Here is a 56,676-nt window from a genome sequence, read left to right on the forward strand (position 1 = left end):
CGTGCGCGGCGCGCCGGGCAGCGGGCGTACGACGCTGTGCGAAACCTGGCTGCATCAGCACCAGGACAGGTTCGACCGGTTTTACTCCGTGCGCGTGGGCCACCGGGCCAGTGCTGACGTGCTGGCCGAGTTGCTGTCCAAACTGGGATACGGGCTGGACGAGATGCAGGCCAGTCTTGAGGGGCGCTCGGCGATGTGGCAGTCGCAGACCGCGAACTTCAAGGTCGCGTTGCTGGTCGACGACGCGTTGAGCGCGGCGGAAGTCAAGGCATTGCTGCCGACGCACCCCGGCTCGTACGTGCTCGTGGTCGGGTCCGGGCTGGAGGCGCTGCGGGCCCGGTATTCGGCTCGCGAGGTCGAGCTGGAGCCGTTGAGCAACGAGGCGGCGCTGGGCGTGCTGACCGCACTCGTGGGCGAGGAAAAGCTCGCCGCGGAGCCGGAACAGCGGGAAGAGCTGCTTCGGATCTGCGCTGGTTCCGCCGCGGAACTCAACGTCGCGGGCATGATCCTGGCGCGCCAAGGCGGGACAGTGCGGCGGCTGCTCGCGCGCATCCGGGCGAAAGGCGCGCTGGCCAGCGCGGTGTTCGACGTCGCTTACGACCTGATGGGCGAGCACGAACAAGCGGTCTACCGGTTCTTCGGCGCACACCCGGGCAGCGGCGACGTCGCGCTGGAAACTGTCGCGGCGGTGCTCAGCCTCGACGAGTTCGACGCTGAGGACGCGTTGCAGAAACTGGTCTCGGCCAAGCTGATCGAGGTCGTGAAAGACCGGTACCGGATGTCCGAGCTGGCTCGGCTGCACGCCGCCGGGCTCGCTGGCGAGTTGTCCGACGTCGTGGTCGGGTACTACGCGGAACACGGGCTCAGGATCGCCGAAAGTGCGCTGCGCACTCGGTGGCCGGAGAAGATCTGGCCGGGTTTCGCGCCGGCGGCGGTGCCCGCGGAGGAAGCCTGGGAGTGGTTGTTCGCCGAGCAGGCGAACCTGCTTGCCGCGGCGGACGTCGCGTTTCGGGCCGGGGCGCACGAGGACGTCATCCGGCTGGCCAGGGCGTTGTGGCCGGTCTACAAGGACGGTGGGTATCCCGCCGAGCTGGCGGCGGTGAGCCAGGACGCGGTCCAGGCCGCGCAGGCCGCGGGAATGCCGCTTGCCGAGGGATTGGTTCGCACGCAGCTCGGGTTCGCTCGGATGCAACTGCGGGATTGGGCCGCAGCGCAGGAGCAGTTCGCCGCGGTGGCCGAGTTGGCCACGACGCCGGAGGAGCACGCGTCCGCGTTGGAAGCGCGGGGGCTCGCGTTCTTCGAACCGGGATGGATCACCCGGCAGCAGGGGCGGGCGGAGGACACGACTTCGCTGCTACGACAGGCGGGACTCTGTTTCCGGGAAAGTCTCGCGCTGGCCGAGGAGATCGGCGACCGTCGTCGGTTGGCATTGATTCGGATGCATCTGGCCAAGGTCGTTTCGCCCGAAGAAGCGGCTGTCCTGCTGGCGCAAGCGGAGCAGGGGCTGAAGAACGAGCCGGGCAATCTGGTGAAGGTCCGGCTGTGGCAGGGGCGGAAGCTGATCGAGGCTGGCTCGTACGAGGAAGGTGCGGCGGTGCTGGCCGAACTCGACTCGGCGGCTGAGCAGGCCAACCTGCAGCGGGAGCGTATCGCCGCGTTGTGGTCCCGGGCGGAGGCGGCGGTGGCCCGGGGTTTCCGCGATCAGGCGAAGGCACACGCGAAGGATGCGCTGAACATCGCGCGGATGCACGGGTTCACGGCCGAGGCAGCCGATCTCCTGGTCTGGATCGAGCGGCTTTGACTATCCATAGTGGACAGTAAGCCGCACTTCGTGTTTGCGGGCACCCGCGGTGAAGGGCAGCTGTTCGGGGAAATCGAGGCCTAGCGTGGCGCGCGCGTACAGCAGGGATGGCACGGCCTGCGGCAGGTCGGTGCCAGTGAAGGACACCACCAGACCGTCGCGGTTGCCGGCCAGCCAGCCTGGTCCGGCCGGGCAGGCGGCCCATTCGCAGCCGGGGAATTCGGCGAGGGTGAGGGCGATCCAGCGGCCTGGGTCGGGGAAACCGTCGCCGCCCAGGACGATGTCGGCGCGGCGCAGCAGGCGGGGGTCGGGGCCGTCGACGTGGACGACCAGGTGTGCGTCGGCGGTTTCGGCGGAGAATCTGGTGACCTCGTCGCCGCGGACCTGGATCCATTGGGCGCCGGGTTCCGGGCGTTGGACGCGCGGCAGCGGGAATGCGGTGAATCCGGCCGGTTCAGCCGGTGGCGACAGGCGAAGCGTGCGGTAGCCGAGGTCGGTCAGCAATGCCGCGGATTGGCCGGGGACGCTGGTGGCGAGTTCGGCCGCGGCGACGAGCGCTGGTGGCTGGGTCGCGGTGCGCAGTTGGTCGGCCAGGTTTTCGTCCGTCAACAAAGGGGCGGCGCGCAAAAGGGCGGCTACGGGGGAATCCGGATCGACCGCTTCGTGGGGTGCGGCGGCCAGCAGGACCGGGGTGCCCAGACAGGCGGAGTAATAGGTGACGGAACCGTGGTCGCCGATGGTGACGTCGGCGGCCACGGCGGCTGGTTGCCACAGATCTTCTTCCGGCAGGACGATTACGCCCGCTCGCTGACAATCTCGCAGCCACATTTCCAGCTGCCACGGGTAATGGCCCTGACCGATATTGGGATGCAGGGCTAGGACGACGGCGAATTCGTCCAGCGGCAGCTGCCGGGCAATGCGGCTGGGGAGGTCGGGGCCGGATCCGTACGACGAGAGCTGGCCCCACGTGGAGGAGATCAGCACCAAGGTTTGCTCGCCGGTGACGCCTAGGGCTTGGCGGTAGGATTCGCGCAGTTCACGGGCGTCGCGAAGACGATCCAGGCAGGAATCTCCGGCGATGACGGCGTGGTCGGCGGCTTCCGGACAGTACTGCCGCAGCCGGGCGAGCTGTTCGGGATGGGACAGGACGTGATGTTCGGCGATCACCTCGCCGCGATGCATCAGCCATTGCTCGGATAATCCGAAAACCGGTTTCCGATTATCGATTTCCAAGAGCTTATTGTAACCCATTCCGTGCGGCAATACCGTCAACGGAGCGCGCAATTCTTGCAAATCCCCGCCGTAACTCGCCGCCAGCGCCCAGTCGAAGTCCTCTGTCACGACGTCTTCCCACGGTTCCAGCGGGATCCCGCGCGCCGCGAGGTATTCCTCCGTCCCCCGGGTGAACGCGCTCGAATCCGGGCACGTGAACACCACCTGCACGCGGGGATCCCCGGCGAACAACGGCAGTACGTCCAGCAGCCGGGTCGCCGCGGTGACGTTGTGCACTACCGCCAGCAGCGTCCGTTCCGTGGGCACGGTGCGCCATCGGCGCGGCACGGGAAAAGACGACGAAGGCACGGAGAGCGATCCTACCGATCGCGCTCCGTGCCGGTCGTTCGCAAACCCTCAGAGGCTGATATTGCCTTGTACGTCACGCAGCTGTACGACCTTGGCCCCTTCGGCGACCGTGCCCACGTGGTTCGTCACCCCGCCGCTGCGGGCTTCCTGGTGCACCTCGAACTCGGTGCGCAGCGCGGCGCCGAACTCCGGGTCCTGGCGGCTGACCTCGTCGAGGCGCTCGGCCAGCGCGGTGACGGTGGCCGGGTTGTCCGGGGTCGCTGCCTCCAGTTCCGCGGTGGCCTTGCTGTTGCCGGAGAACTTGCGCTTGACCAGGTCGTACAGACCGGTCGCGGCCTTCGTGGCCAGCGCGGTGGCGACAGCGGTCAAGATCGGCTCGGGCATGCGACTCTCCTCAGGTCGACGGCCCTTCCACCGTACTCACTTCGCGTGCTCGTCGATCCAGTCGGCGAGCACGTCGATGCGCGACGTCGTTTCCGCGCCGGTGTGCGGGCAGTCCGGGCCGTTGTTCTCGATCGAGATCAGCTTGCCGTCGGCGAAATACGGCGCGCCCGTGTCGAAGGCGCACGCGCTGGTGGAGGCCGAGGGCGAGACGCCGTGAATGCCGACTGTCGTGGGGCCGACCGACGAGATCTTCATCGTGCCCTGCTGCAGCTGTTTGGACGGCACCGGATTCTGCGCCGTCCGGCTGCCCCAGCCGGCCAGCGTGACCTGCTGTCCGACGCCCGGCACCAGATGGTTCACCGCGAGCGGCGGGACGCCGGGGACCGGGCTGTCGAGCTGGGCCAGCGCGACGTCGCTCGGGCCCGCCTGCAGGACGTGGGTGACCTTGCGCTGGACGCCTTTTTCCTTGGTCTCGTCGACGAGGCCCAGCGACACCGTCGTCGGATACGGCACCGGGCCGGACACCCGGTTCTTGTTGGCGTCGTGGAAACAGTGGCCGGTGGTGACGATCCACTGCGGCGCGACGAGCGCTGCCGAACAGAAGCTCGAGTAGGTGCTCCCGTTCGGCAGCGGGATTCCGGTCATGCTCAGCTTCGCGGCGAAGCCGAATTGGCCCGCTGGGACGTCAGAACCGTTGGCGACGGCCAAAGCCGGGCTCGCGGTGAGGATGGGCAGGAGGACTGCTGCGGAGATCGCGGCGCGGACGCGCATTCTGTCCCTTCGTCCGGGTCACCGGCGGACGCCGATGAACTCGGTCTTCCACGCTAACGACACCGTCCGCACGGCGGAATTCCCTTGACGGGCGACGAAAACCGACCGATCTCGCGACTTGCCCTCACGCCGTGTGGGTGGCGATCCAGGCCGCGAGGATGTCGACGCGCGAGGTGGTCTCGGGCGTCGCGTGCGGGCAGTCCGGGCCAGTCGACTCGACCGACACGAGGCGGCCGGAGATGCCTTCGGCGACGAAGTACGGCGCGCCCGAGTCGTAGCTGCACGCGCTGGTGTCCTTGTGCGGCGCGATCCCGATGACGCTCGCGGTGGTGGCGTCCGAGCCGACTACCTGCATCGCGCCCTGCTGCAGTTTGTCCGACGGCTTCGGGGAAACCTCGGTCAGGCTGCCCCAGCCGGCGAGCGTCACCTGCTGGCCGGTGACCGGCGCGGACGGCGAAACGGTCAGCGGCGCGATGTCGGTGACGGGCCGGTCGAGCTTGGCGAGCGCGACGTCGTTCGTGCCCGCCTGCAGCACCTCGGTGACGGTGCGGCGCTCGCCCTTGCCCGGCTCGTCGGTGGTCGCGCCGAGCAGCACCGAAGTCCCGTACGGAACCGGGCCGGAAACCGGTTTGCGGTTGACGTCGTGGAAACAGTGCCCGGCGGTGATGATCCACTGCGGCGCGATGAGGGAACCCGAGCATCCGCTCGCGTAGGTGGTGCCGTCCGCGCGCGGGATGACGGGCATGGACAGCTTGGCCGCGAACGGATACTCGCCGGGCGCCACGTCGTTGCCGTTCGCGACCGCGGACGCGGGAGCGGCGACAGCCAACGCGGCTCCGGCGGCGAGGAAGGCAGCGGAAAGGGCGGCACGCAAACGCATGAAATATCCTCCGGAAGACGACTGCTCAAGGCGAACGTTAGGCGCCTTCCGGTTCCCCCGAAAGGGGGATCAGCCGGGGCTGCCCGATCGGGCTTTCCCGGCTGCCCGCGTTTTCCGGGAGATCAGCTCACGCCGACGAGATCGACGACGAAAATCAGCGTTTCGTTCGGGGCGATCACGCCGCCCGCGCCGCGTTCGCCGTAAGCCAGGTGCGGCGGGATCACCAGCTGGCGGCGGCCGCCGACCTTCATGCCGGTCACGCCCTGGTCCCAGCCCGGGATGACCTGGCCCGCGCCGAGCTGGAATTCGAGCGGCGCGCCGCGGTCGTAGGAGGCGTCGAATTGCCCGCCGGTGGAGTGCGAGACCCCGACGTAATGCACGCTGACCGCGTTGCCCGGCTTGGCTTCGGGGCCGTCGCCGACCTTGATGTCGTTGATCTGCAGCTCGGTGGGCGGCGGGCCGTCCGGGCGCTCGACTTGGGGCTTCTCCACGCTCATGGGGCACACGGTACCTATCGGGCAGACGCTGCGCCGGATGGAGTACCGCCATCCGGACTACTCCCAACGAGGGGATAAACGCGAAAACTCTTCACATGCGTACTACCCGTCGGTAGCGTGCGCTGGGTCACCCTGGGGCATCCTTCGTGGACGGAGCTGTGGCATGCGACGACGCATTCCCATCCTGGCCGCGGGCGCGGTAGCCGTGCTCACGGCCGGGCTAGTGCAGATCGGGACCGCGGCACCGGCTTCCGCCGCGTTGCCCGGCAACGACTACTGCGCGGGCCAGTGCAACGACATCCTCCCGCCGGGCGAGAACGGCAGCGCGACGCTCGCCGAAATCCTGGCCAACAAGGCGTTCGGCACCCAGCCCGGGCACGCCGACGACCAGCTCGGCAAATACGCCGACCTGGCGGGCGGATACAAAACGCTGACGACCGACACGATCGGCACCTTCTTCAACGATTCGTCCTTCGGAGTGCCCGCCGACCAGGTCGCGAGCACGATCAAGCCGCGCGAGGACGTGACGATCACGCGCGACAAGGCCACCGGCGTCCCGCACATCCAGGGCACGACGCGGTCCGGCACCGAGTACGGCGCGGGATACGCGGCGGCGCAGGATCGCTTGTGGCTCATGGACATCATGCGCCGGGTCGGGCGCGGCCAGCTGACTTCGTTCGCCGGCGGCGCGGAAGCGAACCGCGAGCTGGAGCAGTCTTTCTTCGCCTCCGCGCCCTACACCGAGGACGAGCTGCAGCAGCAGATCGACGCGGTGGCGGCGAGCGGTCCGCGCGGCCAGCAGGGGCTCGCCGACGCGAAGGCGTACATCGACGGCATCAACAAATACATCACCGATTCGCACAACGGCCGGTACTTCCCGGGCGAATACGTGCTCACCGGGCACGTCGACGCGATCACCAACGCGGGCACCATCGAACCGTTCAAGCTCACTGACCTCGTCGTGCTCGCGTCGGTGGTCGGCGCGCAGTTCGGCGCGGGCGGCGGCGGCGAGGTGCAGAACGCGGTCGCGAAGCTGGCACTGCAGGAGAAATACGGCGTCGAGCAGGGCGAAAAGGTGTGGCAGAGCCTGCGTGCCGCGGACGATCCCGAGGCCGTGAAGACCCTGCACGACGGGCAGACCTTCCCGTACGGCAACACTCCGGCGAACCCGCAGGGCGCGGCGCTGCCGGACAAGGGCTCGGTGACGAACCAGCAGCTCGTGTTCGACCAGACCGGTTCGGCCGCCGCCGTGCAGCCGAACGTCAAGGTTTCCGCTCCGAAGGACCAGGAATCCGCGCGCGGCATGTTCGACAACGGCGTGCTGCCGGGCAATATGCTCAAGGAAAAGCACGGCATGTCCAACGCGCTGCTGGTGTCCGGGGCGAAGACCGCCAGCGGACATCCGGTCGCCGTGTTCGGTCCGCAGACCGGGTACTTCGCGCCGCAGCTGTTGCTGCTGCAGGAAATCCAGGGCCCGGGCATCAGCGCGCGGGGCGCGTCGTTCGCCGGGCTCAGCATGTACGTGCTGCTCGGCCGCGGCCAGGACTACTCGTGGAGCGCGACGACCGCCGCGCAGGACATCATCGACACCTACGCGCTGCCGCTGTGCGACCCGAGCGGCAAACCGGCCACCAAGGACTCGAACTACTATCTCTACCAAGGCAAATGCCTCCCGATGGACAGCGTGGAGCGCAAGAACGCCTGGTCGCCGACGGTCGCGGACGGCACCGCCGCCGGGTCCTACACCCTGCGCAGCTACCGCACGAAGTACGGCCCGGTGACCTCGCGCGCGACGGTCGACGGGAAGCCGGTGGCCTACTCGTCGCTGCGGTCCTCGTACTTCCACGAGGTCGATTCGCTGATCGGGTTCCAGGAGTTCAACGACCCCGGCTTCGTCAAATCGGCCGCGGACTTCCAGCGCGCCGCGAACGACGTCAACTTCACCTTCAACTGGTTCTACGCGGATTCCAAGGACATCGCGTACTTCAACTCCGGCGCGAACCCGGTGCGCAATTCCACTGTGGACCCGATGATGCCGGCGTGGGGCGACCGCGGGTTCGACTGGAAGGGCTGGAACCCGGCGGGCAACAAGGCCGAGTACACGCCCGCGGCGCAGCATCCGCAATCGGTGAACCAGGACTACTACATCAGCTGGAACAACGCGCAGGCCAACGGTTACGCGTCCGGCGGTGCGGACAAGTCCGCCGTGCACCGCGGCGATCTCCTGGACGCACGGGTCAAGGCGCTGCTTTCCAGCGGCACCAAGGTGACCCGGGTGAACCTGACCCAGGCGATGGAGGACGCGGCGCTGGCCGACCTGCGGGCGGAGAAGGTGCTGCCGCTGCTGCTGCAGGTGCTCGACCAGGCTCCGCTCACCGGTGCCGCGGCCGATGCCGAGGCGAAGCTGAAGACGTGGATGCAGCACGGGCACCAGCGCGTCGAGTCGAGCCCGGGCAGCAAGACCTACCACGACGCCGATGCGATCCGGATCATGGACGCGTGGTGGCCGCTGCTGGTCACCGGCGAGTTCAAACCGGCGATGGGCGACGACGCGTTCGGCGCGATGACGAACGTGCTGCAGATCAACGAAAGCCCTTCCGGTTTCCAGAACGAGACGCCGGGCAAGCACGTCGGGCAGCCGCACCAGGGTTCGGCGTACCAGCACGGCTGGTGGGGCTACGTCAGCAAGGACCTCCGCACCGCGCTCGGACAGCCGGTGGCCGGCCCGCTCGGCGCGAAGTTCTGCGGCGGCGGAGACCTGACCGCGTGTCGGCAGATGCTGGTCGACTCGCTGACCACGGCCGCCGGACAGCCCGCCGCCACGGTGTACCCGGGCGACGGCGACTGCTCGGCGGGCGACCAGTGGTGTGCGGACTCGATCATCCAGCGTCCGCTGGGCGGCATCGCGCACGGCAAGATCAGCACGCAGAACCGGCCGACGTTCCAGCAGGTCGTGGAGTACCCCGCACACCGCGGCGACAACGTCTCGAACCTCGCGGCGGGCAAGCCGGTGAACGCTTCCAGCGCGGAAACCGGGTTCTACAACTCCCCGGCCTCGAACGCGGTCGACGGCAACCCGGGCACGCGCTGGGCGAGCGACTGGAGCGACAACCAGTCGATCACCGTCGATCTCGGCTCGGTGCAGCAGGTTTCACGGGCGGTGCTGTCGTGGGAGAAGGCGTACGGGAAGGGCTACAAGATCCAGCTGTCCACCGACGGCACCGACTGGCGCGACGCGGCTGTGGTGACGGACGGGAACGGCGGGATGGACAACGTCGCGTTCGCGCCCTCGAACGCGCGGTTCGTTCGGATGCAGGGAGTCACGCGCGGGACTAAGTACGGGTATTCGCTGTACGAGTTCGAGGTTTACGCGCACTGACCTCGGCAGTGCCAGACCGCCCCGGCCAGCAGGATCGGCCGGGGCGGTTCACGTTGTGGAACACCTGACCACCTGGTGATATTCGTCGCCTGCCGTTCCGGCGGTCGCGAAGTTACCGTGTCCGCATGGACGACTGGACTCCGCGGACCCGCGCGATCGCGGCGGGCCGGCCGCACGGCCCTGGCGAACCGCTGACCACGCCGATCGTTGCCACGAGCACCTTCGAGGCCGGCGGCGACGCGGTGTACGCGCGCTCCGACGGCACGGATACCTGGGCTGCCTTCGAAGAGGTCGTCGGGTCGCTTGAGGGCGGCACTGCGGTCTCGTACGCGTCTGGGGTCGCCACGTTGTCCGCGGTGCTGGATTCGTTGCCGGTCGGGTCGACGGTTGCGGTTCCGTCGTTCAGTTACGCCGTCACGCGCGGAGTGTTGAAGCACGCGCAGGAACTCGGTCGGCTCACGGTCACCGAATTGGAGCCGACCGACACACAGGCATGGCTCGATTGCGACGCCGATCTGTTGTGGCTCGAATCGCCGACTAACCCGACGCTCGACGTCATGGAAATCGAGACCATCGCGCGCGGCACGAGGGGACGCGTAGTCGTCGACAACACCTTCGCGACTTCGCTGCATCAGCAACCACTGTCGCTCGGTGCGGACGTCGTCGTGCACAGCGCCACGAAGCTCATCGGCGGACACAGCGATCTTCTGCTCGGCGTCGCGGTCGCAGCCGATCCGGAACTAGTGGAGCAACTTCGCGCCGCGCGTACTCGCGTCGGCGCGACACCGGGTGCGCTCGAAACTTGGCTCGCGTTGCGGGGTTTGCGGACGCTTCCGGTGCGGCTCGCCGAGCAAACTCGCACTGCCGAGTTGCTGGTGTCCCGATTGGCGGAACACCCGGCGGTAACCAAGGTTCGCTACCCCGGTTTCGGGATGATGGTGGCGTTCGAAGTCGCCGATGCCGACGCCGCCGACAAGGTGTGCGCGAGCGTCCGGCTGATCCGGCCGGCGACGAGCCTCGGCGGGGTGGAAAGCCTGATGGAACGGCGTGCGTGGCTGCCCGGCGAGGAGCGCGTGCCGCCGGGGCTCATCCGGTTTTCCGTCGGATTGGAAGACCCGGAGGACCTGTGGCGGGATTTGCTGACCGCGCTCGGCTGATTTCCGTCACTCTCTGACAAGGGCTGGGCGGGTTGCCTCGCAGCTGTTACGGTATGGGCACGACGGGCCGGAATTCCGGCATCCGGGCGAAATCATCGCCGACGGGAAGCCGTTCGTTACCGTTTTCCCTGGTGTCATTAATCACCAGCTAAAGGGTTACCCCTATGTGCTGAATCTTCGGCAGGATCAGCGGGCGCGGTGGGGGTCATCGCGCTTTTCTCAGAGGGGTAATCATCTTGAAGAAGACCCTGGGCAGACTCGCGGGCGCGGTGCTCGCGGGCGCCCTGATCAGCCTTGCCGTCGTGCCCGCCGCGAACGCGGAGACCACGACGGAAACCTCTTCCTCGGCTCCGGCCACCTCGAGCGAGTCGGCTCCCACCTCGGAAGCGCCGGCCAGCAACACCGCCACGCCGACCGAGTCGGGCAAGCCGTCCGAGACCGGCGCGCCGACGGAGACCGGGAAGCCGACCGAGACCGGCAAGCCGACCCAGACGGGCAAGCCGACCGAGACCGGCAAGCCGACTGACTCCAGCAAGCCGACCACGCCGACCTCGTCGGAGACCTCCACTCCGGAGGAGCCGCCGTACGTGGACGACACGGGCTTCGGCTTCGACCTGGACGGGAACCTCGGCTTCGTCGTGATCGCGTGCGCCGCGGGCGAGCCGACCGGCCTGCGCTCCAACGACTTCGACCTCGTCGAGGGCCCGGTGCAGGACGAGACCGACGGTCGCTACTGGGGGTGGACGGTCAAGCGCCACGAGGGTGTCTCCTTCGAGAGCGGCACCGTGCGCGCGGTCTGGACCTGCGGCGGCAAGCCGACCGACGGCGGCCAGCTTCCCCCGGCGGGCGGCGCGGGCGCGGGCTCCGCTGGCACCACCGGCGGCAACGGCAACTCGCAGGTGAAGTACGCACCGAAGCACGGCGTCGAGACCGGCTTCGGGGGCATGGCCGCCTGATGACCAGGAAGTACGGGCAGGGCGTCGCTCTCGCGGGCGCTCTGCTCCTCTCCCTCTCGCTGAGCGCGTGCGGTTCGGACGCCCCGGCGGCGCCCGCCGCGCAGGCCCCGGCCAGCCAGGCGGTCCCGGTGACCAAGCCGTTTTCCGGGCTGCGGCCGACGTCGGTCGAGATTCCGAAGATCGGCGCGAAATCGTCGCTGATCACCGTGATGCCCAACAAGGACGGGCAGATCTCGGTGCCGTCGGTGAAGAACCCGATGCAGGCCGCGTGGTACCGGCTTTCGCCGGTGCCGGGCGAGGTGGGCCCGGCGATCGTGCTCGGGCACGTCGACGGCAACCACAAGCCGGGCATCTTCTACCAGCTCAAGGACGTGAACCCGGGCGACGAGGTCGACATCGAACGCAGCGACGGCAAGAAGCTGAAGTTCGTCGTGGACCACAAGGAACAGGTCCCCAAGGACACGTTCCCGACGCAGGCCGTCTTCGGCAACACCGACAAGCCGCAGCTGCGCCTCATCACCTGCGGCGGCGCGTTCGACCACGCCGAGCACAGCTACAAGGACAACATCGTGGTGTACGCGAACCTGGTCTCCTGACTCAGGTCGGCCCCTGCCCCAATGTGGCATTGGGTGCGTCAGACGCACCGAACGCCACATTGGGTGCGTCGCATGCACCCAATGCCACATTGGGATGCTCGCGGCTCAGGTCAGCAACGGAGTGAGCAGCGTGCGCTGGTCCTTCGGCACGTATTCCGCGTAATTGTCATACAGCGCCTGACGCGCCAGCCGCGCCGCCGACTCCCCGTCGGCGGCGCGGATCGCGTTCAGCACCTCTTCGTGGTGCCGCAGCCAGGAATGCATCAGCGTGCCGCGGTCGTTGGCGTGGCTGAGTTTGTCCTCGATCAATTCCAGCACCACGCCACGAACCACTTCGCCGCTGACCACCAACAGCGGATTCCGCGACACTCGGGCAATGACGTCGTGGAATGCGACGTCCGCCCGGCTGAATTCGGCGTATCCGTCCGCCGCGGCCATTCCTTCCAAAGCGACGTCGAGCGCGGTCAAATCCTCGGCCGTCCGCAGTTCCGCGGCCAGCAAGTGCGACGAACCGTCCAGCACCATCCGGAATTGCAGCAGTTCGGCCAGTCCGACGTGTTCCGCGCGCGCCAGCCGGTGCATCGACCGGTGCAGCGCGCCCGGCGACGCGGCCAGCACCTCGGGGCCGCGCGGATCGCCCGGCCGCGACCGGATCAGCTCGGCGGCCTGCAGCACCCGCAGTGCCTCGCGCACGGTCGAGCGGCCGACGCCGAACTGCATCATCAGCTCCCGTTCGCCGGGCAGCCGTTCGCCCGGCTTGAGGCGGCCGCTCACCACGGCCTCCTCGATCTGCTCGACGATCCGCTCGTAGGCGCGGACCGGAGCCACCGGTTCGAACTTCATCTTGACCTCGGTGTCTGCCGGATGCGAGTCTGCCTGTCAGGGTTACTGGTCAGACCAGTGTACTGAGCAGGAGGCGGAATGAAAGCCCGGAGCACTGCGGCGGCACTGGCGTTGCTGCTCGTGACATCCGGCTGCTCGGCAGGCTCCAGCGCGAGTGTTTCCCCAGGTCCGGACACGCTTTCCGTCGGCTACTCGGCGGAGCCGGCCAACTTCGACTTCACCCGTTCCGACGGCGTGGCCATCCCGCAGGCGCTGCTCTACAACGTCTACGAGGGCCTGGTGAAGCTCGATCCGCAGGGCCGGATCGTGCCGCTGCTCGCGAAGTCCTGGACGATCAGCCCGGACCGCAAAACTTACGACTTCCAGCTGCAGCAGGGCGTCAAGTTCAGCAACGGGGCACCGTTCACCGCTTCCGACGTCCAGTTCTCGCTGATGCGCGTGAAGACCGACTGGACGATCTCGATCAAGTCGGCGATGGACGTCGTGGACCACGTCGAGGTCGTCGCGCCGGAGCACGCCCGCGTGGTGCTGTCGAAGCCCAGCAACGGCTGGCTGTTCAGCCTCACCAGCCGGCTCGGCGCGATGTTCAGCCCGACCGGCGTCGCGGATCTGGCGAACCATCCGGTCGGCACCGGGCCTTACGAGGTCGCTTCGCGCCGTCGTGGGGATTCCATTGTGCTGCGGCAGAATCCGCAGTACTGGGGACGGAAACCGGCGTATCGCACGGTGGTGCTCAAGTACTTCGCCGATCCGACCGCGCTCAACAACGCCTTGCTGTCCAACGGAATCGACGTGATCTCCAACCTCACGTCGGCCGATTCGATCCCGCAGTTCCAGGGCGATGACCGGTTCACCGTGCAGCAGGGCACCACGAACAGCGAGGTCACGCTGGCTTTCAACGGCCGTCGCGCGCCGCTGAACGACGTGCGCGTCCGTCGTGCGCTCACCTACGCCATCGATCGGAAAGCCGTGCTGGACCTGGTTTTCAGCGGTCGCGGCACGCTAATCGGCAGCATGGTCCCGCCCACCGACCCGTGGTACGAGGACCTGTCGAAGGTCTATCCCTACGACCCGGCGAAGGCGAAGCAGCTGCTCGCCGAGGCGGGCGTGCACGATCTCAAGCTGCGGCTGCGGATTCCGAACCTGCCGTACGCGGTGTCGGCGGCGCAGGTGGTGCAATCGCAGCTGGCGGATGTCGGCGTCACCGCGACGATCGAGCCGCTCGACTTCCCGGCGGTGTGGCTCAAGCAGGTCTTCACCGACCACGACTTCGACCTCTCGATCATCCAGCACGTCGAAGCCCGCGACATCTCGACGTTCGGAAAACCGAAGTACTACTGGGGTTACGACAACAAACGCGTGCAGCAGTTGCTCGCCGCGGCGGACAGCGGCACCCCGCAGGAGCAGGTGAGCGACATGAAGGAGGTCGCGCGGCAGCTGAACGCCGACGCGGCCGCGGACTGGCTGTTCCTCTTCCCGAACGTCGTGGTCGCCAAGAAGAAGGTGACCGGACTCGCGCGCAACCAGGTCAGCGAGTCCTTCGACCTGACGTCGGTGAGGCCGGCATGACCGCGCGCGTGCTGCGGCGGGTGGCCGTGTTCGCGGTGAGCCTGTTCGTGGCGTCCGTCGTGGTGTTCCTGTTCATGGCGGTGCTGCCGGGCGATCCGGCGCAGGTCGCGCTGGGCGTGAACGCGACGCCGGAGCTGCTCGCGAAGACCCGCGCCGAATTCGGCATCGACCGGCCGCTGGTCGAGCAGTACCTGAGCTGGATGGGCGGGGTGCTGCACGGGGACTTCGGCCGGTCGTACGTCACGCGGGAGGCGATCAGCCCGCAGTTGCTGGACCGGCTCGGCGTCACGTTGTGGCTGGTCGGCGCTGGAATGCTCGTCGCGCTCGTGATCGCTCTGCCGGCCGGCGCGTTCGCCGCCGTGCGGCACCGGAAGGCCAGCGGCGTCGCGGTTTCCGGGCTGTCGCAGGTCGGCGTGGCGATCCCGGCGTTCCTCGCGGGCATCATCCTGGTGCAGATTTTCGCCGTGCAACTGCGCTGGCTGCCGAGCGGCGGATGGACGCCGCCCGACCAGGACGCGGGCGAGTTCCTGCGCGGACTGATCCTTCCGGCGTTGTCGCTCGGCCTGGTGCAGGGCGCGGTGCTCACGCGATACGTCCGCTCGGCGGTGCTCGACACACTCGGCCAGGACTACCTCCGCACCGCCCGCTCCAAGGGTCTCTTGCCTGGTCAGGCACTGTTCCGGCACGGGCTGCGCAACGCGTCCGTCCCGGTCGTCACCGTGCTTGGCCTGCAGCTGACGACGCTGCTGATCGGCGCGGTCGTCGTGGAGCGCGTGTTCGTGTTGCCCGGTCTCGGCAGCATGCTGCTGGACGCGGTCGCGCGACGCGATTTGCTGACCGTGCAAGGGATCGTGCTGGTGCTGGTGGCCGGGGTGCTGCTGGTGAACTTCGTGGTCGACGTGCTGTATTCGGTCCTCGACCCGAGACTGCGGGGGTCCTGATGCGCCGCAACGGAAATCTCCTGCTCGGCGGGATCCTGGTCGCGCTTGTCGTGCTGGCCGCGCTGGTGTCGTTCGTCTGGACGCCGTACGACCCGGTGCAGGTCAACGCGGCGGACCGGCTGCTGGGCTTTTCGGCCGAGCACCTGTTCGGCACGGACAAATTCGGCCGCGACGTCTTCAGCCAGATCCTCGTCGGCGCGCGAACGACGCTGTACGTCGGCGTGGTCGCGGTCGGCATCGCCGCGGTGCTCGGCACCCCGCTGGGCGTGCTGGCCGCGATGGCCCCGCGCTGGCTCGGCGAGTTCGTGATGCGGGTGAACGACCTGGTGCTCGCGTTTCCCGCGCTGCTGCTGGCGATCATGTTCGGCGCGGTGTTCGGCGCGGACACGCTCACCGCGATGGTCGCCATCGGCATCGCGACCATCCCGTCGTTCGCCCGGATCGCGCGGTCCGGCTCGCTGCAGGTGATGGCCAGCGAATACGTGCTCGCGGCGCGCGCGGGCGGCCGGTCGCGGACGCGGATCGCCTGGTCGCACGTGCTGCCGAATATCGGCGGACTGCTGATCGTGCAGGCGTCGGTGTCCTTCGCGATCGCGGTGCTGGCCGAGGCGGCGTTGTCGTTCCTCGGTTTCGGCACGCGGCCGCCGACGCCGTCGTGGGGCCGGATGCTGCAGGAATCGCAGGAACTGCTCACCGCGCATCCGCGGCTGGCGCTCGTGCCCGGCGTCGCGATCGCGGTGGCGGTGCTCGGGTTCAACCTTCTCGGCGACGGTCTGCGCGACCGTCTCGACCCCCGATTGGCGGCGCGGGTATGACGCTGACGGTGGAGAACCTGCGGGTCGCGGACCTGGTGCGCGGGGTTTCGTTCGAGCTGGGCGCGGGCGAGCGGGTCGGGCTGATCGGCGAATCCGGGTCCGGGAAATCGCTCACCGCGCTGTCCGTGCTGGGCCTGCTGCCGGAAGGGCTGTCGGCCACCGGCTCGGTGCGGCTCGACGGCCGGGAACTGCTCGGCGCGCCGGAAAAGCAGCTGTCCCGGTTGCGCGGCAACGGGATGGCGATGGTGTTCCAGGAACCGATGACGGCGCTGAACCCGGCGATGCGGATCGGGCGGCAGGTCACGGAGCCGTTCCGGGTGCACGGCCGGCGCGGGCGTCCGGCGGAGGAACTGCTGGCCGCGGTCGGGTTGCCGGGCGTCGCGCGGGCGTATCCGCATCAGCTGTCCGGCGGGCAGCGGCAGCGGGTGGTGCTGGCGATCGCGCTGGCCAACGACCCGGCGCTGCTGATCTGCGACGAACCGACCACCGCGCTGGACGTCACCGTGCAGGCGCAGATCCTCGGCCTGATTCGCGAGCGATTGTCGGCGGAGAGTTCGCTGCTCTTCATCACGCACGACCTGGCGGTGGTGGCGCAGATGTGCGACCGGGTGCTGGTGATGCTCGACGGGTCCATTGTGGAGCATGGCTCGACCCGGGAGGTCTTGACCGCGCCGAAGCACGCGTACACGCAGCGGTTGCTGGCGGCTTCCGATCTGGAGGGCGCGCGATGATCTCCGTACGGGATTTGGAGCGGCGGTATTCGCGGCGGGACGTGCACGCGTTGCGCGGCGTGAGTTTCGACGTTTCCGCTGGTGAGCGGTTCGGGATCGTCGGCGAATCCGGCTCCGGGAAGTCCACGCTGGTGCGGTTGCTCGCCGCGTTGGACCGGCCGACCGCGGGCACGGTGTCGTTTCAGGGCAAGCGGATCGATTCGCTGCCCGAACGGAAGCTGCGGTTCCTGCGGAACGAAATGCAGATCGTTTTCCAGGACCCGATGGGCTCGCTCGATCCGCGGATGCGCGTGCGGGACATCGTGTCCGAACCGCTCGGCCGCCGGTCGCCGGAGCGCGTCGCCGAGTTGCTGACCGCCGTCGGACTGCCCGAGGACGCGGCGCTGCGGTACCCGCACCAGTTCTCCGGCGGGCAACGGCAGCGGATCTCGATCGCCCGCGCGCTCGCGCCGAATCCGAGCGTGCTGATCGCGGACGAACCGGTGAGCGCGCTGGACGTTTCGGTGCGCGCGCAGATCCTGGACCTGCTGGCCCGGCTGGTCGAGGAGTTCTCGCTGACGCTGATTTTTGTTTCGCACGACCTCGGTGTCGTGCGGCACGTGTGTGAGCGCGTCGCAGTGATGCGGCGCGGGGAGATCGTGGAAATCGGGGCGGTTGACCAGGTTTACGCTGCGCCGGAGCACGAGTACACCCGGGAACTGCTCGCCGCCGCGCCGAATCTGCGGACCGAGCTGGCCCGGTTGAAGGGAGAAACGGATGCCTGACTACCCGGACGGCCTGCCGATCGGTTCCGGCTGGGTGTCCACAGTGGATACCGCGGACGTCGTGTTTCCCTATGACGGCAGCGTGATCGGCACCGCTCCGGTTGGCACCGCTGCACTGGCTACCCGCGCTATTGATGAAGCAGTAACAGTGGCTCGCGAAGTTGCTTCGCTGCCTTCGCGCACTCGCCGGACGTTGTTGAACGACGTGGCTTCGGCAGTGCGCGAGCGTCGGGCGGAATTCGAGCAGCTGCTCGTGCTGGAGACCGGGAAACCGCTGGTCGACTGCCAGGTGGAGGTCGCGCGGACGATCGTCACCTGGGAGGCGGCGGCCGAGGAAGTGTCGCGGCTGCACGGCGAAACCGTGCCGCTCGACCTGCTGCCCTCGGGCGATGGGCTGGTCGGGTTCTGGAAGCGCAAGCCGATTGGGGTGGTCGTCGGCATCGCCGGGTTCAATTACCCGCTGCTGCTGGCTTCGCACAAGATCGCTCCCGCCATCGCGGCGGGCTGCCCGGTGGTCGTGAAGCCAGCGCCGCAAACCCCGTTGGCGACGCTGTGGCTAGTGCACCTGGTCCGCTCTTGCACCGAGCTTCCCGCGATGGTCCAGCTGGTCACCGGAGACGCTTCCGTCGGCTCGACGCTGGTCACGGATCGGCGGATCGGCGCGGTGTCCTTCACCGGCTCGGCCGCCGTCGGCCATCAGATCGCCCGCGCCGCCGCGCCGACGAAAACCCTGCTGGAGCTGGGCTCGAACGCGGCGCTGGTGGTCGCCGAGGACGCCGACCTCGACGCCGCCGCGGATGCCGTGTTGCGCGGCGGGTTCTACGCGTCCGGACAGGCCTGCATTTCGGTACAACGGGTGCTGGCAGTGTCGTCCGTGGCCGCGGAGTTCACCGACAAGGTGCTCGCGCGGCTCGGCGAGGTGACTGTTGGTGACCCGCGTTCTGCCAGCACGAGGGTGTCCGCACTAATCGACGAACGCTCGACCGCCCGGGTCGCGGAGTGGGTCGACAAAGCGATCGCGGCGGGTGCCCGGCTGCTGGCCGGCGGTTCGGTCCGCGACGGAATGTTGGAGCCGACGGTGCTCGCGGACGTCCCGGACGGCGTCGAATGCTGGGACGAGGAGATCTTCGGCCCGGTCGTCTGCCTGCGCACAGTGTCCGATGTGGACGAAGCATTCGCCGCGGTCAACGCGTCGCGGTACGGCTTGCACGCGAGCGTGTACAGCCGCTCGCTGAAGACCGCGTTCCGCGCGCTGGACGAGCTGGAGGTCGGCGGGGTAGTGGTGAACGAGGTGCCGGGTTTCCGGTCCGACACGATGCCATACGGCGGGGTCAAGGACTCCGGGATCGGCCGCGAGGGGCCGCGATTCGCGGTGGAAGAGATGACCGTGACCAGGATGGCGGTGCTGCGCCCGTGAACTACGCCGGACTGTTCCGCATGGACGGCCGCCGCGCCGTCGTGCTCGGCGCGGGCAGCGGGATCGGCCGCGAAGCCGCCCGCGCGTTGGCCGCGCACGGTGCGTCGGTGATCTGCGCGGACCGTGACGTCGCCGCCGCGCGGGAGACCGGCGTCGGCGAGGCGTACGAGATCGACCTGCTCGCTCCCGGTGCCATCGCAGCCGCCGCAGACGAACTCGGCCCGCTGGACGCCGTGGTGTTGACCGCCGCCACGAACGTCCGGAAACGCCTGCTGGACTACACCCGCGAAGAGTTCGACCGCGTGGTGGAGCTGAACCTGGGCGTTGCCTTCGAGGTGCTGCGCGCGTTCGGTGCGCCGATGGTCGCGCAGGGCCGGGGAAGCATCATCGGCTTCTCCTCGATCCGCGGTACCACTGTCGAGCCCGGCCAAGGCCCGTACGCAGCAACGAAGGGCGGCCTAGTGCAGCTCTTCCGCACCGCGGCCGCTGAGTTCGGGCCGTCCGGCGTACGCGTCAACGCCATCGCCCCTGGCGTGGTCGAGACACCGTTGACCGCGCAGATCAAAGCGCGCCCCGACTGGTACGACGCCTACGCCCAGAAGGGCGCCCTCGGCCGCTGGGCGCGCGCGGACGAACTGGCCGGCGCTGTCGTGTACCTCGCTTCGGACGCGTCGTCCTTCGTCACCGGCTCCGTCCTGGCCGTCGACGGCGGCTGGACCGCGGTCGACGGCCGCTTTGACCCACCCGCTTCGTGAATCGGAGGTTCCGCGATGACCGAATTGGCCGACCTGACCGCTAACGAGCTGGTAGCCGGGTACCGCGCGCAGACGTTCTCGCCCGTCGAAGTCACCGAAGCCGTCCTCGCCCGCATCGACGCTCGCGAACCCGAACTGTGCGCCCTGTACGCGTACGACGCCGCTTCAGCCCGCGAAGCAGCGAAGGCGGCCGAAGCACGTTGGCACGCCGGTGAACCCTCCGGACCCATCGACGGTGTCCCTCTGACGCTGAAGGAAAACATCGCTTCGGTCGGTGTACCCACGCCCCTCGGGACCGCCGCTACGGCGTTGACGCCCGCTGCCGCCGACGCCCCTGCCGCGGCGCGCGTACGCGAGTCAGGCGCAGTACTGCTGGCGAAGACGACCATGCCCGACTACGGCATGCTCACCTCCGGCCTCTCGAGCTTCCACGCCGCTTCGCGCAACCCGTGGGACGTCACGCGCACCCCCGGCGGCTCCAGCGCCGGTGCCGCGACCGCAGCCGCCGCGGGCTACGGCCCCTTGCACGTAGGCACCGACATCGGCGGCTCCATCCGCCTCCCCGCCGGTTGGTGCGGTCTGGTCGGCCTGAAACCCAGCTTCGGCCGCGTCCCGGTCGACCCGCCCTTCCTCGGCCGCGTCGCCGGACCCCTGACCAGGACCGTCGCCGACACCGCCCTGCTGATGAGCGTCCTGGCCCAACCTGATTCGCGGGACCACCTGAGCCTGCCGCCCGCTTCGATCGACTGGCTTTCCCTGACTGGCTCGCTGTCCGGCCTGCGCGTCGGCCTGCAACTAGACCCCGGCGTCGGCCTCCCCGTCGCCCCGGAGGTCGCCGCCGCGGTCACCGCCGCCGCCGAGTTGTTCTCTGCTGCTGGCGCGACCGTGGAACCCGTCGCCCCGTTCCTGACCCGCGAACACCTGAACGGCCTGGACACCTTCTGGCGAGTCCGCGCCTGGTCGGACCTGGCCGCGCTGTCGGAAGACCAGCGCGCGAAAGTCCTGCCGTACATCGCGGAATGGGCCGCCGGGGGAGCGGAAGCGTCCGGTGTGGACACTTACCGAGGCTTCGCCGCCATCGACGCGATCAGCGTGGCTGCCCTGCGCGCAACCGAACCGTACGACGTGGTGCTTTCACCGACCTGCCCGGTGCTGCCGCCGCCCGCGGAATGGCCGTCCCCGACGAACGACCCGTCGCGCCCGTTCGAGCACATCGCGTTCACGGTGCCGTACAACATGTCCGGCCAGCCCGCGGTGTCCCTGAACTGCGGCTACACCCCGGAGGGGTTGCCGATCGGACTGCAGATCGCGGGCCGTCGGTTCGCCGACCTGGAGGTCCTCCAGATCGCCGCGGCTTACGAGAAGCTGCGCGGGGAACAGCGTCCTTGGCCGGTCAGCTGAGCGGGTTTCCGCTCAGCGTTTTGCCAGCTCTTCAAGCTTGCTCAACCACAAGTCGAAATGAGGGCACTGGCTCTTCAGCCCAGCCACACCGAGTTCGGCGATCGCCAGCGGGCCTTCGATCACTTTCTGGTAGCCGGCGCAGTAGCGAATGAGGCGTTTTGACGGTGCCGTTTTCGTGCCGCCATTGACCAGTTCCGGACCGCCGGCGGCGGCGCAGTCGGCGCGAAGCTGATCGGCCAGTCGCGGTTCACCCCTCAACTCGCTCAGCTGCTCGGCCGCCGCGAATACCCAGGATTCGAGCTCGTGCAAGACCAGGTGAGGGAGAAAGCGTCGGTCGGGGACGGCCGCCGCGATCGCGCGCTCGACGTGCTGCACTTGAGTGTCGGCCGGGCCTGCCGGAAGGCTCGAAACTCCTGGTGCATCGGCGGGAAAGCCGTAGAAATCGAAGATCGTGGTCAAAGCGGTGAGGGACTTCTGGCCGAGCAGGTGCTGGATCTCCCGGTGGATCTTCACCCAGGACGAAACGCCGCCGCGGTGCGTGACCGACGAGGTCTGTGTTCGCACGACAGACACGGTGACGGTTGTCCAGCCAGCCTCTCGCAAATGGTCGACCAGGAGTTCCTGCGCGACTGTCAGCTCCGACTGCCCTTCGACCGACAAGTGGAGGCGCTTCGGGTCAGTCATTCAGGACGCTGCCCCTCGACCCCGGTTGTCCGCCGATGAGGTTCTTCTCCCACAGTTCGCCAAGCGAGTAATCCTCGAGCCAGGTCCGCAACGCGTCGGGGTTCGGCTTCCCGAAGGAAGAACTGCCGTCGTGTTGTTCGACCACGATGAGGTCGTCGACGGTGAACTGGTTCATGAGCGTGACCGATTGCGTGGCGATCAGTACCTGGCTTTGCGCCGCCGCTCGTCGAAGCATGTCCGCCAGCACGACGATCGCGTACGGGTGCAGGCCGAGTTCCGGTTCGTCCAGGACCACCAGCCCGGGAAGCCGCGGCTGCATCAGCAAGGTGGCCAGGCAGACGAACCGCAACGTTCCGTCGGACATCTGCTCGGCGGAAAAGATCCCGTCGAGTTCTTTGTGGACCCAGCGGAGCCGGACTCGGTCGGTTCCGTATTCGTCGTCGAGAACGAAGTCCTTGAAAAACGGGGCGACCAGGCGGATCGTGCTGGTGATGCGACGGTAGGCAGCTTTGTCTTCCGAACGGTCGCTGCGTTGCAACCGCAGGAGAACGGGCGCGAGGTTGGCGGCGTCGTCTCGAAGTGCGAGGTTGTCCGCTGTCGGCGCTTGCCGTTTGACAGGCGCGTCGCGGCTCGTGTCGTCGAAGTGATAGACCCGGCAGCCCTTGAGCACAGCGTGAATGAGTTCCGCGGCCGCGTCGTGCTCGTCAACAGCTTGTTCGAGGCGTGACTCGCGATGCCCCTGGCCGAGTTCACGCCGGTAAGGCAATTCGGGAGCGGTCTTGCTGATCTCCTCCAGATCGAAGATCAGCTCGTCGTTGGCCGCGGGCACGAGTCGAATGCGGTAGCTCGCTGCCGACAGGTCGAGAGTCAGCCCAATGCTGGATTGGGAGCTTCCCTTGTAGCTCATTTCGGCGGCTCCGCCATGGAGCCCGACGTGCAACCCGAGGTCTCCGTCGACAATGCTGCTCAGCAGACCCAGTGCCTGGATGAAGTTGCTCTTGCCCGCGCCGTTTGCCCCGACCAGCACATTCATGCTGCCGAGAGGCACCTGTGCCGAACGGATCGAGGTGAATCCCTCGATGGTGATCGCGCTGAGCGAGTGCCGAGCCATGCGCATACTGTACGGGCGCAGACCTGTGATCAGCCCGTTACTGCGCCCCGATCGCCTCCGCCAACGCCAGCACCCGCCGGGCGTTCTCCACGTGCAGGTTCTCGATCATCCGCCCGTCCACAGTCACCACGCCGCGTCCCGCAGCCGAGGCCTCCTCGAACGCCGCGATGATCCGCCGTGACCGGTCGATTTCCTCCTCCGACGGCGCGAAGATCCGGTTGCACGGCTCCACCTGCGAAGGATGGATCAACGTCTTCCCGTCGAACCCGTACTGCCGCCCCTGCAAGCATTCCGCTTCGAAGCCTTCAGCGTCCTTGACGTCGTTGTAGACCCCGTCCAGGATCACCTTCCCCGTCGCGCGCGCGGCCAGCAGGCACAGCGAAAGCCCGCCCAGCAACGGTCCCCGGCCCGGCACGAACTCCGCGTGCAGTTCCTTCGCCAGGTCGTTCGTGCCCATCACCAGCACGGTCAACCGCTCCGAGGCGCTCGCGATCTCCTCCGCGTGCAGCATCGCGATCGGCGTCTCCACCATCGCCCAGATCTTCGTGTGCTCCGGCGCTCCGCCGAGTTCCAGCGCGCGCTCAATGTTGTGCACCTCGGCCGCCGAGTTCACCTTCGGCACCACCACGGCAGCCGGGCCGGCGGCAGCGGCGGCGCGCAGGTCGGCGTCGTGCCATTCGGTGTCCAGGCCGTTGACCCGGATCGTCACCTCGCGCGAGCCATAAGTACCGACCGCGGCGCAGACCCGTTCCCGCGCGGCTTCCTTCGCGTCCGGCGCGACGGCGTCTTCCAGGTCCAGGATCAACGCGTCCGCGGGAAGAGTCTTCGCCTTCTCCAGCGCGCGTTCGTTCGCGCCGGGCATATACAGCACGGACCGCCGCGGGCGGAGTTCGGTCATGACTGGATCTCCTTCGTCGCGGCGTCGTACGCGGCGGCCAGTTCGGGGTCGGTGGCGGCCAGTTCGTCAGCGAGTTCCACGACCACCCGGCACTGCTTGACCGAGGCGTCGTCCTGCATTTTCCCGTCGATCATCACCGCGCCGGTGCCGTCGCCCATCTCGGCGATCACGCGGCGGGCCCAGGCCACGTCGGCGGGGGACGGCGAGAAGACCTTCTTCGCGATGTCGATCTGCACCGGGTGCAGGCTCCACGCGCCGACGCAGCCGAGCAGGAACGCGTTGCGGAACTGGTCCTCGCAGGCCACCACGTCGCGGATGTCCCCGAACGGCCCGTAGTACGGAAGGATGCCGTTCATCGCACACGCGTCGACCATCCGCGCGACCGTGTAGTGCCACAGGTCCTGCTGATACGTCGTGCGGCCCTCGGTGAGATCCTCGCCGACCGGGTCCGTGCGCACCAGGTAACCGGGGTGCCCGCCGCCGACGCGGGTCGTCTTCATCCGGCGGCTCGCGGCCAGGTCGGCCGGGCCCAGCGAGATGCCCTGCATGCGCGGCGAGGCGCCAGCGATCTCCTCGACGTTCGCGACGCCGCTCGCCGTTTCCAGGATCGCGTGCACCAGCAGCGGTTCCGTCAGCCCGGCGCGCGCTTCCAGCTGCGCCAGCAACCGGTCGACGTAGTGAATGTCCTGTGCGCCTTCGACCTTCGGGATCATGATCACGTCGAGCTTGTCGCCGATCTCGGTGACCAGCGTGATCAGGTCGTCGAGCACCCACGGCGAGTCGAGGCTGTTCACCCGCGTCCACAGCTGCGTGCGGCCGAAGTCCGTCGCCTTCGCGATCGACACCAGCCCGGCGCGCGCCGCTTCCTTGCGGTCGGCGCGGACCGCGTCCTCGAGGTTGCCGAGCAGCACGTCGGTCTTCTTCGCGAGGTCAGGGACCTTCGCGGCCATCTTTTCGTTGCCCGGATCGAAAAAGTGGATCATGCGCGACGGCCGCACCGGGATCTGCCGCGGCGGTTGCGGCGCTCCGACGGCGAGCGGGGCGAAGAAGTCCTTCGGCGAGCGCATCCTGGTCCTCCCGGCGGGTACTTGACCGACGGGTAACCCTAAACCGGAGACGCGAACCCCCGCTGCGGCGAAGCTCACCCGCCATCCGGGTGACGGCCGTGACCAGCGAAAGTCCACTGTGGAACCGGATCGATTAGGCCGATCGGAGTAAGACGCTGGGCCGCCTGCCCTGCCCCGCGAGGGGCGGCGCGACACCCAGGGGAAGCGCTCCGTGCGCACCACTCACCCCCGTCTCACTCGGTTGGCCGCACGGTCGGGCTGAAGTCGAACGACCGCCTACCGACCGGTCACCGACCGCTGAGCGCCGCCGATCGCACGCGGCCGGGCAACCCGGAGACCTCGCGACTTTGCCCTGGTACTCAGTTCATGTACCGGTTTTCGCCGGTACGCGGGATCAGGTGCTTGAAGGAGGCGGACTCGTGGCGGCTACCCCACAGAACACCGAGCGCTCGACGGTCGCCGGCGGTGCGAAGCGCAGCCGGACGACGGCGAGCCGGGTGCTGCCGCCGATCGAGCTCCCCGCGAGCGTCGACGAGCTGGCGCGCAAGGCCGCGGCCCTTCTGGGCTGGAACGGCGTGGTGCTGCCCGCGACGACGCTGCTCGGCCGCAAGGTCAGCATCGTCGCGAAGCTCAAGACCGACGTGCACGCGGAGCGGATCGCGATGGGTGTCGGTCCCGTCGCCGATCGGGCCCTCGTCGACACCTGGACCTGGCCAGAGCTGGCCGCGACCGCACCCGCGCCGGCCGCCGAGATCATCGGCGTCCTCGCGGTCGCCCGGCACTGGCGGACCGCGATGGCCTCCGCGGTGCCCTTTTCGCGCTACGGCGAGGCCGCGATGGTTCTGCCATCGCCTGCCGTGCTGACCGACGACTACGTGACGAACTGCCTGCCGCGCGCCCGCGCCTACGGCCTCGCGGTCGTCACCGCCGACCCGTACGCCACCACCGACCTCGACCTCGACACCCACCACGACCGGGTGCTGCTGCAGGAGGACCCGGTGTCGCGCTGGGTCAACGAGATGGCCTACGACCTGCTGCTGCGCGAGGACTCCGACGCCCCGGTCCCCGCCGAGGCGGACTGAAGCACCGGCGTCGGCCCTCGCGCGGCGATAGAGTCGGGCGCATGCGAGTCGTCATCGCTGGCGGACACGGCCAGATCGCCCTGCACCTGGAAAAGCTGCTCGCGCAGCGGCACGACGCGCCGGTCGGCATCGTGCGCAACCCCGAGCACGAGGCCGACCTGACCGCGGTCGGCGCCGAAACGGTCGTGCTCGACCTCGAAAAGTCCGATGTGGACGCCGTCGCCAAGGCGCTCGAAGGCGCGGACGCCGCGGTGTTCTCCGCCGGTGCCGGTCCGGGCAGCGGAGAGGGCCGCAAAGACACTGTCGACCGCGGCGCGGCGGTCCTGTTCGCCGACGCGGCGGAGCGGGCGGGCGTCCGCCGGTTCATCCAGGTCGGTTCGATCAACGCGGACAAGGCGGACGACCCCGGCCACGACCCGGTTTTCGCCGCCTACCTGCGGGCCAAGCGCGCCGCTGAGGAAGACCTCAAGGCCCGCGACCTCGACTGGACGATCCTGCGCCCCGGCCGCCTGACCAACGATTCCGGCACCGGCCAGGTGAAAATCGCGGAGCACGTCGGGGGCGGCGAGATCCCGCGCGAGGACGTCGCCGCGGTGCTGCTGGCGCTGCTCGACGCCCCGGCGACCGCCCGGCGCACGCTGGAACTGGTCTCCGGCGACGATTCCGTCGCCGACGCGGTGTCCCGGATCTGATGCGCGACATCGCGGTCTTCAGCGGCAGCGCGCATCCCGAACTCGCCGCGGAAATCTGCGCCAACCTGGGCGTCCCGCTGCTTCCGGTGGAGATCGACCGGTTCGCCAACGACTGCCTCCAGGTCCAGCTCCAGGCCAACTGCCGCGAGCGCGACGTCTTCCTGATCCAGCCGCTGGTCAAACCAGTGCAGGAACACCTGGTCGAGCTGCTGCTGATGCTCGACGCGGCCCGTGGCGCCTCGGCCGCGCGCACCACCGTCGTGATGCCGCACTATTCGTACGCGCGCTCGGACAAAAAGGACGCGCCGCGGATCTCCATCGGCGGCAGGCTGGTCGCCGACCTGATGGTCACCGCGGGCGCGAACCGCGTGCTCACCATGACGTTGCATTCGCCGCAGGTGCACGGGTTCTTCAGCGTTCCGGTCGACCATCTGCACGCGCTGCACGAGCTGGCCCAGTACTTCCGGCAGTACGACCTCTCGGAAACCACGGTCGTGTCGCCGGATCTGGGCAACGCCAAGGAAGCCGCGCATTTCGCCCGGTTGCTCGGCACGAAGGTCGCGGCCGGCGCGAAACAGCGGTTCGCCGACGACCGCGTCGAGATCACGTCGGTGATCGGCGAGATCGCCGGACGCGACATCATCGTGCTCGACGACGAGATCGCGCGCGGCAGCACGGTGCTGGAACTGCTGGACCGGTTGCGGGAAATGGGCGCGCGGACGATCCGGGTGGCCTGCACGCACGGGCTGTTCGCCGACGGCGCGCTCAAGCGGATCGGCGGCCAGGAGGACGTGCTGGAGATCGTCTGCACCAACACCGTGCCGGTGCCGGTCGAGGAACGCACGGAGAAACTCCGGATCCTGTCCATCGCCCCGGCGCTGGCCGAGGCGATGCGGCGAATCCACAATGGAGAGTCGGTCAGCTCGCTGTTCGAACCGAACTGATCAGACGGTTCCCAGGACCCGGTCGAGGTAGGTGTTGGCGAATGTCCCGGCCGGGTCGCATTCCTTGCGGATGCGCAGGAAGTCGTCGAAGTGCGGGTAGCGGGTGCGGAGCACGGACGCGTCGAGGTCGTGCATTTTGCCCCAGTGCGGTCGTCCGCCGACCTGGCCCGCGATGTTCTCGAACGCGGTGAAGTACTCGCGGTAGGGCATGCCGAGGAACTGGTGGATCGCGATGTAGGCGGAGTCGCGGCCGTGCGCGGTGGACAGCCAGATGTCGTCGGCGGCGGCCACGCGCACCTCGACCGGGAACGCGACCGGGTCTTTCAGCCGCGGCACCGCCGCGCGCAGTTCGGCCAGCACGTCGAGCACGGATTCGCGCGGGACCGCGTATTCGGATTCCACGAACCGCACCCCGCGGTGGGTGACGAACACGCGGTGCGACAGGTCGCTGTACTCGCGCGGCGAGGACACCTGGGAGGCGAACGCGCCGAGCGGGCGGACCAGTTTCGGCACCGCGCGCCCGAGCCGGCACAGGCCGCCGAACGCGACGTTCTCGGTGAGTTCGTAGTCCACGAACTGGCGCAGGCGGGACAACGGTTTCCGCGCGGCGTCCAGCGGCAGCCGGTTGTTGCGCTTCACCAACGCCTTGCTGCCGTAGGGAAACCAGTAGAACTCGAAATGGTCGTTGCCCGCCGCGTTGTCGTCGAACCCTTCCAGGACCTGCTCCAGCGGCTCCGGGCGTTCCTGCGCGGAGAGCACGAAGGACGGTTCGCACTGCAGCGTCACCGTGCTGATCACGCCCACCGCGCCGAGACCGACGCGGGCGGCGTGGAACAGCTCCGGACGCTCGTCGGCCGCGCAGCGGACCACCGAACCGTCGGCGAGGACCAGTTCCAGCGCGACGATCTGGGTCGAGATCCCGCCGAACCGCGCGCCGGTGCCGTGCGTGCCGGTGGAAATCGCGCCCGCGATCGTCTGCGCGTCGATGTCGCCCAGGTTCGTCATCGCCAGCCCGAGCGCGTCGAGCGCCGCGTTGAGAGCGCGCAAAGTGGTGCCGGACCGGACCGTGACCTGCTGGTTCTCCAGGTCGGCGCGGGCGATGCCGGTCCACCCGGTCAGGTCCAGCGCGTCGGAATCGGCGGCCGCGATCGCGGTGAACGAATGCCCGCTGCCCCACGCGCGAACCCGGCGCCCGGCTCCGGAAATCCCGTGCACGACCTCGGCGATCTCGGCCGTGCTGCGCGGCCGGTGCACCCGCTGCGGGGTGGCCTTGGCCGTTCCGGCCCAGTTGCTCCACGTCATTGCGGCACCTGTTCTTCGCTGGAAGGTTCCCACGATAGATGCCGGAACCGTAAGTGAATAGTATTCGCGTTTCAAGCGTTGTTGTCGTACCGTAAGTGCGTGACCACCTCAGCGCACGGGTACGACCTCGCGACGAAGGACCTCGATCCGCCGCTCGCGATCGTCGACCTGGACGCCTTCGACGCCAACGCCGACGACCTGCTGCGCCGGGCCGCGGGCAAGCCGATCCGGGTGGTCAGCAAGTCCGTGCGCTGCCGGGCGCTGCTGGAGCGAGCGCTCGCGCGAGACGGCTTCGAAGGCTTGATGTGCTACTCGCTCGCCGAGGCAGTTTGGCACGCTGAGCTGGGCACTTCCGACGACATCGTGGTCGCGTACCCGACCGCGGACCACGAGGCGCTCCGCCGGCTGGCGGCGAGCGAACGCGCTCGGGCGGCGGTCACGATCATGGTCGATTCGACCGAGCACCTCGACCTCGTCGACGCCGCGCTCGGCCACGGCCACCCGGACATCCGCGTCTGCCTCGAACTCGACGCGTCCTGGCGTCCGCTGCCCGGCGTCCACGTCGGCACCAGGCGTTCGCCGGTGTTCAAACCGGCGAACGCGGCCGCGATCGCGCGCCGGATCGTGACGCGGCCGGGCTTCCGGCTGGCCGGGATGATGGCGTACGAGGGCCAGATCGCCGGACTCGGCGACGCCGCCGGGAAAGGCCTGCAGAACCGGATGGTCGGTTGGATGCAACGCCGTTCCGCGGCCGAACTCGCGCGCCGCCGCGAGGCAGCGGTGCGGGCCGTGCGCGAGGTCGCCGACCTGGAGTTCGTCAACGGCGGCGGCACCGGAAGCATCGAGACCACCGGCGCGGAGGACGTGGTCACCGAAATCGCCGCCGGTTCCGGATTCCTCGCGCCGACGCTGTTCGACGGCTATTCGCACTTCCAGCCGCGCCCGGCCGCGTTGTTCGCGCTGCCGGTGGTGCGCCGTCCGGCGAAGAACGTCGCGACGCTGTACTCCGGCGGCTACATCGCCTCCGGCCCCACCGGTCCGTCGCGCGAACCGTCGCCGTACCTGCCGGAAGGCTTGCGCCTGCTGGGTTTCGAGGGCGCCGGTGAGGTGCAGACGCCGGTGACCGGCGAGGCCGCGCGCACGCTCCGGCTCGGCGACCGGGTCTGGCTGCGGCACGCGAAGGCCGGGGAACTGGCCGAACGATTCCTGGCCTACCACCTCGTCCGCGGCAGCCAGGTGGAGCGCACCGTCCCGACCTATCGCGGCGAAGGCCGCAACTTCGGCTGAGCACCCGCCACAGACCGCCCCAATGTGGCATTGGGTGCATGCGACGCACCGAACGCCACATTGGGTGCATCTGACGCACCCAATGCCACATTGGGGGCGCGAGGGGTCAGTCGCCGAATTTGCTGGCCAGATACCCCTTCACCACGTGCTTGGCCTCGGCGACGATCCGCTCGTCCCCGTTCGGGTCGCGGCGGAAGGCCAGCTTCAGCAGCGCGTCCGCCGTTTCGTTGGCGATCGCGATGGCGAACCGGAGTTCGTCGGCGGGCCGGTCGACGTGCCCGCGCAGGATTTCGACCAGCGAATCCGCGATGACCGAGTTGTTGTCGCGGTCGTCGGCCAGCAGCCGGACGTCGATCACGTCTCCGAAGTGGACCTTCGAGAATCCCGGCACCTCGCGGTGCATCCGCAGGTAGATGTCGAGCACCGAGTCGACGATGTTCCACCAGTGCTCGGGGCTCAGCTGCTGCAGCCGCTCGTTCACCGCGGCGACGAACCGCTCCAGGTTCCGCTGCGTCAGCGCCTGCACGACCGCGCGTTTGTCCGGGAAGAACTGGTACAGCGACCCGACCGCGACGCCCGCGCGTTTGGCGATCAGCGTGGTGGTGAGCGCGTCGTAGCCCAGCTCGTCGATCAGCTCGGCGCTCGCGTCCAGCATCTGTTCCACCCGCCGGGCGCTGCGTTGCTGAACCGGTTTTCGCCGCAGCGGGGTGGGTTCAGCCTGGGTCTCGGCCACGTCGTTCCTCGGAGTCTCTCGCGATTCACTCATCTGATCTGGGACTTTAGCGCCCCGAGGGGCTTCCCCCGAGACGAGTGACGACCTAACATATGAGAACTTTTCACGTTCACCCGCCAGGGTGTCCCGAGGCAAGGGGTGTTCACCGTGGACCATCCGACCTTCCCGCCCGGCTTCCTGTGGGGTGTCTCGACCTCGGCGTTCCAGATCGAGGGGGCGACGGCCGAGGGCGGTCGCGGACCGTCCATCTGGGACACGTTCACCGCCGCCGAAGGCAAGATCGCCCGGGGCGAGGACGCCAAGGTAGCGGCTGACCACTACCACCGCTACTCCGAGGACATCGCCCTGATGGCCGACCTCGGCGTCGGCGCCTACCGGATGTCGATCGCCTGGCCGCGCATCCAGCCCGACGGCGCCGGAAAGCCCAACGCGGAAGGACTTTCCTACTACGACAAGCTGATCGACGAGGTCTGCGCGGCCGGAATCGCCCCGGCGATCACCCTGTACCACTGGGACACCCCGCAGCCGATCGAGGACAAGGGCGGCTGGCTCTCCCGTGACACCGCCTACCGCTTCGCCGAATACGCCACGATCGTGGGCGAGCATTTCGCCGATCGGGCGAAACTCTGGATCCCGCTCAACGAGCCGATGGTCATGTCGATCTACGGCTACGCCATCGGCGAGTACGCGCCCGGCCAGACCCTTCTGCTCGACGCGCTCCCCACCGCCCACTACCAGAACCTCGCCCACGGCCTGGCGGTGCAGGCGCTGCGTGCGGCGGGCGCGACCGGCATCGGCACCGCGAACAACCACTCGCCGGTCTGGCCCGAACACGACACCGCCGCCGACCGCGAGGCCGCCGACTGGCTCGACGCGCTGATCAACCGCACCTTCGCCGACCCGATGCTGCTCGGCAGCTACCCCGAACAAGTCCACCCGCACCTGCCGGACAACTTCGCCGACGACCTCGCCACGATCGCGCAGCCGCTCGATTTCTACGGCGTCAACTACTACGAACCCCAAGGCGCGACCGCCCCCGGCGAGGGCAACCCGCTGCCGTTCGAACTACGCCCGATCGAGGGCTATCCGAGGACCACCAACGACTCGCCGATCGTCCCGCAGGCGCTGCGCGAACTGCTGGTGTCCTTCCACGAGCGCTACCGCGAACACCTCCCGCCCATCCAGATCACCGAAAACGGCTGCAGTTTCGCCGACGAACCCGCCGCCGACGGCACCGTTCCCGACCCCGAACGGATCGAATTCCTCGCCAGCCACCTGCAGGCCCTGCGCGAAGCGATGGAGGCCGGCGTGGACGTGCGCGGATACTTCGTCTGGTCGCTGCTGGACAACTTCGAATGGTCCAAGGGCTACGCGCCGCGGTTCGGGCTCGTGCACGTCGACTACGAAACGCAACGCCGCACCCCCAAGGATTCCTTCTCCTGGTACCGGAAACTGGTCCGCCATGAGTGACACCGCCGCTGTTGTCCCGGATGTCTTCGCCGAGCCGGTCAAACGTGTCCGCGTCGGGTGGATGACACTGCTGTTCCTCGCGAACATCGCGCTGTGGCTGGGCATTTACGCGCCGATCCAGGTTCTGCTGCCGCAACAGGCGGAACTGCTCGACGCCGCGCACAAGGAGACCGTCTTCGGCATCGTGACCGGCATCGGCGCGGCCGTCGCGCTCGTCGCGAACCCGGCGATCGGCCTGCTTTCGGACCGCACCTGCTCGCGGTTCGGCAGGCGGCATCCGTGGACGATCACGGGCGGCGCGATCGGCGCGGCCGGACTGCTGGTGCTGGCCGAGGCCCCGAACGTCGTCGTGATGACGATCGGCTGGTGCCTCGTGCAGGCCGGGCTCAACGGCATGCTCGCGACGCTGATGTCCGGCATCGCCGACCGCGTTCCGGTCGGGCAGCGCGCGCAGGTCGGCGGCCTCGTCGGCATCGCGCAGATGCTCGGCACCGTGCTCGGCGCGGTGGTGGTCGTGGTGATGCTCGACCTCGCCGGACTGCCGCTCGGCTACGCGGCCTGCGCGGCGATCGTCCTGGCCGGCGCGGCGGCGTTCGTGCTGCGCACGCCGGACGCGCGGCTGCCGGTGGAGTTCCGGCCGAGCGGCCGGATCCGCGAAATCCTCGCCGACCTGTGGGTTTCGCCGCGGCGGCATCCGGACTTCGCGTGGGCGTGGGCCTGCCATTTCATGATCAACCTCGGCAACGCGTTCGGCACGCTCTACCTGCTGTTCTTCCTCAAGGACGCGGTGCACTACCCGGATCCGGACAGCGGCCTGCTGATCATGATGGGCCTGTACGGCGTGGCTTTGGTGATCGGCGCGGTGCTGGCCGGGCACTTCTCGGACAAGTCCGGCAAACGCAAGCCGTACGTCCTCGGCTCGGCGGCGATCATGGCGCTGGCCGCGCTGCTGCTGGTGATCTGGCAGAGCTGGCCGGTGGCCCTGGTGGCGTCGCCGCTGCTGGGCGTCGGGTTCGGGGTCTACATGGCGGTCGCGCTGGCGATGCTGACGCAGGTGCTGCCCGCGGCGCAGAACCGGGCGAAGGACCTCGGCGTGGTCAACATCGCGAACTCGCTGCCGCAGGTGGTCGCGCCGCTGCTCACGACGCTGATCCTGCAGTGGCTCGGCGGGTACCCGGGGCTGTTCGCGGCGTCCGCGGTGGCGACGTTGCTGGCCGGGGTTCTGGTGACTCGGGTGCGATCGGTGGGTTAGCGCTTGCGTTTGAGCGCGCTCACAGGCTTAGCGTCTTCGGCATGGAGAAGGAAGACGCGCTGAGCGAGGCGCTGCGGCTGGCGATCGACCCGCCGGGCACGGTGTCGGTCGAAGCGCTGCGGGAACTGGCCCGGGACGACGACGCGAACGAGTGGGACATCGCTACCACGGCGGAACACCTCGGGCTGAACCCGCACACGCTGCGGTACTACGAGCGGATCGGCCTGGTCCAGGTCGCCCGGGACAGCGCCGGGCACCGGGTCTACGACGCCGCGGCGGTGCGCCGGCTCGTGTTCCTGACGCGGATGCGTGTCTCGGGCATGTCGATCAGCGACCTGCGCCGGTACATCGAGCTGGTCGATTCCGGCGCGGACACCGTGCCCGAACGGCGCGAAATGCTCCTGGAGCACCGCGACACCCTGCGCGCGCAGATCGCCCAGCTGCAGCTTTCCCTCGCCGCCACCGAATACAAGATCGCCACTTACCAGGAAGGCCCCCTGCCGTGATCCAGCACGACATCGACAGCCCGGAAAACCTCGCCCGCCGCAAGCACGGACTCGAGGTGCTGTCCCGCATCGACGGTCACCAGGGCGAAGCCGTCATCGATTCCCTCGCCGACATCAACCCCGCCTTCGGCCACCACGTGGCCGCGTTCGCCTTCGGCGACATGTACGACCGGCCCGGACTCGACCCGCGCAGCCGCCAGCTCGTCACCCTCGGCGTGCTGACCGCGCTCGGCGGCTGCGAACCGCAGCTGAAGGTGCACATCGGCGCGGCACTGAACGTCGGGCTCAGCCGCGAGGAAATCACCGAGGCGCTCCTGCACTCGGCGGTCTACGCCGGATTCCCGCGAGCGCTGAACGCCACCTTCGCCGCGCGCGAGGTGTTCGCCGCCCGCGACGCGGAGGAAACCGCCTGACGTCCGCGGCGCCCGGCTCGGCTGTTCCGCCGTGCCGGGCTTCCGGCGATCACCAGCCGCGGTTCTGCCGCGCGTCGTCCGCCAACTTGTCGGACTTGGCTTTCGCCTCCGCGGCGGCGTCCTTGACGTCCTGCTTGCTGGGCTCCCCGACCTCGTCCAGGTACTTCTTCTTCTCGGGGTCGCCCCACTCCTTCGGGTCGTACTTCCCGTTTTCGAGGTCGTCCCAGTCCTTCTTGGTCGGCCCGATGCCCTGCTCGTTCCGGTTGCCCCATTCGGTGCGCATCGGATTGCCGTCGAGCGGCTTGTCCGGCCGCTTCCAGTCCGGATGCGGGTCCTTGTTGACGTCGACCGGCTTGCCCTTGTCGTCGAATCGGTACGGATGCCCGTCCGGCGCCTTGTTGTACTCGTCGATCGTGGGATGCCGCCCGGACGGCGAGGGCAGGTCGTGGAACCGCTTGATGATGTCGTCGACGTCTTTTTCCGTGTAGTTCTTCGGGTTTTCCTTGAGGTCGGTGAATTCGAGGAAGGACTTGTGCCACTTCTCGAATTCTTCCTTCTTGCCGCCGGGCCAGTCGAAGTCCGCGCTGTCGCCGATGTCCCGGGTGGCCCGGTTCATCTCCTTGGGATCGGTGATGCGGTCCGCCTGCTGGCCGATCGGACGCCAGTTCTTGTCGAGATCCGGATGGTCCTTGTGCTTGTAGCCGCCGCTCTTGTCGATAGAATCGCTCGGCCACTTCGGCTTCTCGGCCGAGATCTTGTCGTTCTTGCCGGTCTTGAGCTTGCCCGCGATCCCGTCCTCGATCTTGTCGATCCGGGTCGAGACGCCGCCGATCCCGGCGTTGGTGTGCTGCGGGCCGAGCGGCAGGTTCTTGGGCTGGTTGTGCAGCTTCGGCAGTTCGTCCTCGCCGTATTTCTTGGTCAGCGCGGATTGCTTTTCGGTCGGCTGTTCGTGCACCCAGTTCTTCAGCCCGTCCCGCATTTTCTGGAACGAGATGATGTGCCGTTGCGCGACATCGCTTCCGGCCTGGTGGAACGGATCGTTCTTGTCGCCGGTCTGGTTCTTGCGCGCGTTCTTGGCGTCGGAGTTCCACGCCATCCGGTCCCAGACGTCGTCCTTGTTTTTCTTCGGGTCGCCCTTGTCGGCGGAACCGTCGTCCTTGTCGTCGCGCTTGCGCTTGTTGTCGGCCTTGCCCTTGCCGGTCGAGGAAGAACTCGTGCTCCCGCCGCCGTTGTCGGCGTTGTGCTTGGCCGTGGAATCCGCGGGCGGCGGGTCCGTCGCCTTGCCTTTGCCCTTGTCGCCGCATTTGAGGCCGAGCACGTCGGTGGCGGCGAACGGGTCGGGAACGTAGTTGCTCGGGTTCGGCCCGCCCTCCAGCCCGAGCGGGTCCTGGCTGATGTACCGGGCGGCGGCCGGGTCGTAGTAGCGGAAGACGTTGTAGTGCAGGCCGGATTCCGCGTCGGCGTACTGGCCGGGGAACTGCAGCGGGATGCCGCCGGGCTGGACCCGGCCCCACAGCGAACGCCGCGCGCTCCAGGCGAGGCCGCCGTGCTCGTCGATCAGTTCGGTCGGCGTGCCGATCGCGTCGGTGACCACGGACGCGAACCGGTCGCCGCCGGGGCCGCGTTCGAGCTGGGTGACCGGTTCGTCGCTGCCCGGCCGGCGTTCCCACGTGGTCGTCCGGCGCACTCCCGACGGATCGGTGTGCTCCTGTTCGATGAGCACGAAACCGTCCCACACGAACCGGGTCGATTCCGCGACCGAGCCGTCGGCCAGCAGCCGCTCCTTGGCGATCCGGCGGCCGAGCGGGTCGTACCGGTAGCGCCACTGGGCGCCGTCCGGCGTGCGCAGGCCGGTCAGCAGATCGCCGGTCCAGGCGTACTCCCACACCCGCACGCCGCCCGGATGCACCTCGCGGTGCCGGATCCGGCGGCCGAGGGAGTCGTAGTCGGCGGACAGTCCCGGGCTGCCTGACCAGGCGGTCAGCTCGCCGGCCGGGTTGTAGCGCAGCTCTTCCCCGCCTGCCGGGGAGGACACCGTGACCACGCGTCCGGCCGGATCCCGCGTGTAGGCCGTCCGTCCGGAAAGGCTGTCCTGCACCGCGGCGAGGCTGCCGTCCGCGTAGTACTCGAGACCGCGCCGCTGCACCGGCGTTGTTCCACGGGAAACCTGCTGCGCGGTGACGAGCCCGCGCGGGCCGAACGCCTGCTGCAGGGTGCTGACGCCGTCGGTGTCGCGGGCGAGCACGCGGCCCTCGTCGTCCAGCCGGTACCGCACGGTGTGGCCCGCCGTGGTCAGCGAAACCGGCCGGTCCTCGTCGTCGAAGGTCCACACGCTTTCCGCGCCGGACGGGGTGCGGCGGCGGACGGTCTGGTTCTGCTCGTCGTAGGAGAAGCGCACCTCGACGCCGTCGATCGCCTCGCGGACGACCCGGCCGTAGAGGTCGCGGTCGAACTCGACCACCGAGTCAGCCGATTCCACCCGCACGACATTGCCGACCGGGTCGTAGGCGTAGCGCACGGTGCGGTGCGGGCCGCGGACCTCGATCCGGTTGCCGAGCAGGTCGTACTCGTTCTCGGTGACCGAACCGTCCGGCTCGGTCACCCGGATCGCCTGTCCGGCCGCGTCGTAGTCGTAGGTCCGGGTCCGGCCGTCGAAATCGGTCTGCGCGACCAGCCTGCCGAGCGGATCGTAGGTGTAGGTCCAGGTGCGGCCCAGCGGATCGGTCACCGACGTCAGCCGGAGTTCGGTGTCGTAGGTGTAGCCGGTGCGCGCGCCGGAGGGGTCCACGACCGCGGTGACCACGTCGAACGGGCCGTACTCGTGCCGGGTCGCCCGGCCGAGTTCGTCGACGTGCTCGATCTCGTTGCCCTCGCGGTCGTACCGCCACAGCGCGCGCTCGCGGCGCACCCCGGTCCGCGAGGCGGGTTTGCCGTCGACCGTCCAGCCCAGCTGCACGCGTCCGCCGCCGACCTCGGGGGCGGTCCGCGGCCTGCCGAACTGGTCCAGTTCCGCGTCGGCGACCTCGGCTTCGCCGGGGAAGCCGGGCAACTCGGGCCCGGCGGGCCGGTCGTACCGGCGCTGCCAGGTCCGCCCGTCGCCGTGCACCGTGATCGCGGCCAGTTCGGCGCCGTCGTGCTCCAGTTCGGCGAGGCTGCCGTCGGGGCGCGCGACGGTGAGCGGCGTGCCGTCCTCGGCGTAGGTGTACTCGGTGACGCGCCCGAGCGGGTCGACCCGGCGGAGCAGATTGCCGTAGCGGTCCCATTCGGAGAACGTCACGTTGCCCAGCGGATCGGTCTCCCGGACCGGCCTGCCCTCCAGGTTGTACTCGTATTCCGAGACGTGGCCGAGGGAATCGGTGAAGCGGGTGATCCGGGCTTCGGGGCGGAACTCGAACGAGCCGCTGTAGAAGCCCTGTTCGCCCTCGGTGCGTACGCAGCGGCCTTCGGCGTCGTAGACGTAGCGGTACGAGACCCCGTTGCGGTCTTCCCAGCTCGTGACCCGGCCGTCGGGGTCGTAGGTGTAGCGCATCGCGGTGCCCGAGGAGTTGACGACCTCGGACAGGTGCCCCTGGTAGTTGTAGCGGTAAGCGCGCACGACGACGTCCGGCGCCGGGCCGGCCCCGATCATCCGCAGTTCGGTGATCCGCAGCCCGTCGGTGCGGAAGCCGACCTGGATCCCGCTGGAATGCGTGAGCAGCGCGGGCACGCCATTGTCCGCATAGGACAGTTCGGTCCGCGAACCGTCGGCGTCCTCGATCGAGCGCAGCGGAAAAGCCTTGCCCTCGCCGGAAAACCGCATCGTCCGCTCCGGACGCACCTGCTCGATGGCGCAGCTGCCGTCCGCGTTTCTGGTCAGCGGCCAGCGCGCGCCTTCGAGCGGCAGCACCGGTTCGTCCCCGGCGGGCATCGGGTAGTAGAGGATGACGCCCTCGGGCCCGTAGTACCGGATGTATTCCTCGCCGAACTCCAGCCGTTGGTCCACAGTGGACGCCCACGTCGGGCCGAACCAGCGCCCGGAGCGGTAGGACGAGCGATGCGTCCGCCGCACCAGCAGTTGCGGCAGTTCGAGGTCGTAGTCCTCGACGAGCACCTCGCCGCTGGAGATGACGACCGGGTCGGTGAGGCAGGGCGGATCGGCGTCGCCCTCGTTCTTCGCGTTGGACGCCTCGGTTTTTTCCTTCGCCGGGTCCGAACGCTCGTTGCCGCCGCGGTCGTTTTTGCCCGCCTCGCCGCCGGATCCGCCGCCGCCCTCGTCCTTCGCCGGTTCGCGCGGGGGCGGCTCGTGGTTCCCGCTGCCCTTGTTTTCGCCCGGGCCGTCGTGCGCGCCGGAGGTGTTCGTGGACTCGTCCTTGACCGGAGGCGGTTTCTCGCCGCCGCCGCTCTTTTCGTTCGGGGTGTCCTTGGCTCCGGACGGTTTGGTGGAGCCGCCGGTTGTGATGTCCTTCGGCGGATGCGCGGCGTCTTTGCCGCCGGACTTGATGCTCTTCATCGACTTGGCGACGTCGTCGAACAGGCCGCGCGCCTTGGTGAGCAGCTTGCCGAGTTCCTTGAGCGCCTTGGTGAGGTTCTTGACCAGTTCGGCGATCTGCTTGGCGGTCTTGGCCACCAGGTTGACCACTTGCGGCACCACCCAGACCATCCCGATGCCGAGGGTGAACAGCACCTGCAGCGCCCACGAGATCAGGTGCGCCACGACCTGGGCGATGATGTCGCGCACGAGCATCCGCACCGCGCCGACCACCTCGCCCGCGGTCTTCACCCCGCTGCCCGCGCCTTCACAGGCTTGCGCGGCGCCTTCGAGGGTCTTGGCGACTTCCTCGGCCTGTTTGCGGTAGGCGTCGGCGCTGTCGCCCTCCCAGGACTCGATGTCCTTTTTGACCTGTGCGGCCAGATCCTGCGCGACCGAGCTGACCTCTTTGGAGATGTTCTTCCAGGTCTCGGAGTACGCGTGGACCTGGTCCGGGTCCCCGGCCAGTTTGTCGAGCGCTTCCTTGAGCGGCCCGACGTGTTCGATCAGCCAGCCGACGCCCGCGGCGAGGATCGCGCCGAACGGGTCCATCACCGCGGCGAGCGCTTCCATGCCGACCCCGACCGCGCCCATCACGGTCGCCGCCCAGTCGCCGGATTCGATGCCGTCCTTGAGGCCCTTCCCGGCCTCGAGAATCGAGATGCCGGAGATGGCCGACGTCGAGTCCTGCTTTTCGGCCACCAAGGGATTCGACATGCCGGCCTTTCTCGACGCTCACCACGATCTCTTGGGCGCGCGGCCGAATTCGCACGCACGGCCCCCGAGCAGGCTACCGACCGGTCCGAAGCGTTCGCCGCGGCGTTGCGCGGAATTACCCCGGCAGTGCCCGCGTGTGCCCGAACCGCGGCAAACACGTCAAAACCCGCCGCGGGCTCCGGGATCAGGAGCCGACGGCGGGTTCTGGGAAGTGGAACCGCGGCGCGCAGCGCTCTGGTCGCCGCCTCGACCTGGCGCACGTCGGTCGTGCCGATGCGCCCGGGGGCGGGAGTGCGCGCGGGCGCCTCCGACCACGTGCCGGATTCCGGACCGAACACCGCCGCACCCATCGTGACCTGGGCGGCGTGCGCGAGGAACCTCCGTCGCTTCACGGACTCGTCCTCCTCAGCCTGCCGGCCGTCGGACGCGCCGACGACCCGTATCGCCGTGGTCTCGTCATAGGCGAGACCCATGTATCCACGGGGGACACCCAGGCCGTCGGCGATTCTCGTGAGCACGTCGTAGGCCATGACCTGGCGACCCTTGAGGATCTCCGACACCTCGGACTGCGACTGGCCGGTCATCGCGGCGATCTGGCGCTGCGATACTCCGTGTTTGCGCAACAGCCGGTACACGGCGCTGACCTCGCGGGCGGCGAGCGCCTCCCGCATGTCGGGCTGTTCCCAGGCGTCGGCCGGGACCGGACTGCCTGACCGGGAGTCTGCGTGAGAGACTCCGGAACCACTGCCAGCACTGGCATCCATTGCCATTGCGCCCCCTCACCGTCTCCTGGGCGTCTGATCAGCACCCTAAGCACACGCGAGAACCTTGTGAAACGCGCGGGCAGCGGGGTTGATCGGCAGGGCCGAACTCCGTTGACCGCTTACCGTGGAACGCGGTCCGGTCACCGCTATGACGCGGTTTCGACCTTCTCTCGCCCCCGGTTTCACTTCACTGTAGTTGCCAGATCTCCGTCACCGCCCGGACACCCGCGGCGATCACGGAGAGCGATGGACCCGACGACACAGATCTGCCGGAGCGGATGCATCCCGCAAGGTGCACCGGCCCGGGACGAGAAAGCGTGGAGGGACAGTGGAGTTCGTGGAATCGCTCGGTGGAGGACAAGCCGGGACCGCGGTGCGGTCCGCTCGGCCCGCACCGGGAATCGCCACGGCACGTCCGGTGCCGCCTACCGTCGCTTCCGCCGTCGCCGCCTCGGTGTCCGCCGACCCGCGCACCGCGGGCGTGCGGCACTTCGAAGGCGGCCAGGTCGTGTGGCGCGTGCAGTGCGGAGATCTCATCAGCCGCGAGCGCGCCGTCACGGTGTTCGTCGAGGACGACGAGGTCGTCGTGGTGTCCCCGCCCGGGGAGACCGCCCGTCTCACGTCCGGCCAGCTCGGCCAGCTCCGGGCCGCGCTCAACGAAGCCGCCACTCTGGCGGAAAGGTGACGGTGAGTTTCTCGATGGATCAGGTACTCGGGCAGGTTCTCCGCAACGCCGTATGGGAGCGCCTCGACATGCTGTCCGACCTGGCGGAACGCGCCGACGCCCAGTCGCTGGTCTCGGTCGCCCGCTCCGAACTGCCCCGGCTCGCCGAGGGCTGGCGCGCGATGCTGCAGGCGCACGAGCCCGACGAGCGCGGCGACTGTCCCACCTGCTCGACGCGCTGGCACCGGTGCAAGGCCCCGTGCTCGGTGTGGCAGGTGGCGCACGAGCACCTGGTCGCCGGCGGACTGGCCCCGCAGGCGCTGTCCGCGGCCGGGCACCGTCCGGCGCGCCGCCGCGCCGCGGTTCCGGCCGTTCCCGGGCAAAACCGGCGAGCCGAATCCGCCGCGGAGACCACCGGCAGGCACGCGCTGGTGAAACCGCGCCCGGTCAGCGCCTGATTCTTCGGGTGGGGTGGTTCCGGGCGGATCACCCCACCCGAGTTCGACTGGCGAGCGCGCGTCCTTCCGGCAACCCCAACCGGTCGGTCGCCCGGCATCCTCGCCCGGCCGAGGGCTGGTCCGTCCGTCCCCCCGAGCGAGACGGGCCGCCCTCGGCCACCCCGACGCTTAACGCGATTAATCGAAAAATGTCCGGCAGAACACCGGGGCAGTTCGGAGCGGGCGACCGAGACCAGCGACTGGGCGTCGGCGCGTTCCGCCAGGTCGGACAGCATGTCGAGGCGCTCCCATACGGCGTTGCGGAGAACCTGCCCGAGTACCTGATCCATCGAGAAACTCACCGTCACCTTTCCGCCAGAGTGGCGGCTTCGTTGAGCGCGGCCCGGAGCTGGCCGAGCTGGCCGGACGTGAGACGGGCGGTCTCCCCGGGCGGGGACACCACGACGACCTCGTCGTCCTCGACGAACACCGTGACGGCGCGCTCGCGGCTGATGAGATCTCCGCACTGCACGCGCCACACGACCTGGCCGCCTTCGAAGTGCCGCACGCCCGCGGTGCGCGGGTCGGCGGACACCGAGGCGGCGACGGCGGAAGCGACGGTAGGCGGCACCGGACGTGCCGTGGCGATTCCCGGTGCGGGCCGAGCGGACCGCACCGCGGTCCCGGCTTGTCCTCCACCGAGCGATTCCACGAACTCCACTGTCCCTCCACGCTTTCTCGTCCCGGGCCGGTGCACCTTGCGGGATGCATCCGCTCCGGCAGATCTGTGTCGTCGGGTCCATCGCTCTCCGTGATCGCCGCGGGTGTCCGGGCGGTGACGGAGATCTGGCAACTACAGTGAAGTGAAACCGGGGGCGAGAGAAGGTCGAAACCGCGTCATAGCGGTGACCGGACCGCGTTCCACGGTAAGCGGTCAACGGAGTTCGGCCCTGCCGATCAACCCCGCTGCCCGCGCGTTTCACAAGGTTCTCGCGTGTGCTTAGGGTGCTGATCAGACGCCCAGGAGACGGTGAGGGGGCGCAATGGCAATGGATGCCAGTGCTGGCAGTGGTTCCGGAGTCTCTCACGCAGACTCCCGGTCAGGCAGTCCGGTCCCGGCCGACGCCTGGGAACAGCCCGACATGCGGGAGGCGCTCGCCGCCCGCGAGGTCAGCGCCGTGTACCGGCTGTTGCGCAAACACGGAGTATCGCAGCGCCAGATCGCCGCGATGACCGGCCAGTCGCAGTCCGAGGTGTCGGAGATCCTCAAGGGTCGCCAGGTCATGGCCTACGACGTGCTCACGAGAATCGCCGACGGCCTGGGTGTCCCCCGTGGATACATGGGTCTCGCCTATGACGAGACCACGGCGATACGGGTCGTCGGCGCGTCCGACGGCCGGCAGGCTGAGGAGGACGAGTCCGTGAAGCGACGGAGGTTCCTCGCGCACGCCGCCCAGGTCACGATGGGTGCGGCGGTGTTCGGTCCGGAATCCGGCACGTGGTCGGAGGCGCCCGCGCGCACTCCCGCCCCCGGGCGCATCGGCACGACCGACGTGCGCCAGGTCGAGGCGGCGACCAGAGCGCTGCGCGCGCTCGACTACCAGTACGGCGGCGGGTTCTGCCGCGACGCGGTCGTCGCGCAGCTGTCCTGGGGACAGCAGATGCTCGACTCCAGCGCGGCCGACCAGGTGAAGCAGCGGCTGTACACCGCGATCGCCGACCTGCACAGCCTCGCCGGGTGGACGTCGTTCGACACCGGCCTGATGGACTCCGCGCGCGGCCATTTCGCGCAGGCGCTCGACCTGGCCAAACAGGGCGGCGACCACCATCTGGTGGCGAACGTGCTGTACCGGATGGGCCGCGTCTACCTGCACCAGGACGCCGCGAACGACGCGCTGAAGCTGTTCCAGCTGGGCCAGATCGCCGCGCAGGAATCCGGTTCCGAACTGGCCGTCGCGGTGCTCTGCGCCAACGAGGCGTGGGCCTACGCGATGATGGGCAACGAGGAGCAGTCGGTGAAGCTGCTCGGCCGGTGCAAGGACGAATTCGCGCGCGCCGACCTGGCCACCGCCGAATCGTGGGTCAAGTTCTTCAACGAGACCGACGTCTACGCGATGACCGGGACGGTGCACACCGTGCTGGCGATGAAGAACCCCGAGCACACGAAGTACGCGATCCCGGCGCTGAGCCGGGCGGTCGACACCTACACCGACGACATGGCGCGCAGCAAGGCGTTCATGCTCAGCGCGCTCGCCACGAACCACCTGCTCGAGGGCGACATCGACCACGGCGTGAAGATCGGCGGCAAGGCCATCGAATGCGCGGAGAGCATCAAATCCGCGCGGGTCAAGGACCGGATGCGGCCGCTGCTGGCCGAAGCCGAACGGCGGCGCAACAACCCCGACGCCCGTGATCTCGCGGACCGGCTCAAGATCTTCTACGCGGCCTGAACCGACCGGATCCGCCTTGCCCGAAGGCAGGTTCACCCCTGCGAAACTGCGCCAGGTACTGGCCGCTGCCTGCGCTCGGCTCGGACTCGATCCGGCGGGCGCGCGGCTGCTCCGGTTCACCAACAACGCGGTGTTCGCGCTGAACGGGGCACCGGTCGTCGTCCGGATCGTCGGCTCCATCCGGTTGCGCCACCGCGTCGGCACGGTCGTGCGCGTCGCCGAGCATTTCGCCCGGCACGGCGTGCCCGCGGTCCGGCTGCTCGCCGGGGTCGAGCAACCGCTTGACGTGGAAGGACATCCCGTCACCGTCTGGGATCTGGTGCCGTTCACCGGACCGCCGCCGACGCCTGCCGACCTGGCCGGACTGCTGCGCCGGGTGCACGCGCTGCCCCCGCCGGACGGCCTGCCCGCGTGGAACCCGCTGCGCTCGATCGAGGCCAGGGTCGCCGACGCCGAGGAACTCAGCGCCGCCGACCGGCGGTTCCTGCTGGAGCGCTGCGCCGAGGTGCAGGACCGGCTCGACACCCTGGATTTCCCGTTGACCAGGGGATTCGTGCACGGCGACGCGCATCCGGGGAACGTGCTGCCCGGTCCGGACGGCCCGGTGCTGTGCGATTTCGATTCCTCGTGCGTCGGCCCGCCGGAATGGGACCTGACGCCGCTCGCCGTCGGCCGCGAACGGTTCGGGGACCCGCCTGCGCGGTACGCGGAGTTCGCCGCGGCCTACGGCTTCGACGTGACGTCCTGGCCGGGGTTTTCGGTGCTCCGGGCGGTGCGGGAGCTGAAGCTGACGACGAGCGTGCTGCCGATTCTGCGCAGTCATCCGCCGGTGCGGGCTGAACTCCGCCGTCGGCTGGCGGACCTTCGCTCCGGCCGGACGGCGACCGCGTGGACGAGATACCGTTGAGCGGGATTCTGCACGTGCATTCGCCGACTGCAGATGACCGTTCGCCGCTTTCCGTCGATGGCTGACGAGGTATCGCTGCGCAGCGATAATTCGGTCCGGCAGATCGCCCCGATCAGCGTACTGCTAGTCCCAATGTGCAAGTTGCGGCTACCCGCGGTGACTTCGGCCGGTCAGGACACCGCGACCGGGGCCCGGGTGAGCACCACGGCGAAGCCGAAGGCGAGTCCCATCACGGTCAGTTCCAGCGTGGCCCAGGAAGCGAGCGCCGTCCGCTGGTGTCGCACGATGCGCGGCATCAGCCGCCACCGCAAGTTGGCGGCCAGCAGCGCGATCGCGCCGGTGCACAGCACCTTGAGCACCATCAGCTGGCCGTACGGCGTGGTGAACACGCCCGCCCAGAAGCTGATCGTCGGGTTGGCCAGGATTTCCACGACGCCGTTGAACAGCCCGGTCACCGCGGACAGGATCAGGCACAGCGTCGCCAGTTTCGAGAAGCGCGGCAGCGCGTGCGCGAGCAGCGTCCGGTTGGCCGCGAGCAGCACGATCATCGCGCCGAGGCCGCCGCACCAGGCGACCGCGCTCATCACGTGCAGTTCCATCGAGATCATCGTGTAGTCGTGATAGGCCCAGTTCGACGCGTGGCCGGTGACCGGCAGCGGCAGCAGCGCGAACATGCCAAGGCCCACCCGCACCTCGGCGGGCACCTTCTCGCCCTTGCGCAGCGCGACGAACCCGAGCGCGGCGTGCAGCAGCGCGAGCACCGCCACGATGACCAGCGCCTTGCCCGCGCCGACCTCGGCGATGTAGCTGCCGATGTCGCCTCCGGTCAGCATCCGCTTGCCCGGTTTGTACTCCGCGGTCTGCAGGATCAGCGCGACCACCGCGGTCGCCGCCCAGATCAGCGCGGCGGCGACCGCGGCGGGACGGGCCCGGCGCAGGACCGGTTCGGTGAGCTTCGGCCGGTCGTAGCCGACCAGCACGGACAGCAGGGCCAGCCCGATCGTCGCGACCGCCGACAGATCCAGCAGCACGCGCACGATCGGGATGGCCGCCGAGACCACCTCGCTGGGTTCCACCACGCCCGGAATGGGCGAGGACGCGGTGAGCGCGATGCCGATCAGCGCGCCCAGCAGTCCCGCGACGACCACGCAGGCGAGCGTGGCCCAGCGGACGGCGGAGGTGGTCTCGGCTCGCGTCACTGGTCCGCCTTGTCCGATCCGGGGTCGCGTCCGGTGCGCAGCGCGACGGTGAGGCCGATCGCGAGCAGCACCACCGCACCGGCGATCCACACCCAGATCGGCACGCCGCTCGACGACGAGCCCTCCGCCGGAGCGGACTGGGCCGGCGCACCGGCCGCCTTGGCCGCGTCGCCCTTGGCCGGCGTGCCGGTGCCCGCGGTGGTGAGGGTGAACGGGATCTCGCCGGACACCGGGTGCCCGTCGGCGGAGAGGACCCGGTAGCCGACGGTGTACTTGCCCGCCGGGCCGAGCGGCCGCAGCGGCGCGCTGAGCACGTTGTTCTCCACCGTCACCGGACCCTCGGCCCACTGGCTGCCGTCCGGTCCGGTCACCGCGATCTGGTTGACGTCGGCGTTCTGCACGTACTGGTCGAACGTGAGCGTGACCTTCGCCGGGCCCTTGGCGACCGACGCGCCGCTGGCCGGATCGGAGTTGATCAGCACGTTGTGCGCCAGCGCCGGGGTGGCCGTGCCGAGCAGGGCCACCCCGGAGATCGCCAGCGCGAGTAGCGCCTTACGCATTACTTGGTTCCTTCGGTCTTTCCTGCTGCCGGACGGCGGGAACGCAGCACCGCGCCCGCGCCGACGCCGAGCCCGAGCGCGCCGACCACGAGACCGGCCCCGCCGAGCCAGCGTGCCGTGTTGTCCGACGACGACGACGCGGCTTCGGCGTTCTCTCCGGCAGCCGTGGTCTGCGTGTGGCCGCCGTGCTCCGAGGATTCGGCGGCCGCGAGCTTGACGGTCGGGGCCGGGTGCTCCGGCTCCTCGCCGCTGGGCGGGGTGGGCTGGTTCCAGTCCACCACTTTGCCACCCTCGTACGTCTGGATCGCCGGGAACTCCAGCTGGTCCACATTGGACGGCAGCGGACCGCCGCTGATCTCGAACTCCTGGAATTCGGTCGAGCCGATCTTCGTGCCCGGCTGCGCGGTCCAGACGACCTTGGTGACCGCCTCGGTGATCTTCGTGCCGGACGCGGTGGTCACCGGCTGCGGCAGCTTCGACTTGGTGACCTCGGCGGTCCAGCCGGGGATCGGCTTGGTGCGGATGTTGCCGATGCCGTAGTCCGGCTTGACGTCGATCTCGACCTTGATCGTGCCGAGGTTCGCGTCCTCGTTCGGGACGCGGAAGAAGATCGTGCCGTAACCGCCCTTGGCCGGCTTGTCGCCGTAGACGTTGGCGGACACGTGCGCGGACGCGATGCCCGCGCCGAGCAGGCCGGTGGCGGCGACGGTCGCGGCGAGCACGCCGGCGCGACGGAAGATATGGTGGGACACAAGTTCTCCTGAACAGGGAAGGGCCGGCGGAGGACAACGCCTGCGCCGGAAAGGGAAAAGAAGATTCGGGGGTTCAGGAGAGTGCGGGAGGTCCGCGCCGTCCCCGGACGCGGCGAAGTTCGACGGTCAGCAGCGGCACCGCGCCAGCCGCCCGCGGCCGCGCGATCCCGGCCGCCGCTACCGGAACCGGCAACGGCCGGATCAGCAGCGGAAGAATGATCCGCACCACGTGCAGCACCGCGAGCAGCATCGCGTCCGCGCGCGCCAGCACCAGCGCGGTGAGCAGGGTCGCGACCGCGTGCGCCGCGGTCATCGCCCAGCCGTCCGGCGCGGCGGAAGCACCGGAGGGGTCGTGCCCGCCGAGCGTCGTCAGCACCAGGTGCATCACGAGCTGCCCGCCGCCGAGGACGGCGATCGTCCCGAGCGGTCCGCGGGCCCGCCCGGCGAGCGCCGTGGCGGTCCAGCCGAGCAGGCCGGTCAGCAGCAGGGTGAGCGCGGGATCGGGCAGCCCGCCGTCGGCGACCGCGTGCGCGGTGACGGCGAGTGACGCCGAACTCAGCGCGAGCAATCCGCCGCGGACAGCGGCGAGTGCGCCGCGATGCCGGGCCGGAGTGCTCATTCGGGCAGCTTAACGGCACTCCGCTGGGTGACTGAAGCGTCTCGAATGGTGAGCACCTGCGGAAAACGCACAGGTAGGTGGGTCTCGATCCGGTAAAAACCCCTCGGTGGAGGCTCGTGCTTCGGTTGCCGACCCCCCGGGGATGCGAAACGGTGGGTAACCACAACCGAGAAGTGGGGGTTTCGACCGTAGCCGTTCCGGGTAGTCACTCTGCCGATTGATGGGCTACTCCGAACGGGTGACGTCCGGGGCTCGCGAGCTGGCGGGAGAACGAATACGGATGAACCTCTTCGAGTACATCTCGGACCGGTGGGGAAGGCTGCTGCTCCAGGCGTGGCTGCACACCAGCATGGTCGTGCAGTGCACGATCCTCGCCGCGATCCTTGGCGTGCTGATCGGCATCGCCGTCTATCGCAGCCCCATCGGCTCCGCCGTCGCCACGGCGCTGGCCAGCACGATCCTCACCGTCCCGTCGTTCGCCCTGCTGGGTCTGCTGATCCCGCTTTCCGGGCTCGGCTCGACGACCGCGGTGATCGCGCTCGTGCTGTACGGCCTGCTGCCGATCGTCCGCAACACGATCGTCGGTCTCGACGCGGTCGACCCGGCGATCACCGACGCCGCCCGCGGCATCGGGATGAGCCGGCTCTCCGTGCTCACCCGGGTCGAACTGCGGCTGGCCTGGCCGGCGATCCTCACCGGCATGCGGGTCGCCACGCAGATGCTGATGGGCATCGCGGTGATCGCGGCGTACGCCAAGGGCCCCGGCCTCGGCGCGGAGGTCTTCTCCGGCCTCACCAACGCCGGGAGCACGAACTCCCTCAACCAGGCCCTCACCGGCACCGTCGGCGTGGTCATCCTCGCGCTGGTGCTCGACGGCATCTATGTCCTGATCAAGCGATTCACCGTTTCTAGGGGTGTCCGTGGCTGAGCACACTGCGACCGAAGAAAACGTCTCCGGCGTCGAGATCGAACTCGACCACGTCACCAAGCGCTACTCCGGCACCCGCGCCCCGGCGGTCGACGACTTCTCGATGGTCGTGCCCGCGGGCAAGATCGTGGTGTTCGTCGGCCCGTCCGGCTGCGGCAAGACCACCACGATGCGGATGATCAACCGGCTGATCGAGCCGACGTCCGGCCGGATCACCATCGGCGGGCAAGACGCGCTGAAGCTCGACGTGGACACCCTGCGCCGCCAGATCGGCTACGCGATCCAGCAGGCCGGGCTGTTCCCGCACTTCACCGTGGCGCAGAACATCGCCGTCGTGCCCGGCCTGCTCGGCTGGGACAAGAAAAAGGTGACCGCGCGGGTCGAGGAGATGATGGACCTGGTCGGGCTCGACCCGGCCGATTTCCGCGACCGCTACCCGCGCCAGCTTTCCGGCGGGCAGCAGCAGCGCGTCGGCGTGGCCCGCGCGCTCGCCGCCGATCCGCCGGTGCTGCTGATGGACGAGCCGTTCGGCGCGGTCGACCCGATCACCCGCGGCAACCTGCAGGACGAACTGCTGCGGCTGCAGACCGACCTGAAGAAGACGATCGTCTTCGTCACGCACGATTTCGACGAGGCGGTCAAGCTCGGCGACCGGATCGCGGTGCTCGGCAACCAGTCGAAGATCCTGCAGTACGACACCCCGGAGTCGATCCTGGCGAACCCGGCGGACGACACCGTCGCCGGTTTCGTGGGCGCCGGCGCCTCGCTCAAGCAGCTGACTCTGCTGCGCGTGCGCGACGTCGAACTCCAGCAGGACGCGCTCACCACGACGATCGACGAAGCGCCCGCGGACGTGCGGGAGAAGCTGAGCAAATCGCGCAAGCCGTTCGCGCTGGTGCTCGACCACCGCCGGCGGCCGATCCGCTGGGTGCACGTGCGCGAGCTGACCAACGCGACGTCGCTGGGTTCGGTGGGCAAACCGCTGCGCGACATCGTGAGCCTCCAGTCGACGCTGCAGGACGCGCTCGAGGCGATGCTCGCCGAAGGCGGTTCGGTGCCGGTCACCGGCGCGCGCGGCGAATACGCGGGCACGATCAAGCTGGACACCGTCATCGCGACCATCCAGCAGCTGCGCGACGAGCACGCCGACGACCACGTCGACGAGGACGGGGCCACGGCATGACCGCTGCCGTCGATACCGGATTCAGCACCGAGTCGGGCTCCCGCCGCGCGGAACGCGTCCGCCTGTTCGCCCAGCCCGCCGTGGTCGTGCTGATCGTCGCGGCCACGCTCGCCTGGGTGTTCGCCAGCGGGCTCACCGCGACCGAAAAGGAAACGCTCAACGCGACGTCGCTGCTCACCGCGCTGCGCGACCACGTGGCGATGACCGTCGTGGTCACCGCGATCGTGGTGCTGGTGGCGGTGCCGCTCGGCATCATCGTGACCCGGCCGTGGGCGAAGTGGCTCGCGCCGGTCTTCCTGGCGATCGCGAACATCGGGCAGGCCGCGCCCGCGCTCGGCGTGCTGGTGCTGTGGTTCATCTTCACCGGCGCGGTCGGCGGGCTCTGGGTCGCCGCGCTGCCGCTGGCGTTCTATTCGCTGCTCCCGGTGCTGCGCAACACGATGGTCGGCATCCAGCAGGTCGACCCGTCGCTCATCGACGCGGGCCGCGGCATCGGGATGTCCGCGCAGAAGGTGCTGTGGCGGGTGGAATTCCCGCTCGCGGTTCCGCTGATCCTCGCCGGTCTGCGCACGTCGCTCGTGCTGGCCGTCGGCACCGCGACGTTCGGCATGTTCGTCAACGCCGGCGGGTTCGGCCTGCTGATCGACACCGGCTACAAGCTCAACCTCACGAAGGTGCTGATCACCGGTTCGGTGCTGGCCGTCGCGCTGGCGCTGCTGGTGGACTGGCTGGGCGCGGTCGCCGAGCAGTACTTCGGACCGAAGGGACTGCGCTGATGAACGTCCTGAAAAAAGCGGGCGCGCTGGTCGGCGCGGCCCTGCTCGCCGGGACGCTCTCGGCGTGCGGGCTCGACGTCAACACCTCGATCCCGTTCAAGATCGAACCGGGCTCGATCCGGCCGATCCCGGCGCTGAACGGCGTGCGCGTCGTCGTCGGGTCGAAGGACTTCACCGAGAACATCATCCTCGGCTACATGGCCGAAATGGCGCTGAGCGCGGCGGGCGCGGACGTCATCGACCTCACCGACATCAAGGGGTCGAACTCGTCGCGGCAGGCGCTGCTCAACGGGCAGACCGACGTGACCTGGGAGTACACCGGCACCGGCTGGATCAACTACCAGGGCAACGAGCTGCCGGTGCCGGGCGGGGAGAAGGCGCAGTACGAGGCCACGAAGAAGGCCGACGCGGAGAAGTACGGCGTCACCTGGCTGAACTACTCGCCGCTCAACGACCAGTACGCCTTCGCCACCACCGAGGCGTACGCGGCGAAGAACAACCTCAAGTCCACGTCGGACCTGGCGAAATTCCTCACCGCGCACCCGGACCAGAACCGGTTCTGCCTGGAGACGGAGTTCACCAGCCGCCAGGACGGGTTCCCGGCGGCGGTCAAGGCGTACGGGTTCAAGAACCCGAAGATCGAGAACTTCGGGATCGGCACCATCTACTCGGCGGTGGCCAACGGCACCTGCCCGGTCGGCGAGGTGTTCACCACCGACGGCCGGATCTCCGGGCTGAACCTGCGCGTGCTCGAGGACGACAAGAAGGCGTTCCCGCAGTACAACGCGGCGGCGACGCTGCGCACGGAGTTCCTGAACCAGCACCCGGAAATTCGCGGGCCGCTGGAGACGGTGGCGGCGGCGCTCGACAACAAGCAGATGGTCGAGCTGTGCAAGAAGGTCGACGTCGACGGCAAGGACGCGGGCACCGTCGCGCACGACTGGATGCTGCAGAAGGGCTTCATCAAGTAGCGTTTCCCGGCAGCGGAAAGGGCCCCTTGAGTTCGCTCAAGGGGCCCTTCGCCGTTGTTCAGATGCCCAACCGGTGCAGCAGCTGCTCTTCCAGCCGGTCGAGTTCGCCGGTCACCGCTCGGTGCGCGGCCTTGCGCCGAGCCGCGGGCATGCGCTCGGCGGCGCGCACCGTGGCCGACAGCTGCTCCAGCGTCGACTGCGTTTCGAGCGCGAACTTCTGGTCCGCTTCGGTCGCCTTCGCCGACTTCTTCAGCTCGCCGAGCCCCTGCACGAGACCCGCGATCCGGGCGTGCAGCGCCGCGCCGCGGCCGGTGTACTCGCCGAGCTGATCGACGGCCACGCCCAGCTTGCGGGCCTGGTAGCGGTCGTATGCCTCCCGCGCCGCGCCCGCCGCGCGGACCGCGTACGGCGCGAGCACCGGCAGCACCGCCGGTCCGAGCACCTTGGCCACCGCGACCGCGTTCTTCGCCTTCTTCGGGGTGATCCGGGCTTCACCCTCGTCCTGCTTGGCCTTGTCTTGCTTGGCCTTGCGCGCCATGGCCGTTACCTCCCACGCCTTCTCCGGATGAACTTACTGGTCCCCGACCTGACGGGCATGTCGGCTCGCGCGGGGAATGTCGTACCCACGATCTATTGTGATCGCTATGGGAGACGAGGTGTTGCTCGACGCGGGAGCAGTGAGTCGTTGCCGCCGCCGGGTGCACCTGGAACACGACCCGGCGATGCGCGACGTGCCGCTGCCGCCGCCGGATCCGACCGCGCAGCAGCGGATCGACGACGCGACCGCGCACCGCGAGGAAATCCTCGAACAGCTGGTCGCGGCCTCGGGGCCGGACGCCACCTGGGCGCGAGTGCCGCGCACGGCGCCCGCGGGCGAGCGGGTGCGGCTCACCGAGCAGGCGTTCGCCGATGCCACGCAGTACATCTGGGGCGCGTTGCTGCCTCCCGATCCGGCGGGGCACCGGCGCGGCGGCATCGACCTGCTCGTGCGCGTCGGCGACGGTTACGTGCCGGTGCTGGTGGTCCGGCACCGGATCACCGATCGCGGGCAGGGCGCGCCCACCACCGCGATGACGGAGCTGGACCCGGCGCGCCGTTCGCCGGACGAGCTGCGCAAGGTGCGCTCGCAGCCGCGGGACCAGCTGCGGCTCGCGCATCTGCGGCGAATGCTGGAGACGTACGGAAAGGCGGCCGGCGGAGGCGCGGTCGGCGGGGTGATCGGCCTCGACGCCGATGTCGTCGTCTGGCACGACCTCACCGCGGGCACGTGGCCGGGCGGTCGCAGCGCGCTGGACGAATACGACGCGCGCTTCGCGGACCGGCTCGCGGTGGCGACCGCGGCCGCCACCGGAGCCGAGGCGCTGGCCGCGCCTTCCCGCGTGCTCGAATGCCGCCGGTGTCCCTTCTGGACGACGTGCGAGGTCGTGCTCACCGAGACGCGGGACGTGAGCCTGGTGGTGCGCGGCGAGGACGCGGGCGAGCTGCGCCGCGTCGGAGTGTCCACTGTGGACAAGCTGGCCGCGCTGGACCCGGCGGCCGAACCGCCGCCGATGAACTGGACCGGCGGCACGTTCTCGGACGCGATCATGCTGGCCAGGGCGTGGCTGGCGGACCTGACGGTGGTGCGCCGCACGCCGGAGGTCGAGGTGCCGCGCGCGGACGTCGAGGTCGACGTGGACATGGAGAGTTTCGGCGATTCCGGGGCTTATCTGTGGGGCACGCTGCTGTCCGGAGCGGACATCGGCGTGCCGCGGGGGTACCGGGCGTTCGCGACCTGGGAGCCATTGCCGACGGTGGACGAGGCCCGGTCGTTCGCCGAGTTCTGGACCTGGTTCACCGACGTGCGGGAGCGGACTCTCGCCGCCGGGCTGACTTTCCGGGCGTACTGCTACAACGCGCTCGCGGAGAACCGGTGGCTTTTCGGGTCCGTCGAGCGGTTCGGGGACTACCCCGGGATACCGGACAAGCGGACCGTGCAGTCCTTTGTGGACTCTGACGAATGGGTGGATCTGTTCCGCAGCGTCACGGATCAGTTTCTGTGCTCGCGGGGCAAGGGCCTGAAGGTGATCGCGCCGGTCGCCGGGTTCGCCTGGCGGGATCCGGAAGCCGGCGGCGAGGCCTCGATGCGGTGGTATCGCGACGCGGTCGGCATGGACGGCGAGGTCCCGGACGACGACCAGCGCGAGCGGCTGCTGCGCTACAACGAGGACGACGTGCTGGCGACCAAGGCCCTGCGGGAGTGGATGAGCGGGCGGGCCCAGGACGAGGTCCCGTACATGCTGGACCTCTGACCGCCCAGTCTCCTTCTGGTGCTCGTTGCCGCCCGACGCGCTCTCGCCTATACTCGTCGGCGAGTACTCGCTGACGAGGAGGTCGGGTGTGAAACGGCGCAAGGTGTCCAATTTGCTGGGCCTCGCCGTGCTGTCCACGTTGTGCGAGCGCCCGATGCACCCGTACGAAGCCGCCGCTCTCCTGCGGGAACGCGGCAAAGAGGGCGACCTGAAGATCAAGTGGGGCTCGTTCTACACCGTGGTCGGCAATCTCGAAAAGCACGGCTTCGTCGAGGCGGTGGAAAGCGTGCGGGAGGGGGCCCGGCCGGAGCGGACCGTCTATCGGATCACCGAAGCCGGCCAGGCCGAAATGGAGGACTGGATCGCCGAACTGCTCGGCGAGCCCGACCCGGAGCCGACCCGGTTCCACACCGGGCTGTCCGTGATGCTCAGCCTGGGGCCGGACGCGGTCGACCGGCGGCTGGCACAGCGAGTCGGCGAACTCGAGCAGATGATCGCCGACCGCGAGGAGTCGCTGGCGAAAATGCGGACCGAGATGTCCCGGCTGTTCCTGGTGGAGAGCGAATACCAGGTGGCGATGTGGCGCGCGGAGGCCGAATGGGTCCGCGGGCTGCGCGAGGAGCTGGCCTCCGGGGCGATCCCGGGGGTCCAGGAATGGCGGCACTACCGGGAAACCGGGGAGCTGCCCGACCTGACCGCCTTCGTCCCGGACGAGGGCGAATAAAGAGGTCCCGGAGGAGGTGCTGGCACACCGCCGCCGGGACCGGGAACCGTCGAACCGGAAACCGCGAGTGCGGAACCCTGTCCTCAGGCTGCGTCGACAGGATACGGGGCACCCCTCGCGCGGCACTGGTTCGGTCTCAACCGAACAGGGAGAAACACATGGGGAACACCCAGGTCAAACGCCATCGCCGGAAGCTGCTGCCGGAGATGGAGGGACCGGTCGCCCGGGCGTACGCGCGGGGGCGGGGCACCGAACCGCAGCTGGTGCAGTACCGCGAAAACGCCGAAATGCTGGCCTCGGAGCTGGCCGAGGGCGCGGACGTGCTCGAGATCGCGCCGGGTCCGGGCTTTTTCGCCGTGGAGCTGGCCCGCACCGGACGGTGCGCGGTGACCGGGCTGGACGTCAGCCGGACGTTCGTCCAGTTGGCCAAGGAGTACGCGCGGGAGCAGGGCGTCGAGGTGGACTTCCGCCGCGGCGACGTGGCGGCGATGCCGTTCGCGGACGGCTCGTTCGACTTCCTGATCTGCCAGGCGGCGTTCAAGAACTTCGCCGACCCGGTGGACGCGCTCGACGAGATGCACCGGGTGCTGCGGCCGGGCGGCGTCGCGCTGGTGCAGGACCTGAACAAGAGCACCACGGACGCGCAGCTGGACGCCGAGGTGGCGCGGATGGATCTCGGCCCGGTGGCCGCGTTCACCACCGTTCGCACGCTCCGCGGGCTGCGGCGGCGGGCCTACACGCCGGAGCAGTTCAGCGCGACGGTCGCGGAGAGCAAGTTCCGCACCTGCGAGGTGACCCCGGACGGGATCGGCCTCGAGGTGCGGATGCGCAAGGAGTGACCGGACGAGCGGCGGTGCCGCCGAGGGGGCGGCACCACCGCTCGTCAGCGGGTCAGCGCGGGGCCATCCGCAGCGAGCCGTCCATGCGGACGACCTCGCCGTTCAGGTAATCGTGGTCGATCAGCGACAGGGCGAGCTGCGCGTACTCGTCCGGCCGCGCCAGCCGCTTCGGGAACGGCACCCCGGCAGCGAGCCCGGCGCGGAATTCGTCGCTGACGGTGGCGAGCATCGGGGTGTCGACGATGCCGGGGGCGATCGTCAGCACGCGGATGCCGTGCGAGGCGAGGTCGCGCGCGGCGGGCAGGGTCATCCCGACCACGCCGCCCTTGGACGACGCGTACGCCACCTGCCCGATCTGGCCGTCGAACGCGGCGACGGACGCGGTGTTGATGATGACGCCGCGCGCGTCGTCGGCCAGCGGCTCGGTCTTCGCGATCGCCTCGGAGGCGATGGTGACCACGTTGAAGGTGCCGATCAGGTTGATCTGGATGACCTTCGCGTACAGCCCGAGGTCGTGCCTGCCCTTCTTGGACAGGATGCGCGCGGACGGGCCGATGCCGGCGCAGTTGACCACCGTGCGCAGCGGTACGCCGGAGCCGGCCGCGGTGTCGACGGCGGCCTGCACCTGGTCCGGGTCGGTCACGTCGGCCTCGACGTAGGTGACGCCGTCGATCTGCTCGGCCTTCTCGATCGAAGGCGCGAGGTCGAG

The 56,676-nt window shown here is 69.1% G+C and carries 52 protein-coding genes and 1 pseudogene (2 of these 53 running past the window's edge); 32 read left to right on the top strand and 21 right to left on the bottom strand.

Annotated elements, in window-relative coordinates:
• Positions 1-1,801 carry the 3' portion of an ATP-binding protein gene (locus tag SSMG_RS39075; RefSeq protein WP_037718921.1) on the top strand. It extends 212 nt beyond the left edge of the window, so only the last 1,801 of its 2,013 coding nucleotides appear in the window; the start codon falls outside the window, past its left edge; the stop codon is at positions 1,799-1,801.
• Here SSMG_RS39075 and SSMG_RS39080 read toward each other — a convergent pair whose 3' ends face one another.
• The 5 genes from SSMG_RS39080 to SSMG_RS39100 form a co-directional block, all read right to left on the bottom strand.
• Positions 1,802-3,382, bottom strand: coding sequence for a hypothetical protein (locus tag SSMG_RS39080; protein ID WP_158688135.1), 1,581 nt, complete (start codon positions 3,380-3,382; stop codon positions 1,802-1,804).
• A 48-nt stretch (positions 3,383-3,430) separates the two neighbouring features.
• Positions 3,431-3,766, bottom strand: a complete 336-nt coding sequence (locus SSMG_RS39085; protein ID WP_009085592.1) for a hypothetical protein — start codon at positions 3,764-3,766, stop codon at positions 3,431-3,433.
• Positions 3,767-3,802: 36 nt separating this feature from the next.
• Positions 3,803-4,537, bottom strand: coding sequence for a trypsin-like serine protease (locus tag SSMG_RS39090; RefSeq protein ID WP_009085595.1), 735 nt, complete (start codon positions 4,535-4,537; stop codon positions 3,803-3,805).
• A gap of 124 nt (positions 4,538-4,661) precedes the next feature.
• On the bottom strand, positions 4,662-5,417 hold the full coding sequence (locus tag SSMG_RS39095) for a trypsin-like serine protease (protein WP_009085596.1): 756 nt from the start codon (positions 5,415-5,417) through the stop codon (positions 4,662-4,664).
• Between the two features lie 122 nt (positions 5,418-5,539).
• A complete protein-coding gene (locus tag SSMG_RS39100) occupies positions 5,540-5,914 on the bottom strand; it encodes an FKBP-type peptidyl-prolyl cis-trans isomerase (RefSeq protein ID WP_009085597.1) in 375 nt (124 codons plus the stop codon).
• Positions 5,915-6,077: 163 nt separating this feature from the next.
• On the opposite strand from SSMG_RS39100, the gene SSMG_RS39105 reads away from it, so the two are divergent.
• The 4 genes from SSMG_RS39105 to SSMG_RS39120 all read left to right on the top strand — a co-directional run bounded on the left by SSMG_RS39105 (position 6,078) and on the right by SSMG_RS39120 (position 12,002).
• Positions 6,078-9,293, top strand: a complete 3,216-nt coding sequence (locus SSMG_RS39105; RefSeq protein ID WP_009085598.1) for a penicillin acylase family protein — start codon at positions 6,078-6,080, stop codon at positions 9,291-9,293.
• 125 nt (positions 9,294-9,418) lie between these two features.
• Positions 9,419-10,450, top strand: a complete 1,032-nt coding sequence (locus SSMG_RS39110; protein WP_037718923.1) for a PLP-dependent aspartate aminotransferase family protein — start codon at positions 9,419-9,421, stop codon at positions 10,448-10,450.
• Positions 10,451-10,686: 236 nt separating this feature from the next.
• Positions 10,687-11,406 carry a hypothetical protein gene (locus tag SSMG_RS45765; protein ID WP_009085600.1) on the top strand — a complete coding sequence of 240 codons (720 nt, stop codon included), beginning with the start codon at positions 10,687-10,689 and terminating at the stop codon, positions 11,404-11,406.
• Complete coding sequence (locus tag SSMG_RS39120) at positions 11,406-12,002, top strand: class F sortase (RefSeq protein ID WP_009085602.1); 597 nt, start codon at positions 11,406-11,408, stop codon at positions 12,000-12,002. Before SSMG_RS45765 ends, SSMG_RS39120 begins: the two co-directional genes overlap by 1 nt.
• A gap of 105 nt (positions 12,003-12,107) precedes the next feature.
• On the opposite strand, the gene SSMG_RS39125 is transcribed toward SSMG_RS39120, so the two are convergent.
• Complete coding sequence (locus SSMG_RS39125) at positions 12,108-12,845, bottom strand: FadR/GntR family transcriptional regulator (protein WP_009085612.1); 738 nt, start codon at positions 12,843-12,845, stop codon at positions 12,108-12,110.
• A 78-nt stretch (positions 12,846-12,923) separates the two neighbouring features.
• On the opposite strand from SSMG_RS39125, the gene SSMG_RS39130 reads away from it, so the two are divergent.
• Genes SSMG_RS39130 through SSMG_RS39165 form a run of 8 tightly spaced genes read left to right on the top strand, consistent with a single transcriptional unit; the run spans position 12,924 to position 21,238 of the window.
• Positions 12,924-14,414 (top strand): ABC transporter substrate-binding protein, encoded by a 1,491-nt coding sequence (locus SSMG_RS39130; protein WP_009085615.1) that lies wholly within the window; start codon positions 12,924-12,926, stop codon positions 14,412-14,414.
• Positions 14,411-15,355, top strand: coding sequence for an ABC transporter permease (locus SSMG_RS39135; RefSeq protein WP_009085616.1), 945 nt, complete (start codon positions 14,411-14,413; stop codon positions 15,353-15,355). The genes SSMG_RS39130 and SSMG_RS39135 overlap by 4 nt, the downstream gene beginning before the upstream one ends.
• The gene (locus tag SSMG_RS39140) at positions 15,355-16,170 is read left to right on the top strand and encodes an ABC transporter permease (protein ID WP_009085618.1); all 816 of its coding nucleotides are present in this window, start codon (positions 15,355-15,357) and stop codon (positions 16,168-16,170) included. The genes SSMG_RS39135 and SSMG_RS39140 overlap by 1 nt, the downstream gene beginning before the upstream one ends.
• Positions 16,167-16,901, top strand: a complete 735-nt coding sequence (locus tag SSMG_RS39145) for an ABC transporter ATP-binding protein (protein ID WP_009085620.1) — start codon at positions 16,167-16,169, stop codon at positions 16,899-16,901. The genes SSMG_RS39140 and SSMG_RS39145 overlap by 4 nt, the downstream gene beginning before the upstream one ends.
• Positions 16,898-17,665: an ATP-binding cassette domain-containing protein gene (locus SSMG_RS39150; protein WP_009085622.1), complete on the top strand. Its 768-nt coding sequence runs from the start codon at positions 16,898-16,900 to the stop codon at positions 17,663-17,665. Before SSMG_RS39145 ends, SSMG_RS39150 begins: the two co-directional genes overlap by 4 nt.
• Entirely contained in the window at positions 17,658-19,082 is a 1,425-nt protein-coding gene (locus SSMG_RS39155; RefSeq protein WP_009085623.1) for an aldehyde dehydrogenase family protein, read from the top strand. The genes SSMG_RS39150 and SSMG_RS39155 overlap by 8 nt, the downstream gene beginning before the upstream one ends.
• Entirely contained in the window at positions 19,079-19,837 is a 759-nt protein-coding gene (locus SSMG_RS39160) for an SDR family NAD(P)-dependent oxidoreductase (protein WP_009085625.1), read from the top strand. Before SSMG_RS39155 ends, SSMG_RS39160 begins: the two co-directional genes overlap by 4 nt.
• 15 nt (positions 19,838-19,852) lie before the next feature.
• A complete protein-coding gene (locus SSMG_RS39165; protein WP_009085626.1) occupies positions 19,853-21,238 on the top strand; it encodes an amidase in 1,386 nt (461 codons plus the stop codon).
• A 12-nt stretch (positions 21,239-21,250) separates the two neighbouring features.
• Here SSMG_RS39165 and SSMG_RS39170 read toward each other — a convergent pair whose 3' ends face one another.
• The 4 genes from SSMG_RS39170 to SSMG_RS39185 are packed head-to-tail and all read right to left on the bottom strand — an operon-like array spanning position 21,251 to position 24,998.
• Positions 21,251-21,922, bottom strand: a complete 672-nt coding sequence (locus SSMG_RS39170) for a DUF4276 family protein (RefSeq protein ID WP_009085628.1) — start codon at positions 21,920-21,922, stop codon at positions 21,251-21,253.
• The gene (locus tag SSMG_RS39175) at positions 21,915-23,033 is read right to left on the bottom strand and encodes an AAA family ATPase (protein ID WP_009085629.1); all 1,119 of its coding nucleotides are present in this window, start codon (positions 23,031-23,033) and stop codon (positions 21,915-21,917) included. Before SSMG_RS39175 ends, SSMG_RS39170 begins: the two co-directional genes overlap by 8 nt.
• A gap of 37 nt (positions 23,034-23,070) precedes the next feature.
• Positions 23,071-23,931 carry a CoA ester lyase gene (locus SSMG_RS39180; protein WP_009085631.1) on the bottom strand — a complete coding sequence of 287 codons (861 nt, stop codon included), beginning with the start codon at positions 23,929-23,931 and terminating at the stop codon, positions 23,071-23,073.
• The gene (locus SSMG_RS39185) at positions 23,928-24,998 is read right to left on the bottom strand and encodes a CoA ester lyase (RefSeq protein WP_009085633.1); all 1,071 of its coding nucleotides are present in this window, start codon (positions 24,996-24,998) and stop codon (positions 23,928-23,930) included. The genes SSMG_RS39180 and SSMG_RS39185 overlap by 4 nt, the downstream gene beginning before the upstream one ends.
• Before the next feature lie 419 nt (positions 24,999-25,417).
• On the opposite strand from SSMG_RS39185, the gene SSMG_RS39190 reads away from it, so the two are divergent.
• The 3 genes from SSMG_RS39190 to SSMG_RS39200 are packed head-to-tail and all read left to right on the top strand — an operon-like array spanning position 25,418 to position 27,716.
• Positions 25,418-26,080, top strand: a complete 663-nt coding sequence (locus SSMG_RS39190; protein ID WP_037718927.1) for a hypothetical protein — start codon at positions 25,418-25,420, stop codon at positions 26,078-26,080.
• 41 nt (positions 26,081-26,121) lie between these two features.
• Positions 26,122-26,772, top strand: coding sequence for an SDR family oxidoreductase (locus SSMG_RS39195; protein ID WP_009085636.1), 651 nt, complete (start codon positions 26,122-26,124; stop codon positions 26,770-26,772).
• Entirely contained in the window at positions 26,772-27,716 is a 945-nt protein-coding gene (locus tag SSMG_RS39200; protein ID WP_009085638.1) for a ribose-phosphate pyrophosphokinase, read from the top strand. The genes SSMG_RS39195 and SSMG_RS39200 overlap by 1 nt, the downstream gene beginning before the upstream one ends.
• Here the strand turns inward: SSMG_RS39200 and SSMG_RS39205 are convergent, their stop codons facing one another.
• On the bottom strand, positions 27,717-29,018 hold the full coding sequence (locus SSMG_RS39205; RefSeq protein WP_009085640.1) for a D-arabinono-1,4-lactone oxidase: 1,302 nt from the start codon (positions 29,016-29,018) through the stop codon (positions 27,717-27,719).
• A gap of 99 nt (positions 29,019-29,117) precedes the next feature.
• Here SSMG_RS39205 and SSMG_RS39210 point away from each other — a divergent pair, with 99 nt between their 5' ends.
• Positions 29,118-30,305 carry an amino acid deaminase/aldolase gene (locus SSMG_RS39210; protein WP_009085641.1) on the top strand — a complete coding sequence of 396 codons (1,188 nt, stop codon included), beginning with the start codon at positions 29,118-29,120 and terminating at the stop codon, positions 30,303-30,305.
• A gap of 106 nt (positions 30,306-30,411) precedes the next feature.
• Here the strand turns inward: SSMG_RS39210 and SSMG_RS39215 are convergent, their stop codons facing one another.
• Positions 30,412-31,038, bottom strand: a complete 627-nt coding sequence (locus SSMG_RS39215; protein WP_286157098.1) for a TetR/AcrR family transcriptional regulator — start codon at positions 31,036-31,038, stop codon at positions 30,412-30,414.
• A gap of 147 nt (positions 31,039-31,185) precedes the next feature.
• Here SSMG_RS39215 and SSMG_RS39220 point away from each other — a divergent pair, with 147 nt between their 5' ends.
• The 4 genes from SSMG_RS39220 to SSMG_RS39235 are packed head-to-tail and all read left to right on the top strand — an operon-like array spanning position 31,186 to position 34,679.
• On the top strand, positions 31,186-32,508 hold the full coding sequence (locus tag SSMG_RS39220) for a GH1 family beta-glucosidase (protein ID WP_037719067.1): 1,323 nt from the start codon (positions 31,186-31,188) through the stop codon (positions 32,506-32,508).
• On the top strand, positions 32,501-33,760 hold the full coding sequence (locus tag SSMG_RS39225) for an MFS transporter (RefSeq protein ID WP_009085648.1): 1,260 nt from the start codon (positions 32,501-32,503) through the stop codon (positions 33,758-33,760). The genes SSMG_RS39220 and SSMG_RS39225 overlap by 8 nt, the downstream gene beginning before the upstream one ends.
• Before the next feature lie 41 nt (positions 33,761-33,801).
• The gene (locus SSMG_RS39230) at positions 33,802-34,266 is read left to right on the top strand and encodes a MerR family transcriptional regulator (protein ID WP_009085649.1); all 465 of its coding nucleotides are present in this window, start codon (positions 33,802-33,804) and stop codon (positions 34,264-34,266) included.
• The gene (locus SSMG_RS39235; protein ID WP_286157107.1) at positions 34,266-34,679 is read left to right on the top strand and encodes a carboxymuconolactone decarboxylase family protein; all 414 of its coding nucleotides are present in this window, start codon (positions 34,266-34,268) and stop codon (positions 34,677-34,679) included. Before SSMG_RS39230 ends, SSMG_RS39235 begins: the two co-directional genes overlap by 1 nt.
• 49 nt (positions 34,680-34,728) lie before the next feature.
• On the opposite strand, the gene SSMG_RS39240 is transcribed toward SSMG_RS39235, so the two are convergent.
• Entirely contained in the window at positions 34,729-39,903 is a 5,175-nt protein-coding gene (locus tag SSMG_RS39240) for an RHS repeat-associated core domain-containing protein (protein ID WP_009085653.1), read from the bottom strand.
• A 536-nt stretch (positions 39,904-40,439) separates the two neighbouring features.
• Positions 40,440-40,673, bottom strand: a pseudogene (locus SSMG_RS47850) (helix-turn-helix domain-containing protein); the annotation flags it as partial.
• Positions 40,674-40,995: 322 nt separating this feature from the next.
• Here SSMG_RS47850 and SSMG_RS47465 point away from each other — a divergent pair.
• On the top strand, positions 40,996-41,352 hold the full coding sequence (locus SSMG_RS47465) for a hypothetical protein (RefSeq protein ID WP_009085660.1): 357 nt from the start codon (positions 40,996-40,998) through the stop codon (positions 41,350-41,352).
• A gap of 2 nt (positions 41,353-41,354) precedes the next feature.
• Entirely contained in the window at positions 41,355-41,789 is a 435-nt protein-coding gene (locus SSMG_RS39250) for a hypothetical protein (RefSeq protein WP_286157100.1), read from the top strand.
• Between the two features lie 343 nt (positions 41,790-42,132).
• Here the strand turns inward: SSMG_RS39250 and SSMG_RS47470 are convergent, their stop codons facing one another.
• On the bottom strand, positions 42,133-42,489 hold the full coding sequence (locus SSMG_RS47470) for a hypothetical protein (protein WP_009085660.1): 357 nt from the start codon (positions 42,487-42,489) through the stop codon (positions 42,133-42,135).
• A gap of 421 nt (positions 42,490-42,910) precedes the next feature.
• On the opposite strand from SSMG_RS47470, the gene SSMG_RS39260 reads away from it, so the two are divergent.
• Both SSMG_RS39260 and SSMG_RS39265 read left to right on the top strand, forming a co-directional pair.
• Complete coding sequence (locus tag SSMG_RS39260; protein WP_009085662.1) at positions 42,911-44,218, top strand: helix-turn-helix transcriptional regulator; 1,308 nt, start codon at positions 42,911-42,913, stop codon at positions 44,216-44,218.
• 16 nt (positions 44,219-44,234) lie between these two features.
• On the top strand, positions 44,235-45,125 hold the full coding sequence (locus tag SSMG_RS39265) for a phosphotransferase enzyme family protein (protein ID WP_037718931.1): 891 nt from the start codon (positions 44,235-44,237) through the stop codon (positions 45,123-45,125).
• A gap of 170 nt (positions 45,126-45,295) precedes the next feature.
• Here the strand turns inward: SSMG_RS39265 and SSMG_RS39270 are convergent, their stop codons facing one another.
• The 4 genes from SSMG_RS39270 to SSMG_RS39285 form a co-directional block, all read right to left on the bottom strand.
• Complete coding sequence (locus SSMG_RS39270; RefSeq protein WP_009085666.1) at positions 45,296-46,324, bottom strand: copper resistance D family protein; 1,029 nt, start codon at positions 46,322-46,324, stop codon at positions 45,296-45,298.
• Entirely contained in the window at positions 46,321-46,884 is a 564-nt protein-coding gene (locus SSMG_RS39275) for a copper resistance CopC family protein (RefSeq protein ID WP_009085667.1), read from the bottom strand. Before SSMG_RS39275 ends, SSMG_RS39270 begins: the two co-directional genes overlap by 4 nt.
• A complete protein-coding gene (locus SSMG_RS39280; RefSeq protein ID WP_009085669.1) occupies positions 46,884-47,636 on the bottom strand; it encodes a YcnI family protein in 753 nt (250 codons plus the stop codon). The genes SSMG_RS39275 and SSMG_RS39280 overlap by 1 nt, the downstream gene beginning before the upstream one ends.
• A 73-nt stretch (positions 47,637-47,709) precedes the next feature.
• Positions 47,710-48,255 carry a hypothetical protein gene (locus tag SSMG_RS39285; RefSeq protein WP_009085671.1) on the bottom strand — a complete coding sequence of 182 codons (546 nt, stop codon included), beginning with the start codon at positions 48,253-48,255 and terminating at the stop codon, positions 47,710-47,712.
• 280 nt (positions 48,256-48,535) lie between these two features.
• Here SSMG_RS39285 and SSMG_RS39290 point away from each other — a divergent pair, with 280 nt between their 5' ends.
• Genes SSMG_RS39290 through SSMG_RS39305 form a run of 4 tightly spaced genes read left to right on the top strand, consistent with a single transcriptional unit; the run spans position 48,536 to position 52,113 of the window.
• Entirely contained in the window at positions 48,536-49,183 is a 648-nt protein-coding gene (locus tag SSMG_RS39290; RefSeq protein WP_009085672.1) for an ABC transporter permease, read from the top strand.
• The gene (locus SSMG_RS39295; RefSeq protein WP_009085673.1) at positions 49,176-50,366 is read left to right on the top strand and encodes an ABC transporter ATP-binding protein; all 1,191 of its coding nucleotides are present in this window, start codon (positions 49,176-49,178) and stop codon (positions 50,364-50,366) included. The genes SSMG_RS39290 and SSMG_RS39295 overlap by 8 nt, the downstream gene beginning before the upstream one ends.
• Complete coding sequence (locus SSMG_RS39300) at positions 50,363-51,142, top strand: ABC transporter permease (RefSeq protein WP_009085675.1); 780 nt, start codon at positions 50,363-50,365, stop codon at positions 51,140-51,142. Before SSMG_RS39295 ends, SSMG_RS39300 begins: the two co-directional genes overlap by 4 nt.
• The gene (locus SSMG_RS39305) at positions 51,142-52,113 is read left to right on the top strand and encodes a glycine betaine ABC transporter substrate-binding protein (protein ID WP_050788527.1); all 972 of its coding nucleotides are present in this window, start codon (positions 51,142-51,144) and stop codon (positions 52,111-52,113) included. The genes SSMG_RS39300 and SSMG_RS39305 overlap by 1 nt, the downstream gene beginning before the upstream one ends.
• Positions 52,114-52,171: 58 nt before the next feature.
• On the opposite strand, the gene SSMG_RS39310 is transcribed toward SSMG_RS39305, so the two are convergent.
• Entirely contained in the window at positions 52,172-52,651 is a 480-nt protein-coding gene (locus SSMG_RS39310; protein WP_009085679.1) for a DUF6474 family protein, read from the bottom strand.
• 106 nt (positions 52,652-52,757) lie between these two features.
• On the opposite strand from SSMG_RS39310, the gene SSMG_RS39315 reads away from it, so the two are divergent.
• The 3 genes from SSMG_RS39315 (at position 52,758) to SSMG_RS39325 (ending at position 55,967) form a co-directional block, all read left to right on the top strand.
• Entirely contained in the window at positions 52,758-54,404 is a 1,647-nt protein-coding gene (locus SSMG_RS39315) for a TM0106 family RecB-like putative nuclease (protein ID WP_037718933.1), read from the top strand.
• An 88-nt stretch (positions 54,405-54,492) separates the two neighbouring features.
• Complete coding sequence (locus tag SSMG_RS39320; protein ID WP_037718936.1) at positions 54,493-55,128, top strand: PadR family transcriptional regulator; 636 nt, start codon at positions 54,493-54,495, stop codon at positions 55,126-55,128.
• 158 nt (positions 55,129-55,286) lie between these two features.
• Positions 55,287-55,967, top strand: coding sequence for a class I SAM-dependent methyltransferase (locus tag SSMG_RS39325; protein WP_009085684.1), 681 nt, complete (start codon positions 55,287-55,289; stop codon positions 55,965-55,967).
• Positions 55,968-56,019: 52 nt separating this feature from the next.
• Here SSMG_RS39325 and SSMG_RS39330 read toward each other — a convergent pair whose 3' ends face one another.
• Positions 56,020-56,676 carry the 3' portion of an SDR family NAD(P)-dependent oxidoreductase gene (locus SSMG_RS39330; protein ID WP_037718939.1) on the bottom strand. 102 nt of this gene lie beyond the right edge of the window, so the window shows 657 of its 759 coding nt (coding positions 103-759); the start codon falls outside the window, past its right edge; the stop codon is at positions 56,020-56,022.

Source organism: Streptomyces sp. AA4 (assembly GCF_000158875.1).
GTDB lineage: Bacteria > Actinomycetota > Actinomycetes > Mycobacteriales > Pseudonocardiaceae > Amycolatopsis.

Excerpts from the sequence above, each read along its gene's own strand:
- SSMG_RS39165 (WP_009085626.1), top strand. The coding sequence starts at position 19,853 with ATGACCGAATTGGCCGACCTGACCGCTAACGAGCTGGTAGCCGGGTAC.
- SSMG_RS39200 (WP_009085638.1), top strand. The coding sequence starts at position 26,772 with ATGCGCGACATCGCGGTCTTCAGCGGCAGCGCGCATCCCGAACTCGCC.
- SSMG_RS39095 (WP_009085596.1), bottom strand. The coding sequence starts at position 5,417 with ATGCGTTTGCGTGCCGCCCTTTCCGCTGCCTTCCTCGCCGCCGGAGCC.
- SSMG_RS39195 (WP_009085636.1), top strand. The coding sequence starts at position 26,122 with ATGCGAGTCGTCATCGCTGGCGGACACGGCCAGATCGCCCTGCACCTG.
- SSMG_RS39225 (WP_009085648.1), top strand. The coding sequence starts at position 32,501 with ATGAGTGACACCGCCGCTGTTGTCCCGGATGTCTTCGCCGAGCCGGTC.
- SSMG_RS39290 (WP_009085672.1), top strand. The coding sequence starts at position 48,536 with ATGAACCTCTTCGAGTACATCTCGGACCGGTGGGGAAGGCTGCTGCTC.
- SSMG_RS39105 (WP_009085598.1), top strand. The coding sequence starts at position 6,078 with ATGCGACGACGCATTCCCATCCTGGCCGCGGGCGCGGTAGCCGTGCTC.
- SSMG_RS39130 (WP_009085615.1), top strand. The coding sequence starts at position 12,924 with ATGAAAGCCCGGAGCACTGCGGCGGCACTGGCGTTGCTGCTCGTGACA.
- SSMG_RS39315 (WP_037718933.1), top strand. The coding sequence starts at position 52,758 with ATGGGAGACGAGGTGTTGCTCGACGCGGGAGCAGTGAGTCGTTGCCGC.
- SSMG_RS39180 (WP_009085631.1), bottom strand. The coding sequence starts at position 23,931 with ATGACCGAACTCCGCCCGCGGCGGTCCGTGCTGTATATGCCCGGCGCG.
- SSMG_RS39085 (WP_009085592.1), bottom strand. The coding sequence starts at position 3,766 with ATGCCCGAGCCGATCTTGACCGCTGTCGCCACCGCGCTGGCCACGAAG.
- SSMG_RS39205 (WP_009085640.1), bottom strand. The coding sequence starts at position 29,018 with ATGACGTGGAGCAACTGGGCCGGAACGGCCAAGGCCACCCCGCAGCGG.
- SSMG_RS39135 (WP_009085616.1), top strand. The coding sequence starts at position 14,411 with ATGACCGCGCGCGTGCTGCGGCGGGTGGCCGTGTTCGCGGTGAGCCTG.
- SSMG_RS39300 (WP_009085675.1), top strand. The coding sequence starts at position 50,363 with ATGACCGCTGCCGTCGATACCGGATTCAGCACCGAGTCGGGCTCCCGC.
- SSMG_RS39285 (WP_009085671.1), bottom strand. The coding sequence starts at position 48,255 with ATGAGCACTCCGGCCCGGCATCGCGGCGCACTCGCCGCTGTCCGCGGC.
- SSMG_RS39155 (WP_009085623.1), top strand. The coding sequence starts at position 17,658 with ATGCCTGACTACCCGGACGGCCTGCCGATCGGTTCCGGCTGGGTGTCC.
- SSMG_RS39140 (WP_009085618.1), top strand. The coding sequence starts at position 15,355 with ATGCGCCGCAACGGAAATCTCCTGCTCGGCGGGATCCTGGTCGCGCTT.
- SSMG_RS39175 (WP_009085629.1), bottom strand. The coding sequence starts at position 23,033 with ATGGCTCGGCACTCGCTCAGCGCGATCACCATCGAGGGATTCACCTCG.
- SSMG_RS39110 (WP_037718923.1), top strand. The coding sequence starts at position 9,419 with ATGGACGACTGGACTCCGCGGACCCGCGCGATCGCGGCGGGCCGGCCG.
- SSMG_RS39240 (WP_009085653.1), bottom strand. The coding sequence starts at position 39,903 with ATGTCGAATCCCTTGGTGGCCGAAAAGCAGGACTCGACGTCGGCCATC.
- SSMG_RS39305 (WP_050788527.1), top strand. The coding sequence starts at position 51,142 with ATGAACGTCCTGAAAAAAGCGGGCGCGCTGGTCGGCGCGGCCCTGCTC.
- SSMG_RS39120 (WP_009085602.1), top strand. The coding sequence starts at position 11,406 with ATGACCAGGAAGTACGGGCAGGGCGTCGCTCTCGCGGGCGCTCTGCTC.
- SSMG_RS39125 (WP_009085612.1), bottom strand. The coding sequence starts at position 12,845 with ATGAAGTTCGAACCGGTGGCTCCGGTCCGCGCCTACGAGCGGATCGTC.
- SSMG_RS39230 (WP_009085649.1), top strand. The coding sequence starts at position 33,802 with ATGGAGAAGGAAGACGCGCTGAGCGAGGCGCTGCGGCTGGCGATCGAC.
- SSMG_RS39260 (WP_009085662.1), top strand. The coding sequence starts at position 42,911 with ATGCGGGAGGCGCTCGCCGCCCGCGAGGTCAGCGCCGTGTACCGGCTG.
- SSMG_RS39150 (WP_009085622.1), top strand. The coding sequence starts at position 16,898 with ATGATCTCCGTACGGGATTTGGAGCGGCGGTATTCGCGGCGGGACGTG.
- SSMG_RS39310 (WP_009085679.1), bottom strand. The coding sequence starts at position 52,651 with ATGGCGCGCAAGGCCAAGCAAGACAAGGCCAAGCAGGACGAGGGTGAA.
- SSMG_RS39100 (WP_009085597.1), bottom strand. The coding sequence starts at position 5,914 with ATGAGCGTGGAGAAGCCCCAAGTCGAGCGCCCGGACGGCCCGCCGCCC.
- SSMG_RS39325 (WP_009085684.1), top strand. The coding sequence starts at position 55,287 with ATGGGGAACACCCAGGTCAAACGCCATCGCCGGAAGCTGCTGCCGGAG.
- SSMG_RS39275 (WP_009085667.1), bottom strand. The coding sequence starts at position 46,884 with ATGCGTAAGGCGCTACTCGCGCTGGCGATCTCCGGGGTGGCCCTGCTC.
- SSMG_RS39170 (WP_009085628.1), bottom strand. The coding sequence starts at position 21,922 with ATGACTGACCCGAAGCGCCTCCACTTGTCGGTCGAAGGGCAGTCGGAG.
- SSMG_RS39145 (WP_009085620.1), top strand. The coding sequence starts at position 16,167 with ATGACGCTGACGGTGGAGAACCTGCGGGTCGCGGACCTGGTGCGCGGG.
- SSMG_RS39090 (WP_009085595.1), bottom strand. The coding sequence starts at position 4,537 with ATGCGCGTCCGCGCCGCGATCTCCGCAGCAGTCCTCCTGCCCATCCTC.
- SSMG_RS39185 (WP_009085633.1), bottom strand. The coding sequence starts at position 24,998 with ATGCGCTCGCCGAAGGACTTCTTCGCCCCGCTCGCCGTCGGAGCGCCG.